Raw genomic sequence first — 40,372 nt, 5'->3', positions numbered from 1 at the left:
TCAAGAAACTTCAGAGCGAGTTCGTCGGTCGCCAGCAGCGCCGCCGCCCTCGTTGGTGAGCGGGTTATAGTCCTACCCATTCCCAATCGTCAACACCATCCGTCAAAGAAATTTCAAAAATCGCTCAAATCACTGATAATGTTAGATAAATTCAAACTTGGGGGGAACGAGGGCGCCAAAATCAGGGCGAAATCGCGTCATATGGCACGGTCTGAGCGGCGTGTGCCGCATCCGGCGGGCCTTCGCCCAAAATGGAGACCATGCAGAACGTGACGTCTTCTGGGTGCCTGTTTGCAAGGGCTGGCATCCTCGGGTGTTTGCGCGCATTCTGATCGCTTCCCTGGCTCATTCTCATGGACGGCCGATGCTTCTTCTCGACGAAACCCGGACCCGCGACCTTCTTTCCTGGCCCGCGCTGATCGATGCGCTTTCCACCATGTTCCGCGGCGGCTGCGTCATGCCGGTGCGCCACCACCATACCGTCGCCGTGCCCGGCGCGGATCCGGCGACATTGCTCCTGATGCCCGCTTGGGTGCCCGGGCGCTATGCGGGCGTGAAGATCGTCGCGGTCTTTCCGTCGAACGGCGCGCGCGGCCTGCCGGCGGTGCAGGGCAATTACATGCTGATGTCGGGGGAGACAGGCGTTCCGCTGGCAATGGTCGATGGCGGGGAACTGACGGCACGGCGCACCGCCGCGGCCTCGGCGCTGGCCGCGAGCCGGCTCGCCCGCGAGGATGCCGAAACCCTGACGGTGATCGGCGCCGGGCGCCTTTCGGCCAACCTCGTCGCCGCCCATGCGACGGTCCGGCCGATCCGGCGCGCGACGATCTGGGCCCGCGACCCTTCGAAAGCGCGAGGGGCGGCTGCGGCGTTGGCGGTGGAGGGTGTGGACATCACCGTCGCCGACGATCTCGAACGCGCGGTGCGGGACGCCGACATCGTCTCGGCGGCGACGCTCTCCACCACGCCGCTGGTGCGCGGCGCGTGGTTGAAGCCGGGCGCCCATGTCGATCTCGTCGGTGCCTTCCGTCCCGACATGCGCGAAAGCGACGACGCTTCGGTCCGCCGTGCCAGCCTCTTCGTCGATACGCGCGACGGCGCGCTGTCGGAAGGCGGCGATCTCGTCCAGCCGATCCGCGAGGGCGTGATTTCGGAAGCCGACATCCGCGCCGATCTCTTCGATCTGATGCAGGGCCGCCACCCCGGACGGACGGATGCGGAGGAGATCACCCTGTTCAAGTCCGTCGGCGCGGCGCTGGAGGACCTCGCCGGGGCGATCCTCGCCTATGAGCGCGCGCGCGACACCTAGGAACGCTTCCGGCGACGGGTGGATTCACCGGAAACGCTTTCCGCTTTTGTGGTTGCCGCCGCGTCCGGCACCGGAACGGTCTCGCTTCGGCGACAAGCATCGTTGAACGCCGGGCGCCCGGCGGGTAAATCCGCCTGCGGATGCCCGCCTGCGTGCCGCATGGCGGTCCTGAAAGCGGCTTTGGCCGCGCCGAGGAGCGTGACCGACGATGATCCGACTGCCAGACCTTCCCGTCCGCGAGGCGCTGCCCGCCCTCGGCGCGGCGCTTGCCGGGGGCAACCGCGCGGTGCTCGCCGCGCCGCCCGGCGCCGGCAAGACGACACTGGTGCCGCTCTTCCTCCTCGATCAGCCCTTTCGCGGCGACAGCCGCATCGTGCTGCTCGAGCCGCGCCGGCTGGCCGCCCGGGCGGCGGCGGCGCGGATGGCGGCGATCCTCGGCGAGGCGGTCGGCGAGACGGTCGGCTACCGGATGCGGCTCGACACGAGGATCTCGGCGCGCACGCGCATCGAGGTCGTGACCGAAGGCGTCTTCGCCGGGATGGTGCTCGCCGATCCCGAACTGGCGGGCATCGGCGCGGTGCTCTTCGACGAATTCCACGAGCGCTCGCTCGAGGCCGATCTCGGCCTGGCGCTGGCGCTCGACGTGCAGCAGGCGCTGCGCGAGGACCTGCGCGTCCTCGTCATGTCGGCGACGCTCGACACGGAACGGGTGGCGGCGCTGATGGGTGCCGCGCCGGTGATCGAAAGCCACGGCCGCAGCTTTCCGGTCGAGATCCTCCATCGCGACAGGCCCGGCACCGAACGGATCGAGGATGCGGTGGCCCGCACCATCCTCGAGGCGCTCGCGACCGAGCCCGGTTCCATCCTTGCCTTCCTGCCCGGACAGGCGGAGATCCGACGCACCGCCGAACGGCTCGAAGGACGTCTGGCCGCCGACACGCATGTCGCGCCACTCTATGGCATGCTGTCGCAGAAGGAGCAGGATGCGGCGATCCGCCCCGCGCCCGGCGGACAGCGCAAGGTGGTACTCGCAACGTCGATCGCCGAAACATCGATCACCATCGACGGCGTGCGCATCGTCATCGACAGCGGCCTCGCCCGCCTGCCGGTCTTCGAGCCCTCGACCGGCTTCACCCGGCTGGAGACGGTGCGTGTCTCGCGCGCCTCCGCCGACCAGCGGGCGGGGCGTGCCGGACGCACGGAACCCGGCAAGGCGATCCGCCTCTGGCATGCCGGCCAGACAGCAAGCCTTCCGGCCTTCACGCCGCCGCAGATTCTTTCAAGCGACCTTTCCGGCTTCGTGCTCGACCTCGCCTCCTGGGGCGTTACCGACCCCGCGACGCTCGCCTTCGTCGATCCACCGCCGCAAGCGGCGCTGGACGAGGCACGCGCGCTGCTGGCGACGCTCGGCGCGCTTGACGCGGACGGGCGGATCACGCCGCGCGGCGCGGCAATCCGCGCGCTGCCGCTGCCGCCGCGTCTCGCCGCCATGGTGATCGAGGCGGCGGAGGAGGGAGAGGCGCGCGAGGCGGCGATGCTCGCCCTGCTCCTGACCGAACAGGGGCTCGGCGGCAGCGGCGTCGATCTCGACGATCGCCTGCGCCGGTTTCGCGCCGATCGCAGCGAGCGGGCGGAGGCCGCGCGCGGCCTCGCGCGGCGGATCGCCGCGAGCGCCGGCCGGGGCAAGGCGGACGCCCCGACCGGCCCGGTTTCCGCCGGCGCGCTGCTGGTCCACGCCTTCGCCGACCGGATCGCGCTGCAGCGCGGCGGACGCGGCCGATTCGTCATGGCGAACGGGCGCGGCGGCGAGCTGGAGGAGACCGAGCGGCTTGCCGGCGAGGAGATGCTGGTCGTCGCCGATCTCACCGGCAAGGCCGGGCGGGCGCGGATCGTCGCCGCGGCGGCGCTGGCACGCGGCGAGGTCGAGGCGCGGATGGCGGACCGGATCGTGCGCGAGACGCAGACGGTGTTCGACCGCGCCAGCCGACAGGTCCGGGCGCGGCAGGTGCGGCGGCTCGGCGCGCTGGTGCTGGACGAGGCGCCGCTGCCGCGCCCGAACGGTGCGGCCGCCGCCGCGGCCCTTGCCGAAGGCGTGCGCCTTCTCGGCCTTGGTTCCCTGCCCTTCTCGCGCGACGGGACGCAGCTGCGCGACCGGCTCGGCTTTCTCCATCGAAGCCTCGGCGCGCCCTGGCCGGACGTCGGCGACCAGGCCCTGCTCGAGAGGCTCGACGACTGGTTCGTCCCCTTCCAGCACGCGGCGCGCGGCCTCGACGAGATCACGCCCGGCAGCCTCGGCGAGGGGCTGCTCTCCCTTGTCGATCCCGCCGGGCGCCGCCTGCTGGCGCAGCTCGCCCCGACCCATTTCGAGGCGCCGACCGGCCAGCGCCACGCGATCCGCTACGATGGCGACGCTCCGGTCGTGTCGCTCCGGGTCCAGGAACTGTTCGGGCTAACGAGCCACCCGCGGATCGGCGGCGGCCGCCTGCCGCTCGTCTTCGAGCTCGTTTCGCCGGGCGGGCGACCGATCCAGACGACCCGCGACCTGCCGGGCTTCTGGGCGGGATCGTGGAAGGACGTGCGCGCCGAGATGCGCGGGCGCTATCCGCGCCATCCCTGGCCGGAAAACCCGGCAGAGGCCGCCCCGACGACACGGGCGAAGCCGCGTGGTACATGACGAGAGGGCGGCGCATGGAGCGGCGCACGAGACAGGGAGGCGGCATGGCAGGCATGATCAGCGTCGGGAACCGACAATTCACCAGCCGGACGCTGCGGCTCGAGACGCTTGTCCGGCTGCGCTGGCTGGCGGTGGGCGGGCAGACGATCGCGGTCCTCATCGTCGCCTTCTGGCTTCGCTTTCCCCTGCCGCTGCTGCCGTCGGTCGCGCTGATCGCGACGCTCGCCTGCCTCAATGTCGCGCTCAGGCTGCGCTATCCGCCGTCGCTGCGGCTCGAGCCGCTCGCCGCCCTCGTCCTGCTCGGCTTCGACCTGTCGCAGCTGATGGCGCTGCTGTTCATCACCGGCGGTCTCGCCAATCCCTTCGCACCGCTCGTCTGCGTCCCCGTCATCATCTCCTCGGCCTCGCTGCCGCGGCAGTACAGCCTCTGGCTCGCCGGGCTCGCCTTCGCCGGCGTCAGCGCGCTCGCCTTCACCCCTTTCCCCCTGCCCTGGTATCCGGGCAGCGAGCTGCATGTGCCGCCCGTCCAGATGGCCGGCTTCTGGTTCGCCATCGTTGCCACCACCGCCTTTGCCGCCTTCTACACCTATCGCGTCTCGCTGGAGACGAACGAGCTCTCCGCGGCCCTTGCCGCGACCGAGCTGGCGCTGGAGCGGGAAACGCACCTGTCGCAGCTCGACGGGCTCGCCGCCGCCGCCGCCCATGAGCTCGGCACGCCGCTCGCGACGATCAGCGTCGTCGCGCGCGAGATGGAGCGCGAATTCGGCGAGGATCCGCGCTTCGGCGAGGACGTGCACCTCCTGCGCAGCCAGAGCGAGCGCTGCCGCGACATCCTGCGCCGGCTCACCACCCTCTCCTCGGAAAACGAGGAGCAGATGCGCCTGCTGCCGCTCTCGTCCCTGATCGAGGAGGTGGCCGCGCCGCATCGCGAATTCGGCATTGCCATCCGCCTCGTCGAGCGCGGCGAGCGGGCCTCCGAGCCCGTCGGCAAGCGCAATGCCGGCATTCTCTACGGCCTCGGCAATCTCCTCGAAAACGCCGTCGACCATGCGGCGAGCGCTGTGACGGTGACGGCCGAGCATACCCCGGATGCGGTCTCGGTGACGATCGAGGACGACGGCGACGGTTTCGCCCCTGACATTCTCGCCCGGATCGGCGAGCCCTATGTCACGCGCCGGCAGAAGGAGGACAGCGCCGGCGGCCTCGGCCTCGGCCTCTTCATCGCCAAAACGCTGCTCGAACGCTCCGGCGCGCGCCTCACCTTCGAGAATGGCGGCGCCGAGCAGCCGGGCGCCCGCGTCCGCGTCGTCTGGCCGCGACACCAGATGGAGGCGGGATTCGCCCGCCAGGCTCTTTAGTGCGGCAATTTTCTCGCCACGCGGCGATCCATCCGGGCATGGATCTGCTATAGACGGCGAAAATAGAGCGCAGGAACGACAAGATGAGCGAGACGAGCGAGCCCTCCCCCGATGTCCAGGACGCGATCGGCCCGGATCCCTCGCTCCTGATCGTCGACGACGACGGCCCCTTCGTCCGCCGGCTGGCACGGGCGATGGAGGCGCGCGGCTTTACCGTGGAGATCGCCGAATCGGTGGCGGAGGGCATCGCCAAGGCGAAGGCGAACCCGCCGCGCCATGCGGTGATCGACCTGCGCCTCGGCGACGGCAGCGGGCTCGACGTGATCGAGGCGATCCGCGGGCGACGGGACGACACCCGCATCATCATGCTGACAGGCTACGGGAACATCGCCACCGCCGTGACGGCGGTGAAGCTCGGCGCCATCGATTATCTCGCCAAGCCCGCCGATGCCGACGAGATCTTCGGCGCGCTGGTGCAGAAGGCCGGGGAGCGCGTCGAACTGCCGGAAAATCCGATGTCGGCCGACCGGGTGCGCTGGGAGCACATCCAGCGCGTCTACGAGATGTGCGAGCGCAACGTTTCGGAAACCGCGCGCCGGCTCAACATGCACCGCCGCACGCTGCAGCGCATCCTCGCCAAGCGCGCGCCGAAATAGGCATGACGAGAAAATAATGCATGAAACGTGTCGGCGAACGCGACGCATGTCCGGTCCGGCTCTGATGGGAAGGCCGGACACTGCGTCGGGATGAAGAGACAGAGCCTGTCCGGTGAACCCCTCGTCTGTGCCGGGCAGGCTCCAGGATCGCAGCATGTTCCAGCGCCTGCCGGGGGCGATACGGCTGGAAGAGCGGGCCTGCGCCATGCTCTCCATTCCAGCCGGAAACCGTCGTCAGTCGGCCGCGCCGGAGACGATGCCGCGGATTGCAGCCCCGGTCTCCGGATCCCGGTCCGTCGCCCATTCGGCGAGCGTCAGGCGCTGGGCGGCGAGCCGCGCGAAGGCAAGCGAGACGGATTTCCGCGTGGAGGGCGCCAGCCGGTGTTCGGGCGCCTCGCGCAGCAGTGCTGCGCCGTAGCCGTCGGCGAGCAGCAGGCCGCAGTCGTCCGGAAAGATCCCGCGGGGCACGCCCTCGTGCGAGGCGAAGAACAGCCGGTCGCAAAAGTCGCGGTAGGACGGCCATTTGCGGTCCGAGCGGAAGTCCTCGATCGAGGTCTTGATCTCGATGATCCAGATCTCGCCCTTCGGCGACAGCGCGACGAGGTCGGCCCGCCTGCCGCTCGCAAGCGTCATCTCCGCGAGAACCGCGTGACGTGATTCGGCGAGGAAACGCTGGACGCCGCGCCGGACCATCATGGCGCGGGCCGACTGGCGCCCGTCGATCAGCGGATTATCTGTGTGCAAGCTCAGAATCGTCATCGCCCGAGTTTGCCACAGGGACCGGTTTGTTGCAAAAAAGCCATGCGCCCGGACATTGCCGCCGGGCCCTCCGCATGCTGCACCGCAAAGCCTTGCCATCATGGTTTTAATCGAAAATAAACCATACTAGCAGATGGTCGGACAGACCCGGATTCCTTCGCACTTTCTCAAGAGACCTCCATGCGCCTTCGCCACGCATTTCTCCTGTGTAGCCTTGCGGCTACGCTCGCCCTGACCGGCTGCTCGCAGACCACCTCGTCCAGCGCGGGCAAGGGCGAGACGGTCGCCGTCGCCACCAACCAGATCTTCTCCGAGGGCTACGGCGCGGTGGAGGACCACGGCTATCCGCTGCCCGCGATCCCGATCTCGAAGGTGGACAAGCGCTTCCACCGCCAGATCGTCGACTATGCCACCAGGGAGCGCCCGGGCACGATCGTCGTCAACACGCCGAGCCGCTTCCTCTACTACGTGCTGCCGGGCGGCAAGGCGGTGCGCTACGGCATCGGCGTCGGCAAGCAGGGTTTTGCCTGGCAGGGCGAGGCCTATATCGCCTGGAAGCAGGAATGGCCGACCTGGCATCCGCCGGAGGAGATGGCCAAGCGCCGTCCCGACGTCGCCCAGTATGTCAAGGAAGGCATGGGCCCGGGCCTCAGGAATCCGCTCGGCGCCCGGGCGCTCTACCTCTTCAACGAGAAGGGCCAGGACACGCTGTTCCGCCTGCATGGAACGCCGGAATGGGCTTCGATCGGCACGGCCGCCTCGTCGGGCTGCATCCGCCTGATGAACCAGGACATCATCGATCTCTATTCGCGCGTCCGGCCCGGCAAGAACGCCCGCGTCATCGTCCAGCAGTAAACGGCACCGCCGGACGCCCGCCGCGATCTTTCGGATCAGCGCGCAGGCTTTACCGCCTTTCTTCCTACGCAAGTCCCGCCGCGCCGTCAGCGGGACTTGCCTCAGGCGCCGAAAAGGCCGCGCTCCCTTTGGAGTGCGGCCTTTCGTTTGCCGGCAGGCGGGCCTTCAGGCTCCCGCCGCCTTCAGTTCCAGCCGGCGGCGGTGCAGCACAGGCTCGGTATAGCCGTTCGGCTGGACGCGGCCCTGCAGCACGAGATCGAGGGCCGCCTGGAAGGCGATCGAGGTGTCGAACCGGCCGGCCATCGGCTGATACAGCGGATCGCCGGCATTCTGCCCGTCGACGACCGCCGCCATCCTTCTCATCGTCTCGACGATCTGCGCCTGCGTCACCACGCCGTGGCGCAGCCAGTTCGCCATGTGCTGGGCGGAGATGCGCAGCGTCGCCCGGTCCTCCATCAGCCCGACATTGTTGATGTCCGGCACCTTGGAGCAACCGACGCCCTGGTCGACCCAGCGCACGACATAGCCGAGGATGCCCTGCGCATTGTTGTCGAGCTCGCGCTGGATGTCGTCGGCCGTCCAGTTCGGCCGCTGCGCCACCGGCACCGAGAGGATGTCGGAAAGCTTCGCCCGCGGCCGGTTCTTCAGCCCCGCCTGCACCTCGGCGACATCGACGCGGTGGTAATGCGTCGCATGCAGCGTCGCCGCCGTCGGCGACGGAACCCAGGCGGTGTTGGCGCCGGCCTTCGGATGGGCGATCTTCTGTTCGAGCATCGCCGCCATCAGATCGGGCATCGCCCACATGCCCTTGCCGATCTGCGCGTGGCCGGCAAGACCGCATTCGAGGCCGATGCCGACGTTCCAGTTCTCGTAGGCCGAAATCCAGGCCGCCTGCTTCATGTCGCCCTTGCGGATCATCGGCCCGGCTTCCATCGAGGTGTGGATCTCGTCGCCGGTGCGGTCGAGGAAGCCGGTATTGATGAAGACGACCCGCTCGCGCGCGGCGCGGATGCATTCCTTGAGGTTGACCGTGGTGCGGCGCTCCTCGTCCATGATGCCCATCTTGATCGTGTTCGCGGGCATCCTCAGCGCCGCCTCGACGCGGGAGAAGATCTCGCAGGCGAAGCCGACCTCCTCCGGCCCGTGCATCTTCGGCTTGACGACATACATCGAGCCGAGGCGCGAATTCATCCGCCGGCCCTTCGGCCCGATGTCGTAGAGCGCGATCGCCGCGGTGATCATCGCGTCCATGATGCCTTCCGGCACCTCGTCGCCGTTCCGGTCGAGGATCGCCGGGTTGGTCATCAGGTGGCCGACATTGCGCACCAGCATCAGCGACCGGCCCTTGAGGATCCGCTGGCCGCCGTCTGGCGCGGTGAATTCGACATCCGGGTTGAGCCTGCGGGTGAAGGTCCGGCCGCCCTTCGCCACCTCCTCCGTCAGGTCGCCGCGCATCAGGCCGAGCCAGTTGCGGTAGACGACGACCTTGTCCTCGGCATCGACGGCGGCGACGGAATCCTCGCAGTCCATGATCGCGGTGACGGCCGATTCGAGCCGGACGTCCGAGATCGACGCCGGATCCGCAGCTCCGGTCGGCGTCGCGGCGTCGATGACGATCTCGACATGGAGATTGTTTCTCGTGAAGAACAGCCGGTCCGGCGCGGCCGCCTCGCCCGCATAGCCGGCAAACTGGCCGGCCTCCCTCAGCGCCAGTGCCGCGCCGTCGCCCCTGACCGCAAGCCTGCCATTCTCGACGGCGAAGCCGCGCGCGTCGCTCCAGCGCCCGCCGTCGAGCGGCACGCTTTCATCGAGGAACGCGCGGACCCAGGCGACGACCTTCGCGCCCCGCACCGGATTGTAGCCCTTGCCCTTCCCGGCGCCGTCCGCCTCGGAAATCGCGTCGGTGCCGTAGAGTGCGTCGTAGAGCGAGCCCCAGCGGGCATTGGCCGCGTTCAGCGCATAGCGGGCATTCATCACCGGCACGACGAGCTGCGGCCCGGCGATGGTGGCGATCTCGGGATCGACATTGTCGGTCGAGACCTGGAACGCCGGGCCCTCGGGCAGGAGATAGCCGATCTCCCTCAGGAAGGACTGGTAGGCCTCCATGTCGGAGGGCGCCCCGTGGTCGCGATACCAGCCGTCGAGCTTTTCCTGGAGCGCATCGCGCTTGGCGAGAAGCGCGCGGTTCTTCGGCGCCAGATCGTGGACGATGGCGGAAAAGTCGCCGAAGAAGGCATCGGCATCGAGACCGACCCCCGGCAGGGCCTCGTTCACCAGAAAGTCGTGGAGCGCGGCATCGATCCGCAGTCCGTCCCGTTCGATCATCGTCATGCTGAACTCCCTGTCGCCCGCGATCGCGCGTCGTGGCGCGCGCTTCGCTTCACCCATCGTGTCGGAGGATCCATGCCGGCCGGCTTCTGCCGGTTGCATGGAGAGACCGACAGTTTCCCATGCTTTCATTCCGTGTCAATTCGGCAATACCGCCAAGAATTTATGCAAGAACGGAAAAGATCAGGCAGCGATGCGCGGCCGTCCGCTGGCGACCACGGTGATGCGCGCCTCGACCAGCCGGCGCCGGCCCTCGATCTCCGGCGCGTCGATCGCCTCGACGACGTCGAGAACCGGCTCGTCGCTGCCGTTCGCGCGCGCTGCGGCCCGCGCCGCGCCGCAAGCGCCGTCCCGAGCGGCGGCAAGAGCCTCCGCCTCGCCGGAAAAGCGCAGCGCCGATCCGAGGCCGAGGACGAGATAGATCCCCTCCTCCGGCATGGTGACGACGGCGGTGACGCCGACGCGCACCTGCCCGACCACCGCGCCGACGGCATTGGCGACATCGGCATCGGCCGGGATGGAGGACGGGGCGCCGAGCATCGCCGCGATCGCCGGATAGTAGATCGGCGCCGCCGCGCCGAGGCCGACCAGCGGCCGGTCGAGCGAGAGCGCGAAGCGGACGATGCCGCCGGCCCGGCGCAGCGCGCGGTCGACGGCCGGCGACATCGCCGGATCGATGGCGTCGCCGCCGTCCTCGGCAAGGGCCGCGCCGAGGATCACCTCGGCGGATTGCCGCGTCATGCGCGCCTCCACACGCTGCGCCAGTTCCTCGGCGCCCGCCGCGACCGGCCGTCCGGCGCCGTCGCGGATGCGCGCCATCAGCGCCGCCCCGAGCCGTGCCGCCGCGCCATGCCACTGCTGCTGGCGCCCGAGCACGTGCATGGCGTCGGAGGGCGTGAAGCCGGAAATGTGGACGAGGCCGCGCGCCACCAGCCGGTCCAGCGTCGCCTTCTGCGGCATCGTGGTCAAAAGTGCCTCGAGCGCCACCGGGGCGGCGCCGATCCGCTCGTAAAGCGCGCGCTCCTGTGGCTGGAGCCCCGCCTCCATCAGGCCCGGCACACCGGTCCTGATGGCGAAGCGTCCGTCATGGCGGCCGGGACGGCCGGTGCGCAGCTGCCGGTCGAGCACGGGCAGGACCGCATCCGGATGCTGGCGCGCAAGCAGGCTCAGCGGCACCAGCCGGCGCGGCCCGAGCGTCAGGGTGGCGACGAGGGCGCGGTTGTCGACCGTTACCTCCGAATCGCCGCCCAGGCCGAAGGTGCGCATCGCCACCGCCTCGACCATGGTGCGCAGGCCGCCGACGACGGCGCCCTCCGCGTCGAGGCGCGGGCAGCCATCCTCAAGCACGGCGACGTCGGTCGTCGTACCGCCGATATCGGAGACGACGGCATTGTCGAGTCCGGTCAGGTGCCGGGCGCCGACGAGGCTTGCGGCGGGTCCGGAAAGGATGGTCTCGATCGGCCGCAGCCGCGCCTCGGCCGCCGCCATCAGCGCGCCGTCGCCGCGCACGACCATCAGCGGCGCGCGGATGCCGCGCGCGTCCAGAAAGCCCTCGCAGGCGCCGATCAGCCGGTCGATCATCGAGACGAGCCGGGCATTGAGCAGCGTCGTCAGCGCCCGGCGCGGCCCGCCGAGCTTCGACGACAGTTCGTGGCTGCAGGTGACGGGCAGATGCGAGACGCCGCGGATGAGTTCCCGCGCGCGGATCTCGTGCGCGGGATTGCGCACGGCGAAATAGCCGGCGACGGCGAAGGAGGAGACGGAGCGGGAAAGATCGGGAAGGGCGGCCTCCAGCGCGGCCGTGTCGAGCGGCGTCTCGCCGCCATGGACGTCGTGCCCGCCGGGCAGGAAGACGACCGGATCGCCGCCGAGCGCCTCGGCAAGCCCGTTGCGCCCGAGATCGTCCGGGCCGAAGCCGATCATCACCAGTCCGGCGCGCCCGCCCTGCCCCTCGACCAGCGCATTCGTCGCGAGCGTCGTCGACAGCGAGACGAGGCGGATGGCGGCGACGGCGATGCCGGAAGCCGACAGAACCCGGTCGACCGCGCCGGCGATGCCGACGGAGAGATCGTGCCGCGTGGTCAGCGCCTTCGCCTTGGCGGCGATGCCGCCGGCCTCGCTGTAGAGGACGGCATCCGTATAGGTGCCGCCGGTATCGATGCCGAGAAAATAGGTCTGGTCCACGGCGGTGTCCGTTCGAGAGAAGAGGAGGCCGTGATAGGACAGGTGCCGGGGAAATACTACAGAAACAGAGCCGGGCGAGGGTCGCCGCCGTTTCCGGAGCATGCCCAGTCAGACCGGAAGCGGATCGGACGTCCGCACAGTTGCGGTAAATGGGACAGATAGGGCATTCCCGGTAAACGCGTGTGTGCCTGAAGTGCTGCAGGAGAGGTGAAGATGCCGTGGATGTCGTCGGCCGGGTGCCGGGCCCTCTTGATCGCCGGCGCGGTTGCCGCGAGCCTGCCGGCGGCGGCCGAGGAGGCGGAACGCTATGCGCCGGTGTTGCCGGACGTCGCGATCTACAAGGCGATGCTCGATGCCAACAAGGCGACCGGGTGGATCCAGTTCCGCGACTATGACGGGCGCCAGATGATCTATTTCACCGCATTGCAGACGATGCATTGCCGGCTGTCGGAAATCCGCTATTCCATCAATTCCGATGCGCTCGACAAGCGCTTTCCGCTGGCACCATGCAATCCGCAGATCCCGTTCAACCTGCCGGGCGACGACACGGCCCGTTATGTCTATCTCACACTGCCGGGTGGGGCGGCGAAGACGCTGACGATCCAGGCGGTCTGGGACGACGGCGCCGGCAGCGAGATCGTCGTCTACATGCCCTGCACGAATGTCGGCGATGCGACCTGCGCGCAGATCGCCACGATCAAGACGCCGCCGAAGCAGACGCAGCAGCCGGCACCGGCCGCGTCCCCGGTCCTGTCGGTCCAGCAGGAGGCGCCCGGCCGCGCCGTCAGCGCGCCGTCACCCGCATCGGCAATCCGCCCCGCGGCTGGGTCGTCAGCCGCTGAACCGGCCAGGGATCCGTCTCCGCGGTGACATCGAAACGATAGCGCCGCATCATCACCGCGAGCGCGATGATCGCCTCCTGCAGCGCGAAGGTGGCGCCGATGCAGATGCGCGGGCCGGCGCCGAAGGGCAGGTACTGGAAGCGGTGCAGCTTTTCCCGGTTTTCCGGCAGGAAGCGTTCCGGCATGAAGGCGCGCGGTTTTTCCCAGTAGAGCTGGTGGCGGTGCAGCGTCCAGGGCATGACCAGCACGGCGACGCCGGCCGGGATCTCGACGCGCTTTCCGTCCGGCGACACCCAGTGGTCGTCGGTGATCGCGGCGCGGTTGATCGACGGCGCCGGCGGATAGAGGCGCAGCGCCTCCTCGAAGGCGGCGCGCACATGCGGCATGCGCTCCAGCCAGTCGACGGGGGCCGCCCCGCTTGCCAGCACCGTGTCGATCTCCTCGTGCATCGCCTCGCGGAAAGCCGGCGCATTGGCGACGAGATACAGCGTCCAGGCGAGCGCCCGCGCCGTCGTCTCGTGGCCGGCGCCGATGAAGGTCAAGATGTTGTCGGAAATCTCGTCGGTGGTCAGTCCCTGGGGTCCCTCGAGCTGCAGCAGCAGCGTCAGGAAGTCGTTCGGGACGGTATCGGGATCCGCCGCGATCGCCCGGCGCCGCGCATCCATCGTGTCACGGACGATGCCGCGGAATTTCTCCATCACCCGCCTCCCGCCGATCCGCGTCAGCCGCGGCACCCAGGGCGGCGCCTGCAAAAGATCCATCGGATCGACGCGGCCCATGCGGTGCAGGAGTTCGTCGACGCTGGCGGCAAAACCGTCGGTACCGGCGGCGATCTGGCCGGAAAACAGTGTTTCCGACAGGATCTCGTAGGTCAGTTCCGTCATGTCGACGGCGATGTTGGTCACCATCGGCGCCCGGTCGGCCGGCGCGTATTTCGCCACGTAGCGTTCCGAACGGTCCAGCATCTGGTCGGCGAAGCCCCATGCATGGCGCGGGGTGAAGACGGGTGCGATCGCCCTGCGCGACCGTTTCCACACCTCGCCCTCGGCCGTCAAAAGCCCGTCGCGCAGGATCGGCCGCAAAATCAGTCGCCTGACCTCCGACATCTCGTAATTGGCGGCGTTCTCGACGAGGACGTAGCGGATCAGGCCCGGATCGTTGATGATGACGGTGCGCTGGCCGACGAAGCTCGTTTCGATCCAGGGCAGCGTGTAGGAGGGCTCGCCCCAGAGTTCCAGCGGATTGCGCAGCACGGTGCGGATGATCTCGAGCCGCGACGGCGGAACGGTGCGCGGGATCGGCGCCGGCGGTTCGAACGGTTCGGGTCTCAGATCCATCGGACAGCTTTCATCGAGGGGCGCCAAGGCTCCGCCGCAAATGCGGCCACGTCAAGACGATGCACGACCCTTCCGCCGCGACGCTGGCTCAGAGCAGGGCCTTCAGCTCGTCGAGCTTGTCGTTGACCAGCCAGCCGTAATAGTTTTCCTCCGGCCAGACGAGGTTGCCGCCACGGTTCCTGGCGGCAAGGGCGCGGGCGCGCCGCTCCGGATCGCCGATGTTGTAGAGCGTCGCGGTGATGCCGGGATTGCCGGAAATGTCCATGCCGGCGATGCGGCGATAGGCATCGATCGAGGTCTTTATCGCCGCCGCGACATAGGCGAGCGAGACGTCCGGATCCATGATCGCCTCGTAGACGCCGCTGGCATTGCGCTCGTCGAGCCGTTCGTAGCCGGATACCCTGGAAACCGTGTCGGTGAGCATCAGCGCGGTCAGCGGATTCATCTGGCCGAGGCCGAAGGTCTGGCCGGCGAAGAAGGGCTGGAAGAACACGGCGCTGAAGCGGTTGTCGGGGAAGGACTGGCCACCGACGCGCTTACCCCGGAACTCCTCCTCCCAGACCCGCTCGCGGCAGGACCAGAGATCGTAGCTGCCCTTTTCGTCGTCGCAGGCGCTGAACTGCGGCCGCGAGACGAAATCGCGTACGCTCTCGCCGTCATAGCCGAAACGGAAACTGTTGCCGGCATAGGCGGCCGCCTTGACGTAATAGGACTGCAGCCGGTCATAGGCGTCGACATTGTAGGTGTGTTCGCCGACGATCGCGCCGACGATATGGATCGGATCGATGTCGTAGGCGCCGGCCACCGACTTGATCTTGCCCACCAGTCGCCGGTCGCCGGCGAGAAGGTCGCGCACCTTCTCGTATTTGGCGTCGAAGGTGGTGCGGCCGGCCTTCGTGCGGCGCGCCGAGGCGCCGGGCACATGCGGCTGCTCGGCATTGCGGTTTCCGTCGGGGACGACGGAAATGCCGCCGGCAAATGCTGGCGCCTGCGACAGGCTGAGGGCGACGAGGACCATGGAAACGAATTTGCGCAACGCACGTCTTCCTGCTGAGCATCGTCCGCGCCATCCGGCGACACCGAGCCCCTGAGGGGAATCAGGCACGCATCCTGCGGACAGGCATGGACCTAGGCCGAAGCCGTGGCGCTGTCGAGGCGAAGGGGCCTCACTTTTTTGCGACCGGCCGCGAATGCACGCGGCCGGTCGCCGAAATGTCACAGGATATAGCGCGACAGGTCGGTGTTTTCCGACAGTTCGCCGACATGGCGGCGCACATAGTCGGCATCGATCGTCAGCGATTGCCCGGACTGGTCGGGCGCGGTGAAGGAAATCTCGTCCAGCACCCGCTCCATCACCGTCTGCAGCCGCCGCGCGCCGATATTCTCGACATTGCCGTTCAGTCGCACCGCGACGTCGGCGAGCGCGTCGATCGCGTCGTCGGTGAAGTCGAGCGTCACCTCTTCCGTGTCGAGCAGCGCGATATATTGCCGGATCAGGCTCGCCTCGGTCTCCGTCAGGATGCGGCGGAAATCCTCCTTGGTCAGCGGCTGCAGCTCCACACGGATCGGCAGGCGTCCCTGCAGCTCCGGCAGGAGGTCCGAGGGCTTCGACACATGGAAGGCGCCGGAGGCGATGAAGAGGATGTGGTCCGTCTTCACCGGTCCGTATTTGGTCGCGACCGTCGTGCCCTCGACCAGCGGCAGCAGGTCGCGCTGCACGCCTTCACGTGAAACACCGGCACCGATGCCGCCGTCGCGGGCAGCGATCTTGTCGATCTCGTCGATGAAGACGATGCCGTCGTTCTCGGCCGAGCGGACGGCCTCGCGCTGGATCTGCTCGCTGTCGAGGAGCTTGTCGGACTCGTCGTCGACCAGGATCGCATAGCTGTCCTTCACCGTGGTGCGCACCTTCTTGGTGCGTCCGCCCATCGCCTTCCCGAACATCTCCGACAGGTTGAGGATACCGACATTGGCGCCCGGCATGCCGGGGATCTCGAAGCCGCCTCCGGGCGACGACGTGTCGGCGACCTCGATGTCGATCTCCTTGTCGTCGAGCTCGTTGGCGCGCAGCTTCTTGCGGAAGCTTTCGCGCGTCGCCGGCGAAGCGGTGGCGCCGACCAGCGCGTCGAGCACGCGCTCCTCGGCGTTCTGGTGTGCCTTCGCCTTCACCTCGGCGCGTTTCTTCTCGCGCACCAGAGCGATGCCGACCTCGACCAGGTCGCGCACGATCTGCTCGACATCGCGGCCGACATAGCCGACCTCGGTGAACTTGGTCGCCTCGACCTTGATGAAGGGCGCGCCGGCGAGCTTGGCGAGGCGGCGGGAGATCTCCGTCTTGCCGACGCCGGTCGGGCCGATCATCAGGATGTTCTTCGGCATCACCTCGTCGCGAAGGTCGTCTTTCAATTGCTGGCGGCGCCAGCGGTTTCTCAGCGCGATGGCGACGGCGCGCTTGGCGGCGTGCTGGCCGATGATGAAGCGGTCGAGCTCGGAAACGATCTCGCGGGGGGAAAAACTGGTCATGATATCTCGTTCGCTTTCGGATCGTGTTGCAGGATCAGCACGCCCTCGCCGGTGCGGCCGAGAAGAGCCGGGATCGGGCGGAACCCGGCCTTCCCATAGGCACGGACCGCCCGGGCATTGGCGGGATCGGGATCGATGATGATGGTGTCGTGGCCCTCAGCGCGAAGCCGCGCGACGAAGGCGCCAAGCGCCGCCGAGCCGATGCCGCGGGAGAGGTCGCCTTCCGCGCCGATCGACAGGTCGACGCCGACCGCCCTCGCCGGCAGCGCGGCAAGCCAGGGATGGTCCTTCGTCCAGCCTTCGTTCTGGTGATGGCCGACGAACCAGACCTGGATGTAGCCGACCGGCCGGCCGTCGAGGAGGATGAGGAAGGGGCGCGTCGTGTCGCGGCCCTCCACCATGTCGCGGATGAAGCCGAGCTCCTCGACCGGATCGCCCCACCATTCCCGCCAGTGCGGCGCCTCGAGCCAGGCGGCGAGAAGGGGATAGTGCTCCGGCATCACCGGGGCGAAGGCGATCCGTCTCGGGTCAGGCGGCATCGAGCGTTTCCACCACCACATTGTGGTTGGTATAGACGCAGATGTCGCCGGCGATCTCGAGCGCCCGGCGCGCCACCTCCTCGGCCGACTTGTCGCTGTCCATCAGCGCGCGGGCGGCGGCGAAGGCATAGTTGCCGCCCGAACCGATGGCGATGGTGCCGTGTTCGGGCTCCAGCACGTCGCCATTGCCGGTGATCGCCAGCGTGATCGACCTGTCGGCGACGAGCATCATCGCTTCGAGATTGCGCAGATACTTGTTGGTGCGCCAGTCCTTGGCGAGCTCGACGGCGGCGCGCATCAGCTGGCCGGGATACTGTTCGAGCTTTGCCTCCAGCCTTTCGAGCAGGGTGAAGGCGTCGGCGGTGGCGCCGGCGAAACCGGCGATCACCTCGCCCTTGGCGAGGCGGCGCACCTTGCGCGCGTTCGACTTCATCACCGTCTGGCCGAGGCTCACCTGGCCGTCGCCGGCCATCACCACCTTGCCGTCCTTGCGCACGGTGATGATCGTCGTGGCGTGCATCGTGCCGTAGGGGTTGTGTTCACTCATCGGATTGCCTGTTTCTGCCCCTTGGTCCGGGGCCGTTGCGGCCCCGTCGGGCCTGTCCTTCGGGGCCTATGTAAGTGCGGCCCCGCCCGTTGCAAAGAGGCGGCCCGGCCGCGCGCGAATCCTTGCCCGGCTTCTGGATATTTGGCCCCGTGCCTGTTAAGGAGCGGCGGTAATCGCCGAGGGAGACCAGTATGGCAGAAGGCCGCAGCGCGAGCATCGCCCGCAAGACCAACGAGACCTCGGTCAAGGTGTCCGTCAATGTCGACGGCACCGGCACCTCGACGATCTCGACCGGCGTCGGCTTCTTCGACCACATGCTCGACCAGCTCTCGCGCCATTCGCTGATCGACATGGCGATCGAGGTGAAGGGCGACCTCCATGTCGACGACCATCACACCGTCGAGGACACCGGCATCGCCATCGGCCTGGCGCTCGCCGAAGCGCTCGGCGACCGGCGCGGCATCACCCGCTACGCCTCGATCGACCTCGCCATGGACGAGACGATGACGAAGGCGGCGATCGACGTGTCCGGCCGGCCCTTCCTGGTCTGGAAGGTCGCCTTTTCCGCGCCGAAGATCGGCACCTTCGACACCGAGCTGGTGCGGGAATTCTTCCACGCGCTCGCCCAGAACGCCGGGGTGACGCTGCACGTCCAGAACATCTACGGCGCCAACAACCATCATATTTCCGAGACCTGCTTCAAGGCGGTAGCGCGGGTGCTGCGGGCCGCCACCGAGATCGATCCGCGCCAAAAGGGCCGCGTGCCCTCGACCAAGGGCATGCTCGCATGAGCGGGGATTTTCCATGAGCGGGGACGGGGACGGACGCCGATGATCAGCTACCTCGTCCTGACGCCGCCGGGTGGCGCGCGCGACGACCGCCCCGCCCGCCTGATCGCCGACAAGGGCCGCTGGCTCGCCTTCTTCTTCCCCGCCTTCTGGCTCCTCTTCCATCGGGCCTGGCTTGCCGGCATCGCTGTCCTTCTCCTGCAGACCGTCCCGGCCGTCCTTCTTGCCGATGTCGCCGAGAGCTGGCAGGCGACGCTGGCAGGCATGGTGCTGAACATCGCGCTCGGCCTGCTCGTCAGCCTCGAAGGTCCGCTTTTCGTCGCAGGCCGCCTCGTCGCGGGGGGCTGGACGCTCGCCGACATCGTTCCGGCGCCCGAGGTCGGGCTGGCCGAAGCCGCATTCGCCGAACGTCAGGCCGCCTCGCGCGCCGCCACCGCCCCCGCCCTTCCGGGCGGCGCGGCGGCGGGCAACGCCACTTACGACCTCTTCGGCCCGCAGGGAGTGCGCTGATGCGCGTCGCCATCATAGACTACGGGTCCGGAAACCTGCGCTCGGCGGTGAAAGCCTTCGAGCGCGCCGCCCGCGAGGCGGGCCTCGACGCCGAGATCGAGCTGACCGACCGGGCGGAGCGCGTGGCGAGCGCCGACCGCGTCGTGCTGCCGGGCGTCGGCGCCTATGCCGACTGCCGCGCCGGGCTCGATGCGGTCGACGGGATGACGGAGGCGCTGCGGGAGACGGTCGAGACGGCTGGCCGGCCCTTCTTCGGCATCTGCGTCGGCATGCAGCTGATGTCCTCGCGCGGCCTCGAAAAGACCGTCACGCCGGGCTTCGGCTGGATCGCCGGCGATGTCGTCGAGATGACGCCCGCCGATCCGGCGCTGAAGATCCCACAGATCGGCTGGAACACGCTGGAACTCGTCCGCCCGCATCCGCTGTTCGACGGCATCGCGACCGGGCCGGACGGCCTGCACGCCTATTTCGTCCATTCCTACCATCTCGCCGCCGAAAATGCGGAGGATATTGTCGCCACCGCCGGCTATGGCGGCCCGGTGACGGCCTTCGTCGCGCGCGGGAACACGGCCGGTGCCCAGTTCCATCCGGAAAAGAGCCAGGCGCTCGGCCTCGCCCTCATCGCCAACTTCCTCCGCTGGAGGCCCTGAACCATGATCCTTTTCCCCGCGATCGACCTCAAGGACGGTCAGTGCGTGCGCCTGAAGCTCGGCGACATGGAACAGGCGACCGTCTACAATCCCGACCCGGCCGCCCAGGCAAAAGCCTTCGAGGACCAGGGCTTCGAATGGCTGCATGTCGTCGATCTCAACGGCGCCTTCGCCGGTGAATCGGTCAACGGCGCCGCCGTCGAGGCCATCCTTAAGGCGACGCGCAATCCGGTTCAGCTCGGCGGCGGCATCCGCACGCTCGCCCATATCGAGGCGTGGCTTTCGAAAGGGCTCGCCCGCGTCATTCTTGGCACCATCGCCGTCAGGGATCCGGCCCTCGTCATCGAGGCCTGCCGGCTGTTTCCGGGCCGGGTCGCCGTCGGCATCGACGCCAAGGGCGGCAAGGTGGCGGTCGAGGGCTGGGCGGAGGCCTCCGAGCTCGGCGTGATCGAGCTGGCGAAAAAATTCGAGGGCGCGGGCGTCGCCGCGATCATCTATACCGACATCGACCGGGACGGCATCCTTGCCGGCATCAACTGGGACGCGACGCTGGCGCTCGCCGACGCGGTCGCCATCCCCGTCATCGCCTCCGGCGGGCTCGCCTCGCTCGACGACATCCGCAGGCTCACCGCTCCCGATGCGGCAAGGCTCGAAGGGGCCATTTCAGGCCGGGCGCTCTATGACGGCCGCATCGACCCGGCCGCCGCCCTTGCACTGATCCGGCAGGCGAAGAAGGAGGCGGTCCTTTGATTCTCAAGGCACGCGTCATTCCCTGCCTCGACGTCAAGGACCGCCCGCCCTGCCTGCAGCCGCATCGCGGCGAGGACGGGCAGAAAAAGAAGGAGGCCGTCCTTTGACCCTGAAGGCACGCGTCATTCCCTGCCTTGACGTCAAGGATGGCCGCGTCGTCAAGGGCGTCAACTTCGTCGACCTCGTCGATGCCGGCGATCCGGTCGAGGCGGCGAAGGCCTATGACGCGGCCGGTGCCGACGAGCTCTGCTTCCTCGACATCACCGCCTCCTCCGACAATCGCGACACGATCTTCGACGTCGTGGCGCGCACCGCCGACCAGTGCTTCATGCCGCTCACCGTCGGCGGCGGCGTGCGCCAGCTCGCCGACATCCGCAAACTGCTGCTCTGCGGCGCCGACAAGGTGTCGATCAATTCGGCGGCGGTGAAGGATCCGGACTTCGTCGCCGCCGCCGCCGACAAGTTCGGCAACCAGTGCATCGTCGTCTCGATCGACGCGAAGAAGGTGTCGGCCGCAACCGAAGCAGATCGCTGGGAGATCTTCACCCATGGCGGCCGCCAGCCGACCGGCATCGACGCGGTCGACTTCGCGCAGCGCATGGTGGCGCGCGGCGCCGGCGAGCTGCTCGTCACCTCGATGGACCGCGACGGCACCAAGAACGGCTACGACATCGCGCTAACCCGCGCCATCGCCGACAGCGTGCGCGCCCCTGTCGTCGCCTCCGGCGGCGCCGGAACGCTCGACCATATGGTCGACGGCATCCGCGACGGCCATGCGACGGCGGTGCTCGCGGCATCGATCTTCCATTTCGGCACCTACAGCATCGGCGAGGCAAAGCGCTACATGGCCGGGCGCGGTATCGCCATGCGGCTCGACTGACGGGAGAAGACCCATGACCCGCTTCACGCTTGCCGATCTCGAAGCGATCGTCGCCGAACGGGCGACGGCCTCGCCGGAGACTTCCTGGACGGCGAAGCTCGTCTCCAAGGGCCAGCCCCGCGCCGCGAAGAAACTCGGCGAGGAGGCGGTGGAAACCGTCATCGCCGCCGTCTCCGGCACGCGCGAGGAACTCGTCGGCGAAAGCGCCGACCTCCTCTATCATCTGATCGTCGTATTGAAGATCGCCGGCATATCGTTACATGATGTCATGGCCGAGCTCGAGGGGCGCACCCGGCGGTCGGGCATAGAAGAAAAGGCAAGCCGTCAGCCGTGATGACCATCGCCGCCAAAGATCTCGTGCCCGCCGATATTCCGGAGCGCTTCGCCAATATCGACACCTCGCCCTATCGTTTCTTCACGGCCGAGGCCTGGTCGCATTTCCGCGCCGACACGCCGCTGACCCTGACCATGGACGAAGTGAAGCGGCTGCGCTCGCTGAACGACCCGGTCGATCTCGACGAGGTCCGGCGCATCTACCTGTCGCTGTCGCGGCTGCTCTCCGCCCATGTCGAATCCTCGCAGCTGCTCTTCGAGCAGCGCAAGCAGTTCCTCGACCTGCCGGACGAAACCAAGACACCCTTCGTCATCGGCATCGCCGGCTCCGTCGCCGTCGGCAAGTCGACGACGGCGCGCATCCTGCAGGAACTGCTGTCGCGCTGGCCGACGAGTCCCAAGGTCGATCTCGTCACCACAGATGGATTCCTCTATCCGAACGCCGTGCTGAAGCGCGAAAACATGATGGACCGGAAGGGTTTTCCGGAAAGCTACGACATCGGCCGGCTGCTGCGCTTCCTCTCGGCGATCAAGGCCGGGCAGCCGAATGTCCGCGCGCCGACCTATTCGCACCTGACCTACGACGTGCTGCCGGACACGTTCCGCATCATCGACCGCCCCGACATCCTGATCTTCGAGGGCATCAACGTGCTGCAGTCACGCGATCTTCCCGCGGACGGCAAGATCATACCGATGGTCTCGGACTTCTTCGATTTCTCCATCTACATCGATGCCGAGGAAAGCCTGATCCATACCTGGTACGTCAACCGCTTCATGCGGCTGCGCGAAACCGCCTTCAAGAATCCGGAGTCCTATTTCAAACGCTACGCCGAAATCAGCGAGGCGGACGCGCTGGAGATCGCCGAGGGGCTCTGGCGCGACATCAACCTGAAGAACCTGCACCGGAACATCCTGCCGACGCGCCCGCGCGCCGACCTGATCCTGCAGAAGGGCCCGAACCACCTGACCGAAACCGTGGCGTTGCGCAAGCTCTGAGCGGTCAGATCCTTACCCGGCGAAGTGTCAGGTTGATCCGCCCGCCGTTTTTCAGCAGGCCCGACGTCATCGGATAGATGCGGTCGACGCCATGGAAGGCGAGCCGGCTCTCGCCGCCGAGCACGACGAGATCGCCGCTCTCCAGCCGGAAGGATTGGGTCCGGCCGCCGCGCGCGGTGCCGCCGACGCGGAAGAGGCATGCGTCGCCGAGCGAGACCGACAGGACCGGCGTTTCGAGATCCTCCTCGTCGCGATCCTGGTGCAGGCCCATGCGCGCCTCTTCGGTGTAGAAGTTGACGAGACAGGCTTCGGGCTGCTTTTCCGTCCCCGAAACCGTGTTCCAGAGATCGAGCAGCATCGCCGGCATGGCCGGCCAGGGACGGCCGGTCACCGGGTGTTCCGCCTGATAGCGATAGCCGCGCACTTTGTCCGTGACCCAGCCGAGCGTGCCGCAATTGGTCATGCGCACCGACATCGGCTTGCCGGTGCGCGGCATTTCAGGAACGAAGAGCGGCGCCTCGGCGACCACGGCACGGATCGCCTCGACCAGCGCCTCCTGCCGCGCCCGGTCGAGAAAGCCTGGAATATGGCGAAGCCCTTTCGGCAGCACCTGCATCGGCACGTCATCCTCGCGTCGGCGGGCCGCCCCGGCCGGGCCGGAACGGCCGCAAGAGGTCAGTCGAGCGGCGGAATGCGCAGGACCTGACCGGGATAGATCTTGTCGGGATGGCTCAGCATCGGCTTGTTCGCCTCGAAGATCGCCGTGTGCTTGGCGCCCTTGCCCTTGCCATACTGGCTCTCGGCGATCTCCCAGAGCGTGTCGCCCTTCTTCACCGTGTAGAAGACCGGTGCGGCGGCCTCGACCGGTTCGGCTTCCGCCTCCGCGATCTTCAGTTCGCCCGCCTCGACCTTGGAGACGCCGAGCGTGTTGCCGACGGCGACGACCGCCTTCTCGAAGACCGACTGGTCGCCGACGACGCCCTTCAGCACCACCTTGTCGCCCTCGACGGCGACATCCACCTTGTCGGTGCCGAGACCGTGCGATTCCAGTTCCTTCTTCACGGCCTCGGCCTCCGGAGGCGTGTCGTCGTCGCCGATGCCGAGTTTCTTGCCCGCGTTCCTGATGAAATCGAACAGACCCATGTCTCTCTCCTTGGCGCCCTCATGGCGCAGCCGGAACATAGCGCGACGGAACGCAATGTCGATGACATTTCAGCGGTCTGACCGCGCCGGCCTCACTCGCCGCCGGGCTTGCCGCGCAGCCGCTTGACATCCGCGCGGCCGGCCTTTTCCTTCAGCCGGCGCTCGACGGACCCCTTGGTCGGCCGCGTCTTCTTGCGCGGCGGCGGCGGCGGGGCGGCGGCTTCGAGAATCAGGTCCTTCAGCCGTTCGCGCGCGTCCTCGCGGTTGCGCTCCTGGCTCCTGAAGCGGCTGGCCTCGATCATCAGCACGCCGTCCTTCGAAAGGCGGCGGCCGGCGAGCCGTTTCGCATTGGCGCGCACCCGCTCGTCGAGCGCCGGCGAGCCCGCCAGATCGTAGAACAGCTGGACGGCGGTCGAGACCTTGTTGACGTTCTGCCCGCCGGGACCGCCCGCCAGCACGAACTGTTCCGTCAGTTCCCAGCCGGCAATGACGATACGGCTGTTGATGTAAAGGGGCTCGCTCGCCATCCGTCTCGCCTACCGCCGCCGTATCCCGTCCGCTGTATCGCACAGCTTGGCCGCGACGCAAATGCCCGAAAACGGACGAAGGCCCGGCGCATCCGCACCGGGCCTTCGACGCTTTCGCAGGCTGCGCCTTATTCCGCGGCGATGCGCAGGCCCGGCGCCGCGTCGCGCACGCTGCCGTCGACATGGGATTCGAACTTGGCAAAGTTCTCGATGAACATCCCGACGAGGCGGGCGGCCTGCTGGTCGTAGGCGGCACCGTCGGCCCAGGTCGAGCGCGGATCGAGGATGCGGGCGTCGACGCCCGGAACAGAAACCGGCACGGCGAAGCCGAAATGCGCGTCCGTGCGGAAGCGGGCGGCGTTCAGCGAGCCGTCAAGCGCGGCGGCGAGCAGCGCCCGCGTCGCCTTGATCGGCATGCGATGGCCAGCGCCGTAGGCGCCGCCGGTCCAGCCGGTATTGACCAGGAAGCAGGTGACGCCGTGGTTGGCGATCAGGTCGCGCAGCAGGTTGCCGTATTCGGAGGGGTGGCGCGGCATGAAGGGGGCGCCGAAGCAGGTGGAGAAGGTCGCCTCGGGCTCGGTCACGCCTTTTTCCGTGCCGGCGACCTTGGCGGTGTAGCCGGAGAGGAAGTGGTACATCGCCTGTTCCGGCGTCAGCCGGGCGATCGGCGGCATCACGCCGAAGGCATCCGCCGTCAGCATGATGATCGTCTTCGGATGGCCGGCGGTGCCGGTCGCGCTCGCATTCGGGATGAAGTCGAGCGGATAGGCGCAGCGGGTGTTTTCCGTGAGCGAGCCGTCGTTGAAGTCGGGGACGCGGTTCTCGTCGAGGATGACGTTCTCGAGCACGGTGCCGAAACGGCGCGTGGTGGCGAAGATCTCCGGCTCGGCCTCGGCCGAAAGCCGGATGGTCTTGGCGTAGCAGCCGCCCTCGAAATTGAAGATGCCATGCTCGCCCCAGCCGTGCTCGTCGTCGCCGATGAGGGTGCGGGCGGGATCGGCCGACAGCGTCGTCTTGCCCGTGCCGGAGAGGCCGAAGAACACGGCGGCATCGCCGGAAGGACCGACATTGGCCGAGCAATGCATCGGCATGACGCCTTTCTTCGGCAGCAGGTAGTTCAGCGCCGTGAACACCGATTTCTTCATCTCGCCGGCATAGGAGGTGCCGGCGATCAGCACGAGGCCGTTGACGAAATCGCAGGCGATCACGGTTTCCGTGCGGCATTCGTGGCGGGCGGGATCGGCCTTGAAGCCGGGCAGGTCGATGATGGTCAGCTTCGGCACGAAGGTGGCGAGCGCCTCGCGGTCCGGCCGGATCAGCAGGTTGCGGATGAACAGCGAGTGCCAGGCGAATTCGGTGACGACGCGCGAGGGCAGCGCATTTTCCGCGTCCGCGCCGCCGATCAGGTCCTGCACGTAGAGCGACTTGCCCCTGGCATAGTCGAGCATGTCGGCACGAAGCAGGGCGAAGGCGGCAGGCGACATCGCCCGGTTGTTCTCCCACCAGATCTCGGGCGCGGTCTCGGCGTCGCGGACGATGAACTTGTCCTTCGGCGAACGGCCGGTGTGCTGGCCTGTCAGCGCACGCAGAGCGCCGTGGGCGGTCAGTTCGGCCTCGCCGTTGCGAATCGCCTCCTCGACGAGGGCGGCGGCGCCGAGATTGTAGCGGACCGTGCCGAGGTCGGAGAAACCGGCGAGATCCAGCCCACAGGCGGCATTGCGAATACCATGTTCGGTCATGCGCGTATCGTCCCCTCAGTGTCGGAGTGCTTCGATGCCGCGGACGATAACCACAGTCCTGTGCGATGCACAAGAGGAATCAACGCTAAAACAATAATGATTTCAGTATATTAATCGATTTAAATTATAATACAATAATTTAAATCGTTTGAATCGCGTACCCTTTCCCGGGGAAACCGCGCCCTCCCCGCCGCCGCCTGCCGCCTGCAGATTCGCCTTGCCACAATTTGTTCCAGCTTTATCCTCAAGAGAACCCTGCCCACCCTTCGTGCGCCGTCCCGCCCGCCCGGCGGGACGCAGGGACCCATGCGGAGCTACTGATACGATGCAGACCATCGCCCTTGTCGACGACGACCGTAACATCCTGACCTCCGTCTCGATCGCGCTCGAGGCCGAGGGCTACAAGGTGGAGACCTACACGGACGGCGCCTCGGCACTGGAGGGCCTGCTGGCGCGCCCGCCCCATCTCGCGATCTTCGACATCAAGATGCCGCGCATGGACGGGATGGAGCTGCTGCGTCGCCTCCGGCAGAAGTCCGACATCCCCGTCATCTTCCTGACGTCGAAGGACGAGGAGATCGACGAGCTCTTCGGCCTGAAGATGGGCGCCGACGATTTCATCACCAAGCCCTTCTCGCAGCGCCTGCTGGTCGAGCGGGTCAAGGCCATCCTGCGCCGCGCCGTCAACCGCGAGGCCGCCTCACAGGCGGCTCCGCAAGGGGCGAAATCGGCCGAAGCGCAGGCGCGCTCGCTCGAACGCGGCCAGCTCGTCATGGACCAGGAGCGCCATACCTGCACCTGGAAGAACGAGCCGGTGACGCTGACGGTGACCGAATTCCTCATCCTCCATTCGCTGGCGCTCCGGCCCGGTGTGGTGAAAAGCCGTGACGCGCTGATGGACGCGGCCTATGACGAGCAGGTCTATGTCGACGACCGCACCATCGACAGCCACATCAAGCGGCTGCGCAAGAAGTTCAAGATGGTGGACAACGACTTCGACATGATCGAAACGCTCTACGGCGTCGGCTATCGCTTCCGCGAAGCGGCCTGACGACCAAGACGGGACGCCGGCCTGCCCCTGATACGGACGGCGGGGGCGAGGGAAGGACGGAATGCGCGTGCCAGACTTGGCCGGAGACACGGTTGCCGGGGAGATCGGCGTGAACGGTCGCGCCGACGCCGCCGACGGCGAGTTTCGCGAGCGCCGCCGCGGTCGGCGCTGGGGCCATCCCTTCACGCTGATCCGGCGGATCTTCGGCAATGCCGTCTTTTCGAGCCTCACCCGCCGTATCGTCTTCTTCAACCTCGTGGCGATCCTCGTCCTCGTCGCCGGCATCATGTATCTCAACCAGTTCCGCGAAGGCCTCATCGACGCCCGCGTCGAGAGCCTGCTGACCCAGGGCGAGATCATCGCCGGCGCGATCGCCTCCTCCGCCTCCGTCGACACCAACTCGATCACCATCGATCCGGAAAAGCTGCTCGAGCTCCAGGCCGGCCAGAGCATCACGCCGCTGCCGAAGGACGAGGATCTCGAGTTCCCGATCATCCAGGAACGTGTGGCGCCGATCCTTCGCCGGCTCATCTCCCCGACGCGCACCCGCGCCCGGCTGTTTGACGCGGATGCCGACCTGCTGCTCGATTCGCGCCATCTCTACACGGGCGGCCAGGTGCTGCGCTTCGATCTGCCGCCGATCGAACCCGAATCGGCCGGCATCCTCGAACGGCTGAACGCGCTCTTCAACCGCATGCTGCAGCCGGGCGACCTGCCGCTCTACCGCGAGCCGCCCGGCGGCAACGGGTCGATCTATCCGGAAGTGACCAATGCGCTGACCGGCGTGCGCGGCGCGGTCGTCCGGGTCACGGAAAAAGGCGAGCTGATCGTCTCGGTCGCCGTTCCCGTGCAGCGCTTCCGCGCCGTGCTCGGCGTCCTGCTGCTGTCGACGCAGGCCGGCGACATCGACAAGATCGTCCATGCCGAGCGGCTCGCGATCATCCGCGTCTTCGGCGTCGCCGCCCTTGTCAACGTCATCCTGTCTGTGCTGCTGTCGAGCACCATCGCCAATCCGCTGCGCCGCCTGTCGGCGGCGGCGATCCGGGTGCGGCGCGGCGGCGCCAAGGAGCGCGAGGAGATCCCGGACTTTTCCTCGCGCCAGGACGAGATCGGCAACCTGTCGGTGGCGCTGCGCGAGATGACGTCGGCGCTCTACGACCGGATCGATGCGATCGAGAGCTTCGCCGCCGATGTCAGCCATGAGCTGAAGAACCCGCTGACCTCGCTCCGGAGCGCCGTCGAGACCCTGCCGCTGGCGAAGAACGAGACGTCCAAGCAGCGCCTCGTCGACATCATCCAGCACGACGTGCGCCGGCTCGACCGGCTGATCAGCGACATCGCCGACGCCTCGCGCCTCGACGCGGAGCTCGCCCGCAGCCATGCCGACACGGTCGACCTGGAAAAGCTGCTCTCCAATCTCGTCGACATTTCCCGCGAGATCCGCAGCAGCAAGAAGCCGGTGGAGCTGCGCTTCGTCGTCGACCGCAAGGACAATCCGAAGGGCGCCTTCCTCGTCAGCGGCCACGAGCTCAGGATCGGCCAGATCATCACCAACCTGATCGAGAACGCCCGCTCCTTCGTCCCGGAGACCGGCGGGCGCATCACCGTGCGGCTGAAGCGCTCGCGCAACCGCTGTGTCGTCTGTGTCGACGACAACGGACCGGGAATCCAGGCCGAGAACATCGACCGGATCTTCGAGCGCTTCTACACCGACCGCCCCGACAGCGAAGGGTTCGGCCAAAACTCCGGCCTCGGCCTGTCGATCTCGCGCCAGATCGCCGAGGCCCATGGCGGCACGCTCAGGGCGGAAAACCTCTATGCCGCCTCACCGGACGAGGAGCGCGTGGTCGGCGCGCGCTTCGTCCTGATCCTGCCGGTCGAAGCGCAGACGTGAGCGGAGAAGGGATCAACATCCACGCCTCGGCGGTGGTCGTCGGCACCTGCGGCCTCTTGATCGTCGGACGCTCCAGCAGCGGCAAGTCGACGCTGGCGCTGGCGCTTGTCGATGCGGCGGTGAAGGCCGGCGAGTTCGGCGCGCTCGTCAGCGACGACCGGGTCGACATCACATTCGCCGGCGGACGGATCGTCGCCAGGGCGCCGGCAACGATCCGTGGCCTCGCCGAGATCCGCGGCGCCGGGATCGTGCGCGTCGAGACCTGCCCCGCAGCCGTCCTGCATCTCGCGATCCGGCCGGTCGACCCGTCGCAGGAGGCGCGGCTGCCGCCCGAGGAGGAACGCTTCGCGATCGTCGCGGACCGGACGCTGCCGCTTGTCCGCCTGCCGCATGCGGCCCGCGATCCGCTGGCGGTCCTTCGCCGTCTGCTGCCCGGCCCTGCGCGTTCGTGATCACAGAGGCGCGAATTCCGCCGTTTTGCCCTTGCACTTCGGCTTTTCCTTGCCAAGATGTCCGCCCCGACGGTGGACGAAGTTGCTGCATTGCGATATTCCGCCACGAAAAGAGTGCAGACGCATTTGGAGCGAGACACCATGATCGGACTTGTGCTTGTCACCCACGGCAAGCTGGCTGATGAGTTTCGACTGGCTCTGGAGCATGTCGTCGGTCCGCAGAAGGCGATCGAGACCGTCTGCATCGGCCCGGAAGACGACATGGACCAGCGCCGGCAGGACATCATCGACGCGGTGGAACGGGCACGCAGCGACAATGGCGTCATCATCCTCACCGACATGTTCGGCGGCACGCCGTCCAATCTCGCGATCTCCGTGATGAAGAGCGGCACGGTCGAGGTGATCGCCGGCGTCAACCTGCCGATGCTGATCAAGCTCGCCGGCGTGCGTGCCGAAAGCCCGATGGACAAGGCCCTCGTCGACGCCTCCGAGGCGGGGCGCAAATACATCAACGTCGCCAGCCGCGTGCTGAGCGGAAAATGACGGGCGCCAGCGATCCGATGTCCCTCAGCCGTGAACTGCTGATCGTCAACAAGCGCGGCCTGCACGCGCGTGCCTCCGCCAAGTTCGTCCAGACCGTCGAGGGTTTCGAGGCGGAGATCAGCGTGTCGAAGGACGGAATGACCGTCGGCGGCACCTCGATCATGGGGCTGATGATGCTCGCGGCCTCGCCCGGCTGCACGATCTTCGTCACCGCGAGCGGCCGGGAGGCGGAGCAGGCGATCGAGGCGCTCGACGTGCTGGTGCGCGACCGTTTCGGCGAAGAGATGTGAGCGCCGACATAAACATATAAAGACTTCTTTATATCGATATTGATTGCCTGCCGGCTTGCTGCTACAAGACCGGCCAGACCGCGCTCGTGACCGATGCGGAGCGTCGCGCGCCGGATGATGCGGCGACCGGATGACCGGGCGCGACTTAGACCTGCCTGGAGATTTTCATGACCACCACAAACGACTATCACGTCGCCGACATCGCTCTTGCCGATTTCGGCCGCAAGGAAATCGACATCGCCGAAACCGAAATGCCGGGACTGATGGCCTGCCGCGCCGAGTTCGGCGCGTCGCAGCCGCTGAAGGGCGCGCGCATCACCGGCTCGCTGCACATGACCATCCAGACCGCCGTGCTGATCGAGACGCTGGTGGCGCTCGGCGCCGAGGTGCGCTGGGCCTCGTGCAACATCTTCTCGACGCAGGACCATGCCGCCGCCGCGATCGCCGCCAGGGGTATCCCGGTCTATGCCGTCAAGGGCGAGACGCTCGAGGACTACTGGACCTACACCGACAAGATCTTCCAGTGGGCAGATGGCGGCCTCTCCAACATGATCCTCGACGATGGCGGCGACGCCACCATGTACATCCTGCTCGGCGCCCGCGCCGAGGCCGGCGAGGACGTGCTGTCCAATCCCGGTTCGGAGGAGGAGGAAATCCTCGTCGCCCAGATCCGCAAGCGGCTCGCCGCCTCGCCGGGCTGGTTCACGAAGCAGCGCGACGCGATCCGCGGCGTGACGGAAGAGACGACCACCGGCGTCAACCGGCTCTACCAGCTCCAGGCCAAGGGCCTGCTGCCCTTCCCGGCGATCAACGTCAACGATTCCGTCACCAAGTCGAAGTTCGACAACAAGTATGGCTGCAAGGAATCGCTGGTCGACGGCATCCGCCGCGGCACCGACGTAATGATGGCCGGCAAGGTCGCCGTCGTCTGCGGCTATGGCGATGTCGGCAAGGGCTCTGCCGCCTCGCTGCGCGGCGCCGGCGCCCGCGTCAAGGTGACGGAGGTCGATCCGATCTGCGCGCTGCAGGCGGCGATGGACGGCTTCGAGGTCGTGCTTCTCGAGGATGTCGTCGCAACCGCCGACATCTTCATCACGACGACCGGCAACAAGGACGTCATCCGCATGGACCACATGCGCGAGATGAAGGACATGGCGATCGTCGGCAATATCGGCCATTTCGACAACGAGATCCAGGTCGCGGCACTGCGCAACCTGAAGTGGACCAACATCAAGCCCCAGGTCGACCTGATCGAGTTCCCGAAGGGCAACCGGATGATCCTGCTCTCGGAAGGCCGGCTGTTGAACCTCGGCAACGCCACCGGCCACCCCTCCTTCGTCATGTCGGCTTCCTTCTCCAACCAGGTGCTGGCGCAGATCGAGCTCTTCACCCGCGGCGCCGACTACAAGAACGAGGTCTTCGTCCTGCCGAAGCACCTCGACGAGAAGGTCGCCCGTCTGCATCTCGAAAAGCTCGGCGCCAGGCTTACGGAGCTCTCGAGCGAGCAGGCCTCCTATATCGGCGTGACGCCCCAGGGTCCGTTCAAGGCTGAACACTACCGCTATTGATATTTATCCAGCTAATCCACAAGATATGGAGACCGCCCTCTTGACCCCAAGAGGGCGGTTCTTTTTTTGCCCGCATCTTTGCGCCGAATCGGCAAAGCATTATGGTTAATGTGTCGATTCGAAACGCGTGGACGGACCACAAGCGGCGCGCCGGTCTCCGGCGATGTGTCCCGTCCTGGCACGACCAGGCACCCGCGGCTTGCCGGACCCGTCAGGTCCACAAGCCTCGCGCAGCCATGGACGGCTAGACGTCTCGAATGGACCTGTGCGTGCCCTCCCGAAAGCGGCCGGCGAGGCATCGGACAGAGCGACTGACACGGGGGTTTGCAACGACCGTCTGCGCGGGTGACCGCGCATGCCGTCCGCTTGCGCACGCCCCGCACCACGGGGACGAGCAGACGATGCAGACAGGGCCTTCGAGACGCGGCACGACCAGGCGCAGCCTTTCGGCCTTTTTCAGGTCCACGACCGCGGCTTTCGCGCTCGGATCGGTCGCAGCCCCCGCCTTCGCCGCCGTCGACGGCATCGTCACCGGCGCGATCTTCCGCTCGACCGAGGTCATCGCCTTTTCCATCGTCTTCGGCGGCATCTCCGCCGCGATGCTGTCCGCCCTCTGGATGATCCGCCAGCGCGGACGGGCGGAAAGCGAGAACCGCAGCCTGCGCGGCGCGATGTCGGATGCCCGCCACAGGATCGGCCGCCTCCAGGCGCTGATCACCGAAAAGGACCGGCGCATCGTCGTCTGGGACGGGCTTTCCGAACGGCCGGAATTCCTCGGGCAACTGCCGGCGGAGACCGGCGCGCCGCAGGACGACCGCGATTTCCTCGCCTTCGGCCGCTGGCTGAAGCCGGCCTCCGCCCAGACGCTCGAAAGCGCCATCGACCGGCTGCGCTCGGCCGCGCAGAGTTTCGACCTGATCGTCGAGACCGGGCGCAACGAGGTGCTGGAGGCGCAGGGCCGCGTCTCCGGCGGCGAGGCCTTCGTCCGCTTCGTCGCGCTCAGCAACCTGCGCGAGGAACTCGCCGCGCTGAAGCTCGAACGCGACCGGCTCAGCGCCGCGCTATCGAATTTCCACGGCCTGATGGACGCCGTCGACATGCCGGCCTGGATCCGCGACGCCGACGAGCGGCTCGTCTGGGTCAACGACGCCTATGCCGACGCCGTCGAGGCGTCCGAGGCGCAGATCGCCGTCGAGGAGGGGCGCGAGCTGCTCGCCGCCGCCCAGCGCGAGCGCATCCGCAGCCAGGCCACCTACGAATCGCCGTTCCGCGAGCGCCTCTCCACCGTCGTGCGCGGCAATCGCGGCTTCTTCGACGTCGTGACGATCCGCACTCCCTCCGGTGCCGCCGGCATGGCCGTCGACGTGTCCGATGCCGCGGCGATCCGCGAGGAGCTCGACCGGACGCTGAAGAGCCATGCCGAGACGCTCGACCATCTGGCGACCCCCGTGGCGATCTTTGACGGCGACCAGCGCCTGCAATTCTACAACCAGGCCTTCCAGAGGCTCTGGGATCTGCCGCTCGGCTTCCTCGACGGCAGGCCGGACAACGGCGCCCTGCTCGAACGGCTGCGCGCCGCCGGAAAACTGCCGGAGCTTCTGAACTGGAAGCAGTGGAAGGACAACGCCCTGTCGATCTACCGGGCAGTCGACACGCAGACCGACCTCTGGCACCTGCCGAACGGCCAGACGCTGCGCGTCTTCGCCACCGCCCGGCCGCAGGGCGGTACGACCTGGGTCTTCGAGAACCTGACGGAAAAGGTCGATCTCGAGACGCGCTACAACACGCTGGTCCAGGTCCAGGGCGAGACGATCGACCATCTCTCCGAAGGCGTCGCCGTCTTCGGGCCGGACGGCCGCATCCGGCTCTCCAATCCCGCCTTCCGCGCGCTCTGGGGCGTCACCGAGGCGCAGGCCGCGCCCGGCACCCATATCCGCGCGATCGAACAGGCCTGCGGCGCCTCTTACGACCAGCCGGACGGCTGGAAGCGCTTCGCGCAGCTGATCACCAGCTTCGACGACGAGCGCGCCTCCGACCACGGCATCCTGGAATTGCGCACCGGCCTGATCCTCGACTTCGCCGTGATCCCGCTGCCCAACGCCCAGACCATGCTGACCTTCGCCAACATCACCGACAGCGTGCGGGTCGAGCGGGCGCTGACGGAGAAGAACGAGGCACTGCGTCTGGCGGACGCGCTGAAGAACGACTTCGTCCAGCATGTCTCCTACGAGCTGCGCTCGCCGCTCACCAACATCATCGGCTTCGCGGATCTCTTGAAGACGCCGACCTTCGGCACACTGACGCAGCGCCAGGCCGAATATATCGACCACATCTCCACCTCCTCTTCCCTGCTATTGACCCTCGTCAACGACATCCTCGACCTGGCGACCGTCGATGCCGGCATCATCGAGCTGGATTTCTCTGAATTCGCCCTCGACGATTTCCTCGACGAGGTGACGCTGCACATGTCGGGCAAGCTGCAGGAAAGCGGTGTCACGGTGCGCATCGTTGCGCCGGAGACGCTCGGCACCTTCGTCGCCGACCACCAGCGGCTGAAGCAGATCCTGATCAAGCTCCTGACCAATGCCACCAATTTCGCCCCCGAAGGCAGCCTGATCACGCTGACCTGCCGCCGCGACGGTGCCGATTTCGTCTTCTCCGTCGCCGACAACGGGCCCGGCATCCCGAAGGACGTGCTCGACAGCGTGTTCAACCGCTTCGAAAGCCACGGCAAGGCCGGCGGCGCCGGCCTCGGCCTGTCGATCGTCGAAAGCTTCGTCGCGCTCCACCACGGAACCGTGGCGATCGACACGGCTCCCGGACGCGGCACCACCGTCACCTGCCGCATTCCCTCGGCCGAGCGCACCTCCGTCGTGGCGGCGGAGTGATGGCACCGGTCCGGCTTTTCCTGGCAGACGCCGCGGCGACCGACCGCCTCGCCGAAGGCCTGGCGCTGGCGCTGAAGCGGGGGGATTGCGTCGGGCTTTCCGGCGATCTCGGCGCGGGAAAGACGACGCTCGCCCGCGCGCTGATCCGGGCGCTCGCCGAAGACGACGACCTCGAGGTTCCGAGCCCGACCTTCACCCTCGTGCAGACCTATGAGGGCCGCATCCCGGTCGCTCATTTCGACCTCTACCGCCTGTCCGATGCCTCGGAGCTCGACGAACTCGGCCTCGACGAGGCGCTCGCCGACGGCCTCTGCCTGGTCGAATGGCCGGAGAGGGCGGCGGAGCGGCTGCCCCGGGACCGGATCACGCTGTCGTTCACCCATCGGGGCGACGGCCGCGACCTGCTGGTGGAAGGACCGGAAGCAGCGCTGGCGCGGATCGCCCGCAGCCTTGCGATCCGCGGCTTCCTCGACCGCGAGGGGCTTTCCGGGGCCCGGCGCTGTCATCTGAGCGGGGACGCCTCCAGCCGCGCCTACGAGCACGTCATCGCGGATGGAACACCGTCGCGCGTGCTGATGGATGCCCCGAGGCTCGCGCCCGGCCCGATCCTCGAAGACGGAAAATACTACCAGCAGATCGCCCATATCGCCGAGGACTGCCGACCCTTCGCCGCCGTCTCGGCGGGCCTTCGCGCCGCCGGGCTGCATGCCCCGGCCGTTCTCGCCGCCGACCTCGATCAGGGCATCCTGCTTCTCGAGGACCTCGGCGCCGAGGGCATCGTCGATGCGGCCGGCCGGCCGATCGTCGAACGCTACGAGGCCGGCATCGATCTCCTCGCCCGGCTGCATGCGGCGCCCTTCCCGCGGACGCTGCCGCTTCCCGACGGCACCCGCCACCGGATACCGGACTTCGACCCCAAGGCGATGGCGATCGAGACGAGCCTTCTCCTCGACTGGTATCTGCCCTCCATGCGCGGCGCTCCCCCGACCGACGCGGAACGGCAGGCCTACCGGGCGATCTGGTCGGCGCTGATCGCGGCGGCCGGCACGGCCGAGACCAACCTCCTGCTGCGCGATTTCCACTCGCCGAACATCCTCTGGCAGGCGGGCGCGACCGGCACCGACCGGGTCGGCCTCATCGATTTCCAGGATGCGATGATCGGCCCGACCGCCTATGACGTCGCCTCGCTGACGCAGGACGCGCGCATCGACATGCCGCCGGACCTGACGGCGTCCCTCGTCGACCGCTATATCGCCGCGCGCAGGGAGAACGGTCCCTTCGACGAGGCCGCCTTCCGCCGCGACTGGCATCTGATGGCGGCGCAGCGCAACTGCAAGCTCGCCGGGATCTGGGTGCGGCTGAAGGAGCGCGACGGGAAGTCCGCCTATCTGCGCCATCTGCCGCGCACGCTCGCCTACCTGAAGACGGCCCTTTCCCACGAGACGCTCGCACCCTTGCGCGACTGGTGCGCAAAGGCTGAAATCCTCTGAGGCAGAATCACACGGGATGAGGACCTGATGCCGATCAGCAACGCAATGGTGCTTGCCGCCGGCCTCGGCACGCGGATGCGGCCGATCACCGACACCCTGCCGAAGCCGCTCGTGCCCGTCGCCGGGCGGCCGATGATCGACTATGTGCTCGACCTTCTCGCCGGGGCGGGCGTCACCACCGTTGTCGTCAACGTCCACCATCATGCCGACCGGATGGAGGCCCATCTCGCGGCCCGCACGGCGCCGCGCATCCTCATCTCCGACGAGCGCGCCGGGCTGATGAATTCCGGCGGCGGCCTCGCCAGGGGACTGAGACTGCTGCCGCCGGGTCCGGTCCTCGTCATGAATGCCGATCTCTTCTGGGTCGATGAACCGGCGGGAAAACCCGGCAATCTCGCCCGCCTCGCCGATGCTTTCGATCCGGCGGCGATGGACATGCTGCTGCTCTGCGTCCCGCCGGAGCGCACGACCGGCCACAATGGCAAGATCGATTTCTCGCTCGCGGCGGACGGCCGGCTCACCCGCCATGCCGGGGGCGCCGGCGGCGCCCCGGTCGTCTATGCCGGCGCGATCGCCATGACGCGCGACCTGCTCAACGACGCTCCGGCGGACGCCTTCAACCTCAACCTCTATTTCGACCGGGCAATCGCCGCGGGAAGGCTTCATGGACGGATGCTGGAGGGCGAATGGATCACGGTCGGCACGCCGGAGGCGATCGAAGCGGCCGAAGCGGTGATCGCCCGGCATGCCGGAGGGACGGACTGAGATGGCAACGGAGGCGGCGGCCGGCAATGTCCTGACGATCCCGCCGGGCCTGCCATTCCTGAGGACGCTGGCGCAGGCGCTCTGCGACGGAAGGCTGGTCGAGGGCTATCGCCATGACGGGTCGGATCCCCTGTCGCTCGCCGGCATCACCCTCTTCGTGCCGACGCGGCGCGCCGCCCGCGTGCTGCGTTCCGAATTCGTCGATTGCCTCGGCGGGCGCTCGGCGATCCTGCCGGTGATCCGCGCGCTCGGCGAGACCGACGACGACAGCGGCTTCTTCGACGCGGACGTGCCGATCCTCCTCGACCTTGCGCCGCCGCTGCCGAACGCCGCCCGGCTGATCGAGCTCGGCCGGCTGATCCTTGCCTGGCGCAACCGGCTTCCGGCGGCGATCACCGCCGTCCATGCCGAAAGCCCGCTGATCGCCCCGGCAAGCCCCGCCGACGCCCTCTGGCTCGCGCGCAATCTCTGTGAGCTGATCGACGCGATCGAGACGGAAGAGGTGGACTGGTCGGCGCTCGACCGGCTCGAGGCGGGCGAGCACGCGCTCTGGTGGGAGCTGACGCAGGAATTCCTCGGCATCGCCCGCGTCTACTGGCAGGATCGCCTCGTCGAGCTCCGGCGCTCCTCGCCGTCGCGCCACCGCAATGCCGTGCTCGACGCCGAGACGGAGCGGATCGCCACGCGCCCTTCCGACGGCCCGGTCATCATCGCCGGCTCGACCGGCTCGATCCCCGCCACGGCGAGCCTGATCGCCGCCGTGCAGAAGCGGGATGACGGCGTCATCGTCCTGCCCGGCCTCGACCAGGACATGACAGACGCGCAGTGGACGGCGCTTGCGACCGAACAAGCGGATGGGCGGTCGGAGACATCCGAGCGCAGCCATCCGCAATACGGCCTCTTCCGGCTGCTCCGCCGCATGGGCGTCCCGCGCCACGCGGTGCGCGCGATCGGCGCGGCCCCGGACGATCTTGCGCTGCGCCAGACGCTCGTTTCCGCCGCCATGCTGCCGTCGGAGGCGACCGACCAGTGGCCGGACGTGATGCGCGGCGTCAACGCCGATGCGCTTCAGGCCGCCTTTGCCGGCGTCACCCTGATCGAGGCCGCCGCCGAGCGCGAGGAGGCGACCGCGATCGCCGTTGCGCTCCGGCTGGCGCTCGGCGAGGAGACGGAAAGCCGCGCCGCGCTGGTGACGCCGGACCGGGATCTCGCCCGCCGCGTCGTCGCCGAGCTCCATCGCTTCGGCATCGAGGCCGACGATTCCGCCGGAACCCCGCTCGCCGAGACACCGCCCGGCACGCTGGCGATCCTCGCGACCGAGGCGGCGCTGCGGCCCGGCGATCCGGTGGCGATCGCCGCCCTTCTCAAGCATCCGCTGCTGCGCCTCGGCCTGCCGGCAGAGGCTGTGCGCGCCTCCGCCGGCGTCGTCGAGCGCGTGGCGCTGCGTGGTGGAACGCGCGCGATCGAGATCGGCGAGCTCGAACCGCTGCTGGCGGCGCGCTGGGCTGCGGAAAGCGCCGAGCGGCACCGGACGGAATGGCGCGGCGACATCACCGACGCGTCGATCGCTGGCGCCGCCGATCTCTGCCGCCGGCTCGCCGCCGCCATCGAGCCGCTCGCCTCGGCGCTCGGCACGCTCGGGCGGGGCGGCCGGCCGCTATCGGCCGAGCTGCCGCTTTCCGACTGGGCGACCCGCACCGGCCGCGCCCTGGAGGCGATCGCGATCGACGCGCGCGGCGACCTCGCTGGACTGTGGGGCGGCGAGGCGGGCGAGGCGCTTGCGGGCTTGTTCCAGACCGTCATCGAGACCGATGGCCAGATGCAGGCCGATGGATCGCAATGGTGCGACATCGTCGTGGCGCTGATGACGGGCGAAGCGATCAAGCCGCCGGCGATGCGCCATCCGCGCGTCTTCATCTTCGGCGCGCTCGAATCGCGGCTGCAGAGCGTCGACACGATCGTGCTCGGCGGGCTCAACGAGGGCGTCTGGCCGCCGCAATCGGCGAACAACCCCTTCCTGTCGCGCGCGATGAAGATCGCGATGGGGCTGGAGCCGCCCGAACGGCGCATCGGCCAGCTTGCCCACGACCTGCAGATGGCCGCCGGCACCCGGCAGCTCGTGCTCACCCGGGCGCTCCGGCAGGGCGGCGCGCCGACGGTCGCCTCGCGCTGGCTGCAGCGGCTGATGGCGCTCGGCGGGCAGGCCCTCTCGGAGCCGATGCGCGCGCGCGGCGCCGCCTACCGCCACTGGGTCGCCGCGCTCGACGACCGGCCGGCGGAACCGCGCGCCGAGCGCCCCGCCCCGCGCCCGCCGGCCGAACGCCAGCCGCTCACCTATTCCTTCAGCGAGATCGCGCGGCTGAGGCGCGATCCCTACGCCGTCTATGCCCGGCGCATTCTCCGGCTGCAGCCTGTCGGCGCCTTCACCGTGGAGCCAGGGGCGTCGGAGCGCGGCACGCTCTATCACCGTGTCGTGGAACGCTTCGTCAGCGCCGGCATCGATCCGGCGTCGGCAGAGGCGGAAGCGGCGCTGAAGCGGCTGATCCGCGAGGCGCTCGACTCCCATCCGCTGCCGCCCCATGCCGACCATCTCTGGCGGTTGAGGCTCGGCGCGGTCGCCGACGCCTTCCTCGACTGGGAACGCCGGCGCCGGCCGACGCTCGCCGCCTCCCGCACGGAAGTGCCGGCGACGATGGCCGTCGGCGTCGGCGAGATCCGCCTGACCGGGATCGCCGACCGCATCGACCTCCTGCCGGACGGCCGCGCCGTGCTGATCGACTACAAGACCGGTTCCAGCCCCTCGGAAAAGGAGGCGCGCGCCCTGCTCGACCCGCAACTGCCGCTGGAGGCGGCCGTGCTGAAGGCGGGCGGTTTCCGCGGCCTCGGCCGGCACGTCGCGGCGGAGCTCCTCTATGTCCGGCTGAAGCCCGGCGAGCGCTTCGACGTCACCGCGGTCAACAACGAGGCGAAGAAGGGCGGCCGGTCGGCGGACGATCTCGCCGATGCGGCGCTTGCCGAACTGCGCAAGCTGCTCGACGCGCTCCTGAGCGGCCGCCACGGCTTCGCCTCCCGGCTGATCATGCAGAGGCAGCGCGACTGGGGCGGGGAATACGACCACCTCGCCCGGGTCGCCGAATGGTCGACCGACGACGGGGAGGAGGGCGGCGATGACGCCTGAGGAAACGGCCGCGACGACGGCCTGGC

General features: G+C 68.1%; 36 protein-coding genes (1 of these 36 cut by a window edge). 24 read left to right on the top strand and 12 right to left on the bottom strand.

Features of this window, described 5'->3' with window-relative positions:
* The first annotated feature begins 364 nt into the window (after positions 1-364).
* The 4 genes from ACEVQ6_RS18230 (at position 365) to ACEVQ6_RS18215 (ending at position 5,997) form a co-directional block, all read left to right on the top strand.
* Complete coding sequence (locus ACEVQ6_RS18230) at positions 365-1,309, top strand: ornithine cyclodeaminase family protein (protein WP_374890462.1); 945 nt, start codon at positions 365-367, stop codon at positions 1,307-1,309.
* A 208-nt stretch (positions 1,310-1,517) separates the two neighbouring features.
* A complete protein-coding gene (gene hrpB / locus ACEVQ6_RS18225) occupies positions 1,518-3,983 on the top strand; it encodes an ATP-dependent helicase HrpB (RefSeq protein WP_374890461.1) in 2,466 nt (821 codons plus the stop codon).
* 53 nt (positions 3,984-4,036) lie between these two features.
* Positions 4,037-5,341 (top strand): ActS/PrrB/RegB family redox-sensitive histidine kinase, encoded by a 1,305-nt coding sequence (locus ACEVQ6_RS18220; RefSeq protein WP_374890472.1) that lies wholly within the window; start codon positions 4,037-4,039, stop codon positions 5,339-5,341.
* A gap of 83 nt (positions 5,342-5,424) precedes the next feature.
* Complete coding sequence (locus tag ACEVQ6_RS18215; protein WP_374890460.1) at positions 5,425-5,997, top strand: ActR/PrrA/RegA family redox response regulator transcription factor; 573 nt, start codon at positions 5,425-5,427, stop codon at positions 5,995-5,997.
* Between the two features lie 234 nt (positions 5,998-6,231).
* On the opposite strand, the gene ACEVQ6_RS18210 is transcribed toward ACEVQ6_RS18215, so the two are convergent.
* The gene (locus ACEVQ6_RS18210) at positions 6,232-6,756 is read right to left on the bottom strand and encodes an MmcB family DNA repair protein (protein ID WP_374890459.1); all 525 of its coding nucleotides are present in this window, start codon (positions 6,754-6,756) and stop codon (positions 6,232-6,234) included.
* Positions 6,757-6,936: 180 nt separating this feature from the next.
* On the opposite strand from ACEVQ6_RS18210, the gene ACEVQ6_RS18205 reads away from it, so the two are divergent.
* Positions 6,937-7,611: a L,D-transpeptidase gene (locus ACEVQ6_RS18205; RefSeq protein ID WP_374890458.1), complete on the top strand. Its 675-nt coding sequence runs from the start codon at positions 6,937-6,939 to the stop codon at positions 7,609-7,611.
* A 165-nt stretch (positions 7,612-7,776) separates the two neighbouring features.
* On the opposite strand, the gene ACEVQ6_RS18200 is transcribed toward ACEVQ6_RS18205, so the two are convergent.
* Positions 7,777-9,942, bottom strand: coding sequence for a malate synthase G (locus ACEVQ6_RS18200; protein ID WP_374890457.1), 2,166 nt, complete (start codon positions 9,940-9,942; stop codon positions 7,777-7,779).
* A 180-nt stretch (positions 9,943-10,122) separates the two neighbouring features.
* The gene (locus tag ACEVQ6_RS18195; protein ID WP_374890456.1) at positions 10,123-12,123 is read right to left on the bottom strand and encodes a hydantoinase/oxoprolinase N-terminal domain-containing protein; all 2,001 of its coding nucleotides are present in this window, start codon (positions 12,121-12,123) and stop codon (positions 10,123-10,125) included.
* A gap of 213 nt (positions 12,124-12,336) precedes the next feature.
* Here ACEVQ6_RS18195 and ACEVQ6_RS18190 point away from each other — a divergent pair, with 213 nt between their 5' ends.
* A complete protein-coding gene (locus ACEVQ6_RS18190) occupies positions 12,337-12,993 on the top strand; it encodes a hypothetical protein (protein WP_374890455.1) in 657 nt (218 codons plus the stop codon).
* Here ACEVQ6_RS18190 and ACEVQ6_RS18185 read toward each other — a convergent pair.
* The 5 genes from ACEVQ6_RS18185 to hslV form a co-directional block, all read right to left on the bottom strand.
* Positions 12,908-14,302: a cytochrome P450 gene (locus ACEVQ6_RS18185; RefSeq protein WP_374890454.1), complete on the bottom strand. Its 1,395-nt coding sequence runs from the start codon at positions 14,300-14,302 to the stop codon at positions 12,908-12,910. The genes ACEVQ6_RS18190 and ACEVQ6_RS18185 overlap by 86 nt on opposite strands.
* A gap of 88 nt (positions 14,303-14,390) precedes the next feature.
* Positions 14,391-15,320 carry a DUF1402 family protein gene (locus tag ACEVQ6_RS18180; protein ID WP_374890471.1) on the bottom strand — a complete coding sequence of 310 codons (930 nt, stop codon included), beginning with the start codon at positions 15,318-15,320 and terminating at the stop codon, positions 14,391-14,393.
* 197 nt (positions 15,321-15,517) lie between these two features.
* Positions 15,518-16,825 (bottom strand): ATP-dependent protease ATPase subunit HslU, encoded by a 1,308-nt coding sequence (hslU, locus tag ACEVQ6_RS18175; protein ID WP_374890453.1) that lies wholly within the window; start codon positions 16,823-16,825, stop codon positions 15,518-15,520.
* Complete coding sequence (locus tag ACEVQ6_RS18170; RefSeq protein ID WP_374890452.1) at positions 16,822-17,364, bottom strand: GNAT family N-acetyltransferase; 543 nt, start codon at positions 17,362-17,364, stop codon at positions 16,822-16,824. The genes hslU and ACEVQ6_RS18170 overlap by 4 nt, the downstream gene beginning before the upstream one ends.
* Entirely contained in the window at positions 17,354-17,911 is a 558-nt protein-coding gene (gene hslV, locus ACEVQ6_RS18165; RefSeq protein ID WP_374890451.1) for an ATP-dependent protease subunit HslV, read from the bottom strand. Before hslV ends, ACEVQ6_RS18170 begins: the two co-directional genes overlap by 11 nt.
* A gap of 191 nt (positions 17,912-18,102) precedes the next feature.
* Here hslV and hisB point away from each other — a divergent pair, with 191 nt between their 5' ends.
* The 7 genes from hisB (at position 18,103) to coaA (ending at position 22,818) form a co-directional block, all read left to right on the top strand.
* Entirely contained in the window at positions 18,103-18,702 is a 600-nt protein-coding gene (gene hisB, locus ACEVQ6_RS18160) for an imidazoleglycerol-phosphate dehydratase HisB (protein WP_374890450.1), read from the top strand.
* Positions 18,703-18,741: 39 nt separating this feature from the next.
* Positions 18,742-19,209, top strand: coding sequence for a DUF2628 domain-containing protein (locus tag ACEVQ6_RS18155; RefSeq protein ID WP_374890449.1), 468 nt, complete (start codon positions 18,742-18,744; stop codon positions 19,207-19,209).
* Positions 19,209-19,859, top strand: a complete 651-nt coding sequence (gene hisH / locus ACEVQ6_RS18150) for an imidazole glycerol phosphate synthase subunit HisH (RefSeq protein ID WP_374890448.1) — start codon at positions 19,209-19,211, stop codon at positions 19,857-19,859. Before ACEVQ6_RS18155 ends, hisH begins: the two co-directional genes overlap by 1 nt.
* A gap of 3 nt (positions 19,860-19,862) precedes the next feature.
* Positions 19,863-20,609: a 1-(5-phosphoribosyl)-5-[(5-phosphoribosylamino)methylideneamino]imidazole-4-carboxamide isomerase gene (gene hisA, locus ACEVQ6_RS18145; protein WP_374890447.1), complete on the top strand. Its 747-nt coding sequence runs from the start codon at positions 19,863-19,865 to the stop codon at positions 20,607-20,609.
* Between the two features lie 103 nt (positions 20,610-20,712).
* Positions 20,713-21,489 carry an imidazole glycerol phosphate synthase subunit HisF gene (gene hisF, locus ACEVQ6_RS18140; protein ID WP_374890446.1) on the top strand — a complete coding sequence of 259 codons (777 nt, stop codon included), beginning with the start codon at positions 20,713-20,715 and terminating at the stop codon, positions 21,487-21,489.
* 13 nt (positions 21,490-21,502) lie between these two features.
* Positions 21,503-21,823: a phosphoribosyl-ATP diphosphatase gene (locus tag ACEVQ6_RS18135; protein ID WP_374890445.1), complete on the top strand. Its 321-nt coding sequence runs from the start codon at positions 21,503-21,505 to the stop codon at positions 21,821-21,823.
* Positions 21,823-22,818, top strand: coding sequence for a type I pantothenate kinase (coaA, locus tag ACEVQ6_RS18130; protein ID WP_374890470.1), 996 nt, complete (start codon positions 21,823-21,825; stop codon positions 22,816-22,818). The genes ACEVQ6_RS18135 and coaA overlap by 1 nt, the downstream gene beginning before the upstream one ends.
* A 4-nt stretch (positions 22,819-22,822) precedes the next feature.
* On the opposite strand, the gene ACEVQ6_RS18125 is transcribed toward coaA, so the two are convergent.
* From ACEVQ6_RS18125 to ACEVQ6_RS18110, 4 genes are all read right to left on the bottom strand, one after another.
* Positions 22,823-23,434 carry an alpha-ketoglutarate-dependent dioxygenase AlkB family protein gene (locus ACEVQ6_RS18125; protein WP_374890444.1) on the bottom strand — a complete coding sequence of 204 codons (612 nt, stop codon included), beginning with the start codon at positions 23,432-23,434 and terminating at the stop codon, positions 22,823-22,825.
* Between the two features lie 59 nt (positions 23,435-23,493).
* Positions 23,494-23,961: a peptidoglycan-binding protein LysM gene (lysM, locus tag ACEVQ6_RS18120; RefSeq protein ID WP_374890443.1), complete on the bottom strand. Its 468-nt coding sequence runs from the start codon at positions 23,959-23,961 to the stop codon at positions 23,494-23,496.
* A 92-nt stretch (positions 23,962-24,053) separates the two neighbouring features.
* The gene (gene arfB, locus ACEVQ6_RS18115; RefSeq protein ID WP_374890442.1) at positions 24,054-24,488 is read right to left on the bottom strand and encodes an alternative ribosome rescue aminoacyl-tRNA hydrolase ArfB; all 435 of its coding nucleotides are present in this window, start codon (positions 24,486-24,488) and stop codon (positions 24,054-24,056) included.
* Between the two features lie 128 nt (positions 24,489-24,616).
* Positions 24,617-26,227, bottom strand: a complete 1,611-nt coding sequence (locus tag ACEVQ6_RS18110) for a phosphoenolpyruvate carboxykinase (RefSeq protein ID WP_374890441.1) — start codon at positions 26,225-26,227, stop codon at positions 24,617-24,619.
* A gap of 325 nt (positions 26,228-26,552) precedes the next feature.
* Here ACEVQ6_RS18110 and ACEVQ6_RS18105 point away from each other — a divergent pair, with 325 nt between their 5' ends.
* From ACEVQ6_RS18105 to addA, 11 genes are all read left to right on the top strand, one after another.
* The gene (locus tag ACEVQ6_RS18105; RefSeq protein ID WP_374890440.1) at positions 26,553-27,278 is read left to right on the top strand and encodes a response regulator transcription factor; all 726 of its coding nucleotides are present in this window, start codon (positions 26,553-26,555) and stop codon (positions 27,276-27,278) included.
* Between the two features lie 61 nt (positions 27,279-27,339).
* Entirely contained in the window at positions 27,340-29,172 is a 1,833-nt protein-coding gene (locus ACEVQ6_RS18100; RefSeq protein ID WP_374890439.1) for a stimulus-sensing domain-containing protein, read from the top strand.
* Positions 29,169-29,624 (top strand): HPr kinase/phosphorylase, encoded by a 456-nt coding sequence (locus ACEVQ6_RS18095; RefSeq protein ID WP_374890438.1) that lies wholly within the window; start codon positions 29,169-29,171, stop codon positions 29,622-29,624. Before ACEVQ6_RS18100 ends, ACEVQ6_RS18095 begins: the two co-directional genes overlap by 4 nt.
* A 141-nt stretch (positions 29,625-29,765) precedes the next feature.
* Positions 29,766-30,167, top strand: coding sequence for a PTS sugar transporter subunit IIA (locus tag ACEVQ6_RS18090; protein ID WP_374890437.1), 402 nt, complete (start codon positions 29,766-29,768; stop codon positions 30,165-30,167).
* Entirely contained in the window at positions 30,164-30,457 is a 294-nt protein-coding gene (locus tag ACEVQ6_RS18085) for an HPr family phosphocarrier protein (protein WP_374890436.1), read from the top strand. The genes ACEVQ6_RS18090 and ACEVQ6_RS18085 overlap by 4 nt, the downstream gene beginning before the upstream one ends.
* Positions 30,458-30,624: 167 nt before the next feature.
* On the top strand, positions 30,625-32,025 hold the full coding sequence (gene ahcY, locus ACEVQ6_RS18080) for an adenosylhomocysteinase (protein ID WP_374890435.1): 1,401 nt from the start codon (positions 30,625-30,627) through the stop codon (positions 32,023-32,025).
* A 401-nt stretch (positions 32,026-32,426) separates the two neighbouring features.
* Positions 32,427-34,913 carry a PAS domain-containing sensor histidine kinase gene (locus ACEVQ6_RS18075; RefSeq protein WP_374890434.1) on the top strand — a complete coding sequence of 829 codons (2,487 nt, stop codon included), beginning with the start codon at positions 32,427-32,429 and terminating at the stop codon, positions 34,911-34,913.
* Positions 34,913-36,403: a tRNA (adenosine(37)-N6)-threonylcarbamoyltransferase complex ATPase subunit type 1 TsaE gene (tsaE, locus tag ACEVQ6_RS18070; RefSeq protein WP_374890433.1), complete on the top strand. Its 1,491-nt coding sequence runs from the start codon at positions 34,913-34,915 to the stop codon at positions 36,401-36,403. The genes ACEVQ6_RS18075 and tsaE overlap by 1 nt, the downstream gene beginning before the upstream one ends.
* A gap of 27 nt (positions 36,404-36,430) precedes the next feature.
* Positions 36,431-37,168, top strand: coding sequence for a nucleotidyltransferase family protein (locus tag ACEVQ6_RS18065; protein WP_374890432.1), 738 nt, complete (start codon positions 36,431-36,433; stop codon positions 37,166-37,168).
* A gap of 1 nt (position 37,169) precedes the next feature.
* Positions 37,170-40,346: a double-strand break repair protein AddB gene (gene addB, locus ACEVQ6_RS18060; protein WP_374890431.1), complete on the top strand. Its 3,177-nt coding sequence runs from the start codon at positions 37,170-37,172 to the stop codon at positions 40,344-40,346.
* A protein-coding gene (gene addA / locus ACEVQ6_RS18055) for a double-strand break repair helicase AddA (RefSeq protein WP_374890430.1) crosses the window boundary here: on the top strand, positions 40,336-40,372 show its 5' end (the start). The gene runs 3,515 nt beyond the window's last position; the window shows 37 of its 3,552 coding nt (coding positions 1-37); its start codon is at positions 40,336-40,338; its stop codon lies off the right edge, out of view. The genes addB and addA overlap by 11 nt, the downstream gene beginning before the upstream one ends.

Origin of the sequence: Ensifer soli, assembly GCF_041928815.1 — a bacterium.
In the GTDB taxonomy this organism is placed as follows: Bacteria; Pseudomonadota; Alphaproteobacteria; order Rhizobiales; family Rhizobiaceae; genus JBHFEI01.
This window is presented reverse-complemented; position numbering and strand designations above follow the sequence as displayed.

Bases quoted from the DNA above. Each gene is read 5' to 3' on its own strand.
- ACEVQ6_RS18100 (WP_374890439.1), top strand. From the start codon at position 27,340: ATGCGCGTGCCAGACTTGGCCGGAGACACGGTTGCCGGGGAGATCGGC.
- ACEVQ6_RS18215 (WP_374890460.1), top strand. From the start codon at position 5,425: ATGAGCGAGACGAGCGAGCCCTCCCCCGATGTCCAGGACGCGATCGGC.
- hisB (WP_374890450.1), top strand. From the start codon at position 18,103: ATGGCAGAAGGCCGCAGCGCGAGCATCGCCCGCAAGACCAACGAGACC.
- ACEVQ6_RS18085 (WP_374890436.1), top strand. From the start codon at position 30,164: ATGACGGGCGCCAGCGATCCGATGTCCCTCAGCCGTGAACTGCTGATC.
- hisH (WP_374890448.1), top strand. From the start codon at position 19,209: ATGCGCGTCGCCATCATAGACTACGGGTCCGGAAACCTGCGCTCGGCG.
- ACEVQ6_RS18135 (WP_374890445.1), top strand. From the start codon at position 21,503: ATGACCCGCTTCACGCTTGCCGATCTCGAAGCGATCGTCGCCGAACGG.
- ACEVQ6_RS18170 (WP_374890452.1), bottom strand. From the start codon at position 17,364: ATGCCGCCTGACCCGAGACGGATCGCCTTCGCCCCGGTGATGCCGGAG.
- ACEVQ6_RS18205 (WP_374890458.1), top strand. From the start codon at position 6,937: ATGCGCCTTCGCCACGCATTTCTCCTGTGTAGCCTTGCGGCTACGCTC.
- ACEVQ6_RS18090 (WP_374890437.1), top strand. From the start codon at position 29,766: ATGATCGGACTTGTGCTTGTCACCCACGGCAAGCTGGCTGATGAGTTT.
- ACEVQ6_RS18065 (WP_374890432.1), top strand. From the start codon at position 36,431: ATGCCGATCAGCAACGCAATGGTGCTTGCCGCCGGCCTCGGCACGCGG.
- tsaE (WP_374890433.1), top strand. From the start codon at position 34,913: ATGGCACCGGTCCGGCTTTTCCTGGCAGACGCCGCGGCGACCGACCGC.
- hisA (WP_374890447.1), top strand. From the start codon at position 19,863: ATGATCCTTTTCCCCGCGATCGACCTCAAGGACGGTCAGTGCGTGCGC.
- ACEVQ6_RS18220 (WP_374890472.1), top strand. From the start codon at position 4,037: ATGATCAGCGTCGGGAACCGACAATTCACCAGCCGGACGCTGCGGCTC.
- addB (WP_374890431.1), top strand. From the start codon at position 37,170: ATGGCAACGGAGGCGGCGGCCGGCAATGTCCTGACGATCCCGCCGGGC.
- ahcY (WP_374890435.1), top strand. From the start codon at position 30,625: ATGACCACCACAAACGACTATCACGTCGCCGACATCGCTCTTGCCGAT.
- ACEVQ6_RS18075 (WP_374890434.1), top strand. From the start codon at position 32,427: ATGCAGACAGGGCCTTCGAGACGCGGCACGACCAGGCGCAGCCTTTCG.
- ACEVQ6_RS18190 (WP_374890455.1), top strand. From the start codon at position 12,337: ATGCCGTGGATGTCGTCGGCCGGGTGCCGGGCCCTCTTGATCGCCGGC.
- ACEVQ6_RS18210 (WP_374890459.1), bottom strand. From the start codon at position 6,756: ATGACGATTCTGAGCTTGCACACAGATAATCCGCTGATCGACGGGCGC.
- lysM (WP_374890443.1), bottom strand. From the start codon at position 23,961: ATGGGTCTGTTCGATTTCATCAGGAACGCGGGCAAGAAACTCGGCATC.
- ACEVQ6_RS18230 (WP_374890462.1), top strand. From the start codon at position 365: ATGCTTCTTCTCGACGAAACCCGGACCCGCGACCTTCTTTCCTGGCCC.
- hrpB (WP_374890461.1), top strand. From the start codon at position 1,518: ATGATCCGACTGCCAGACCTTCCCGTCCGCGAGGCGCTGCCCGCCCTC.
- arfB (WP_374890442.1), bottom strand. From the start codon at position 24,488: ATGGCGAGCGAGCCCCTTTACATCAACAGCCGTATCGTCATTGCCGGC.
- ACEVQ6_RS18125 (WP_374890444.1), bottom strand. From the start codon at position 23,434: ATGCAGGTGCTGCCGAAAGGGCTTCGCCATATTCCAGGCTTTCTCGAC.
- ACEVQ6_RS18185 (WP_374890454.1), bottom strand. From the start codon at position 14,302: ATGGATCTGAGACCCGAACCGTTCGAACCGCCGGCGCCGATCCCGCGC.
- ACEVQ6_RS18110 (WP_374890441.1), bottom strand. From the start codon at position 26,227: ATGACCGAACATGGTATTCGCAATGCCGCCTGTGGGCTGGATCTCGCC.
- ACEVQ6_RS18105 (WP_374890440.1), top strand. From the start codon at position 26,553: ATGCAGACCATCGCCCTTGTCGACGACGACCGTAACATCCTGACCTCC.
- ACEVQ6_RS18180 (WP_374890471.1), bottom strand. From the start codon at position 15,320: ATGGTCCTCGTCGCCCTCAGCCTGTCGCAGGCGCCAGCATTTGCCGGC.
- ACEVQ6_RS18200 (WP_374890457.1), bottom strand. From the start codon at position 9,942: ATGACGATGATCGAACGGGACGGACTGCGGATCGATGCCGCGCTCCAC.
- coaA (WP_374890470.1), top strand. From the start codon at position 21,823: ATGACCATCGCCGCCAAAGATCTCGTGCCCGCCGATATTCCGGAGCGC.
- ACEVQ6_RS18155 (WP_374890449.1), top strand. From the start codon at position 18,742: ATGATCAGCTACCTCGTCCTGACGCCGCCGGGTGGCGCGCGCGACGAC.
- hslU (WP_374890453.1), bottom strand. From the start codon at position 16,825: ATGACCAGTTTTTCCCCCCGCGAGATCGTTTCCGAGCTCGACCGCTTC.
- hslV (WP_374890451.1), bottom strand. From the start codon at position 17,911: ATGAGTGAACACAACCCCTACGGCACGATGCACGCCACGACGATCATC.